This window comes from Chitinivibrionales bacterium, assembly GCA_014728215.1.
Classification (GTDB): domain Bacteria; phylum Fibrobacterota; class Chitinivibrionia; order Chitinivibrionales; family WJKA01; genus WJKA01.
This window is the reverse complement of sequence record WJLZ01000092.1, coordinates 1-43617: the sequence shown is the minus strand read 5'-3', so window position 1 is coordinate 43617 and position 43617 is coordinate 1. Positions and strand designations below refer to the sequence as shown.

Annotated in this window: 33 protein-coding genes and 1 tRNA gene; 6 read left to right on the top strand and 28 right to left on the bottom strand. The window is 45.5% G+C overall.

Annotation, left to right across the window (positions count from 1 at the left end):
• Positions 1-338: 338 nt before the first annotated feature.
• The 15 genes from GF401_07295 to GF401_07225 form a co-directional block, all read right to left on the bottom strand.
• A complete protein-coding gene (locus GF401_07295) occupies positions 339-1439 on the bottom strand; it encodes a hypothetical protein (GenBank protein MBD3344852.1) in 1101 nt (366 codons plus the stop codon).
• A 28-nt stretch (positions 1440-1467) separates the two neighbouring features.
• On the bottom strand, positions 1468-2400 hold the full coding sequence (locus tag GF401_07290; GenBank protein ID MBD3344851.1) for a glycosyltransferase: 933 nt from the start codon (positions 2398-2400) through the stop codon (positions 1468-1470).
• Between the two features lie 9 nt (positions 2401-2409).
• Complete coding sequence (locus GF401_07285) at positions 2410-3249, bottom strand: methyltransferase domain-containing protein (protein MBD3344850.1); 840 nt, start codon at positions 3247-3249, stop codon at positions 2410-2412.
• A gap of 8 nt (positions 3250-3257) precedes the next feature.
• Positions 3258-5435 (bottom strand): polysaccharide biosynthesis tyrosine autokinase, encoded by a 2178-nt coding sequence (locus tag GF401_07280; protein MBD3344849.1) that lies wholly within the window; start codon positions 5433-5435, stop codon positions 3258-3260.
• Complete coding sequence (locus GF401_07275) at positions 5432-6325, bottom strand: hypothetical protein (protein ID MBD3344848.1); 894 nt, start codon at positions 6323-6325, stop codon at positions 5432-5434. Before GF401_07275 ends, GF401_07280 begins: the two co-directional genes overlap by 4 nt.
• Positions 6326-6360: 35 nt before the next feature.
• On the bottom strand, positions 6361-7398 hold the full coding sequence (locus GF401_07270; protein MBD3344847.1) for a TonB family protein: 1038 nt from the start codon (positions 7396-7398) through the stop codon (positions 6361-6363).
• A gap of 3 nt (positions 7399-7401) precedes the next feature.
• Entirely contained in the window at positions 7402-7968 is a 567-nt protein-coding gene (locus GF401_07265) for a hypothetical protein (GenBank protein ID MBD3344846.1), read from the bottom strand.
• A complete protein-coding gene (locus tag GF401_07260) occupies positions 7917-8423 on the bottom strand; it encodes a hypothetical protein (GenBank protein MBD3344845.1) in 507 nt (168 codons plus the stop codon). The genes GF401_07265 and GF401_07260 overlap by 52 nt, the downstream gene beginning before the upstream one ends.
• A gap of 18 nt (positions 8424-8441) precedes the next feature.
• The gene (locus tag GF401_07255; protein ID MBD3344844.1) at positions 8442-9074 is read right to left on the bottom strand and encodes a MotA/TolQ/ExbB proton channel family protein; all 633 of its coding nucleotides are present in this window, start codon (positions 9072-9074) and stop codon (positions 8442-8444) included.
• Between the two features lie 142 nt (positions 9075-9216).
• Positions 9217-9504, bottom strand: a complete 288-nt coding sequence (locus tag GF401_07250) for a hypothetical protein (GenBank protein MBD3344843.1) — start codon at positions 9502-9504, stop codon at positions 9217-9219.
• Complete coding sequence (locus tag GF401_07245) at positions 9504-12557, bottom strand: tetratricopeptide repeat protein (protein MBD3344842.1); 3054 nt, start codon at positions 12555-12557, stop codon at positions 9504-9506. The genes GF401_07250 and GF401_07245 overlap by 1 nt, the downstream gene beginning before the upstream one ends.
• On the bottom strand, positions 12497-15991 hold the full coding sequence (locus GF401_07240; protein ID MBD3344841.1) for a tetratricopeptide repeat protein: 3495 nt from the start codon (positions 15989-15991) through the stop codon (positions 12497-12499). Before GF401_07240 ends, GF401_07245 begins: the two co-directional genes overlap by 61 nt.
• A 78-nt stretch (positions 15992-16069) precedes the next feature.
• Positions 16070-17350 (bottom strand): hypothetical protein, encoded by a 1281-nt coding sequence (locus GF401_07235; GenBank protein ID MBD3344840.1) that lies wholly within the window; start codon positions 17348-17350, stop codon positions 16070-16072.
• A complete protein-coding gene (locus GF401_07230; protein MBD3344839.1) occupies positions 17343-18476 on the bottom strand; it encodes a hypothetical protein in 1134 nt (377 codons plus the stop codon). Before GF401_07230 ends, GF401_07235 begins: the two co-directional genes overlap by 8 nt.
• Positions 18477-18498: 22 nt before the next feature.
• Positions 18499-18807, bottom strand: a complete 309-nt coding sequence (locus GF401_07225; protein ID MBD3344838.1) for a MerR family transcriptional regulator — start codon at positions 18805-18807, stop codon at positions 18499-18501.
• A gap of 432 nt (positions 18808-19239) precedes the next feature.
• On the opposite strand from GF401_07225, the gene GF401_07220 reads away from it, so the two are divergent.
• Together GF401_07220 and GF401_07215 are read left to right on the top strand one after the other, a co-directional pair.
• A tRNA-Arg gene (locus tag GF401_07220) sits at positions 19240-19313 on the top strand.
• A gap of 68 nt (positions 19314-19381) precedes the next feature.
• Positions 19382-19870: a YchJ family protein gene (locus tag GF401_07215; GenBank protein MBD3344837.1), complete on the top strand. Its 489-nt coding sequence runs from the start codon at positions 19382-19384 to the stop codon at positions 19868-19870.
• Positions 19871-19930: 60 nt separating this feature from the next.
• Here the strand turns inward: GF401_07215 and GF401_07210 are convergent, their stop codons facing one another.
• From GF401_07210 to uxaC, 11 genes are all read right to left on the bottom strand, one after another.
• A complete protein-coding gene (locus tag GF401_07210; GenBank protein MBD3344836.1) occupies positions 19931-20260 on the bottom strand; it encodes a hypothetical protein in 330 nt (109 codons plus the stop codon).
• A gap of 91 nt (positions 20261-20351) precedes the next feature.
• On the bottom strand, positions 20352-21368 hold the full coding sequence (locus GF401_07205) for a branched-chain amino acid aminotransferase (protein MBD3344835.1): 1017 nt from the start codon (positions 21366-21368) through the stop codon (positions 20352-20354).
• 23 nt (positions 21369-21391) lie between these two features.
• Positions 21392-22993 carry a citramalate synthase gene (locus GF401_07200; protein MBD3344834.1) on the bottom strand — a complete coding sequence of 534 codons (1602 nt, stop codon included), beginning with the start codon at positions 22991-22993 and terminating at the stop codon, positions 21392-21394.
• A gap of 17 nt (positions 22994-23010) precedes the next feature.
• Complete coding sequence (locus tag GF401_07195) at positions 23011-24075, bottom strand: 3-isopropylmalate dehydrogenase (protein ID MBD3344833.1); 1065 nt, start codon at positions 24073-24075, stop codon at positions 23011-23013.
• Positions 24076-24178: 103 nt separating this feature from the next.
• Entirely contained in the window at positions 24179-25201 is a 1023-nt protein-coding gene (locus GF401_07190) for an isochorismatase family protein (protein ID MBD3344832.1), read from the bottom strand.
• A 34-nt stretch (positions 25202-25235) separates the two neighbouring features.
• Positions 25236-26774 carry a 2-isopropylmalate synthase gene (locus GF401_07185; GenBank protein ID MBD3344831.1) on the bottom strand — a complete coding sequence of 513 codons (1539 nt, stop codon included), beginning with the start codon at positions 26772-26774 and terminating at the stop codon, positions 25236-25238.
• A 22-nt stretch (positions 26775-26796) separates the two neighbouring features.
• Positions 26797-27897, bottom strand: a complete 1101-nt coding sequence (gene ilvC / locus GF401_07180; protein MBD3344830.1) for a ketol-acid reductoisomerase — start codon at positions 27895-27897, stop codon at positions 26797-26799.
• Positions 27898-27954: 57 nt separating this feature from the next.
• Positions 27955-28434, bottom strand: a complete 480-nt coding sequence (gene ilvN / locus GF401_07175) for an acetolactate synthase small subunit (protein ID MBD3344829.1) — start codon at positions 28432-28434, stop codon at positions 27955-27957.
• A gap of 5 nt (positions 28435-28439) precedes the next feature.
• Positions 28440-30197 carry a biosynthetic-type acetolactate synthase large subunit gene (ilvB, locus tag GF401_07170; GenBank protein ID MBD3344828.1) on the bottom strand — a complete coding sequence of 586 codons (1758 nt, stop codon included), beginning with the start codon at positions 30195-30197 and terminating at the stop codon, positions 28440-28442.
• A 369-nt stretch (positions 30198-30566) separates the two neighbouring features.
• Positions 30567-33173 (bottom strand): PAS domain-containing protein, encoded by a 2607-nt coding sequence (locus GF401_07165; protein ID MBD3344827.1) that lies wholly within the window; start codon positions 33171-33173, stop codon positions 30567-30569.
• A 181-nt stretch (positions 33174-33354) separates the two neighbouring features.
• Complete coding sequence (gene uxaC, locus GF401_07160; protein ID MBD3344826.1) at positions 33355-34773, bottom strand: glucuronate isomerase; 1419 nt, start codon at positions 34771-34773, stop codon at positions 33355-33357.
• A 297-nt stretch (positions 34774-35070) separates the two neighbouring features.
• On the opposite strand from uxaC, the gene GF401_07155 reads away from it, so the two are divergent.
• Positions 35071-36300, top strand: coding sequence for a DUF1565 domain-containing protein (locus GF401_07155; GenBank protein MBD3344825.1), 1230 nt, complete (start codon positions 35071-35073; stop codon positions 36298-36300).
• Between the two features lie 4 nt (positions 36301-36304).
• On the opposite strand, the gene GF401_07150 is transcribed toward GF401_07155, so the two are convergent.
• A complete protein-coding gene (locus GF401_07150; GenBank protein MBD3344824.1) occupies positions 36305-38560 on the bottom strand; it encodes a PBP1A family penicillin-binding protein in 2256 nt (751 codons plus the stop codon).
• 219 nt (positions 38561-38779) lie between these two features.
• On the bottom strand, positions 38780-40312 hold the full coding sequence (locus tag GF401_07145) for a hypothetical protein (protein ID MBD3344823.1): 1533 nt from the start codon (positions 40310-40312) through the stop codon (positions 38780-38782).
• 138 nt (positions 40313-40450) lie between these two features.
• Between GF401_07145 and GF401_07140 the strand changes: the two genes are divergently transcribed.
• From GF401_07140 to GF401_07130, 3 genes are all read left to right on the top strand, one after another.
• Positions 40451-41071 (top strand): hypothetical protein, encoded by a 621-nt coding sequence (locus GF401_07140; GenBank protein ID MBD3344822.1) that lies wholly within the window; start codon positions 40451-40453, stop codon positions 41069-41071.
• 3 nt (positions 41072-41074) lie between these two features.
• Positions 41075-42742, top strand: coding sequence for a hypothetical protein (locus tag GF401_07135; protein MBD3344821.1), 1668 nt, complete (start codon positions 41075-41077; stop codon positions 42740-42742).
• A 101-nt stretch (positions 42743-42843) separates the two neighbouring features.
• A partial coding sequence (locus GF401_07130; protein ID MBD3344820.1) for an NAD-dependent epimerase/dehydratase family protein occupies positions 42844-43617 on the top strand: 774 nt, incomplete at its 3' end.

Here is a 43617-nt window from a genome sequence, read left to right as displayed (position 1 = left end):
ATCGTACACTGTTGCAAGGAAAGGAGCCTGATGCAATCCCCCCAAACCAATGTGGTACAGCGGCCCCAGTGCGATCCAGTAATGAAATAGGTCGACTTTATGGCCCCTCATAAGGAAAGGTATTGTGAAAAGATCTGATTTCCAGCCTCCCTTTCGACAGGGAATCCAGGTGCAGGGAATGGATCGTAATGGTTCCGGTACTTTATCGATATCTCCCCAGATATAAAGCGATATATCCGGTATCTCATCGAATATCGCCCGGGCAGACCGGAGTACATATTGTCCAACTCCCCGTTGGCCGTAACCATAGGAGAACAGACGGAAATCCCATAAAATCCTCATGATCCTATTATGCTTTCATAATGTGAAACAAGTGTTCTCGCCATCGATGGATAACTGAACGCTTTGTTGTATTCATTCAACGCTTCAAATTTTTCTTCACGAAAGTCTCTATCGACAACAACATGTTTAATCTCCTTAATAATCTCATTGCTGTCGTTATTCACCACTACGCAAAGGGGATATCGTTGGATGATCTCTTCAATAAACTCAAGCCTGACGGCAATAATCATTTTCTTCATGCCAATGGCCGTGGCCAGGCTTTCCGAGGAACTTCTGGTCTTGAAAAATGCACAGTAGATATGCGCCTCTTTCATGAGACGGTCCCGTTCTTCATCTGAAATCCAGCCGGTGACAGTAAATTGATCTTGCCAGTGACGGCACGCTATTTCCGAGTTCAAATGCTCAAGTAACCCCCGATCTTCTTCTCTCCGAACTCCCCCGATCCAGGTAAAAGTCCATTTCTCACCCAGGCCTTCGAGGACCTTGAACAGAAGCTCATAATTAAAATTCGGATTGATAAAACCGGTTGAGACCAGACGCAAAGGTCCGGATTTGTCGCAGGAAAATATTCCCCTCTGTATTTGCTGTTGAACCGGGTAGGGGATTACTCGTATCAGATGTGCGCCTGCACCTTTTTCGATAAGTATCTCCTTTTGAAAACGAGAATGTACCAGAAGAGAACGGGCATAAAAATTTGCAGCCCGGTGTTCCCGGAAGGCGGTTTGCAAAGGGTGCCGATAATCATACAACAACTGTTTCAACCACTTTATAATCCAATTCCCCTGCAACTCTTCACGGGGGAAAACTCCGGGGAAACGACGGTATATCTCATGCAGTGTAACAACGACCGGCACAGTAATCCTTGAGCAAACTTCGTCATATTTAACATCTTTACCCCGCACAAATAATGATGTCTCATACTGGATGTGCACAATGTCGCAACTATTAAGGAGCGAGAAACAATTTTGATCAGCCGGTATCTCACTGATATCAACAGCCACGACATCAACCAGACCTTCCAGCACATCAATATACTTATGGGAATAAAATGAAATTCCACATCGTTTATTTTTCGGAAATACCCATCCAACTTTCATATATCATGCGCTCCGCTGATATAACCCATCATTTCATCGTTATCGGCCCAACGTTTCGTCGAACCGTCCCTGCACTCAAGCCTGTGGCCAACCCGGTCAATCCGGCTGCTACAATCGATTTGCTGTGCGAATTCCGCTTTCGTGAAAAGTATTCCAGGTCATATTTCTGTTTATTCAGAAACCCGGCAACCGCTTTCAAAGAGACATTCTTTGCAAAACAGAGCGCCCGGTTGTAAAACTGATTGAAGTAAAATTCGGCACTGCTCTTTTCGGAACGGCACCCCCCTGTTTTTTCGAGAAAATGGTCGATATGCATGGATGACGTAAAGAATATTTTACCACCCTTTCTTTTCAATCGAAGCGCAAAATCGATCTCTTCAAAATGCGCGTTTCCCCTGAACCACGAATCGAACAGCACCGACCTGAATGCCGAGCGCTTAATGGATGCATGTCCTCCCGGAAACCCGGTAATTTCTTCATCCCGGCAGAGTGCATAATCGCAAATATAGGTAAGGGTTGCCGGATCAAATTCAACAACCCGCTCTCTGGTACCACGATTGTTTGCATCACGAACCTGGCCTGCAATCACCGAATACCGGGGAAAACATTCATGCAATTCCATATGCCTGCTTACACATCCGGCCGAAGGGACACAATCATCATCAAAAAACAGAACCACCTTTCCCTTTGACGCATGTATACCCCTGTTTCGGGCCCGGGGAAGACTTGGTTCTTTTTGAACGAGAAGCTTAACTCTTTTATCGCTCACATCCAATGTGTTTTCATCCTGCTGCACGATAATGAGCTCGCACTTTTCGGGAAAGTCACTCAGGAGCCGGTCGATAAGTTCGGTTACCTGCCTTTTTCGCCTATAGGTAGGAATAATTACCGACATCTCCGGAACTACACCGCTTTCCGAATAATTGTTTCCCTTTTGAAATCGATCCGCATGGTAATGCATTGTATTTTTTCATTCCGCCTTTTTCATCTGTGCGAAGCAGGAACCGCCACCCTTCAGTCCCAGAACAAGTTCGCACCGATTGGATACTGCATTAATAACTCGGAGTATCCCGCCAAGTAATGGAAGTCTTTTTATTGAAGCAAACAACAATGTTATTATCGCAGCGCAATGCCATCTGCTTTTTTTAAATACAGGATAATATTTTTCGGGATATCCCAGGAGCCATCCTGCAATTCCCGCGGGGCTGAAAAATGAATAGAGCAAAAATCGTTTTTTGTACTCTCTATACAGTTCATGGGAATGGCGGAGACAAAAGTGACCGTCCTGCAGTGCAAGGAGGTCTTTTCCGTGAAGTTTGATAAGGCTTTTATCAGGCCATCGATCACGGTAATCTGCACATTCACTGTGCATAAAGAGATGCCCTCCCGGTTTGACCACCCGCCCGGCTTCATCAAGCACCATCCCGGGATTGTCAACATGCCCGAGGGCATCGATAGAATACAGATGATCGAAAACATTTTGTTTAAAGGGAAGCGTGGTCATATCTGCACATACCCGGAACATGTTCCGGCAATCCCGCAATGCATCAAATGACCAGTCAAGTGTTACAATAATACATTTTTTTCTTCCAAGCAACCAGTATGCATAAGCGCCATTACCGGAACCAAGATCAAGAATGAGGCTGTTTTCCGATGCGACTTTCCCAACATTATCGACTCCACGCCGTTTAAAGGAAATAAGGTTCCACACCAGTCGAAGGAATACATTTTTCGTATTAGAAATTCGAGTATTCCATTCTCCATGCCGATGCTTTGCACTGGAGAAAGCTCGTTTGTCTGGTGATCCCATGATCTCGATCAATCGGTTTTGGATTTGTAGTAATGATAATAATATTTATAATAGCCGTATGAAGAATACCGATGAGCGAGGTCGATATCGTTGAGTACCGCACCAACAATTTTTGCGCCTACGTTTCTCAGATTCTGTACTGCTCTGGAGGCGATTTCTCTATCGGTATGATGTGATTTTACCACGAGTAGTGAAGCATCTACTTTGGTACTCAGTAAGGATGCGTCGGTGACGGCGACCACAGGCGGCGTATCGAAAAATATGATGTCGAAATGCTTCTTGAAATATTCGATATGCTGAATCATCCGCTGGGAGCCGATCAATTCCGCCGGATTCGGTGAAAAAAGCCCGGCGGTACATACAAAGAGATTTTCTTTATCGGTGGTGCGTACAACAGCATCATAGTCAAAATGCTCTGCGAAAAGTTCGGTAAATCCGGGTTCACGTCTCATGTTGAAAAGATGGTGCAGTATTGGGCGGCGCAGATCGGTATCGATAAGAAGTGTTTTTCTTCCAAGCTGTGCATTTGCCATGGCCAGATTTGTAATAGTCAATGATTTCCCTTCTGAAGGACCGGCTGAAGTGAGCAGAACGGTTTGAAGGGGCTTATCGGGACTTACAAAAGACAAATTTGTTCTGAGAGAGCGATATGCCTCGGTAATAATCGATTCATCACCGGAAAAATTGAGAAGCTGTTTGGGATACTGGGTAACCGACACCTTTGTTTGCTTTTTTGATGACCGGCGTTTGATTTCCTTCTCATTTCTTTTTGAATAGGTGATATGAGGGATCGTGCCTAATACCGAAATTCCCAGATACCGCTCGACATCGTCATTGGATTTGATAGTTGTATCGTTATATTCGACAAAAAATGCCAATCCCAAACCGAGTGAAAGCCCCAGGATAACCCCCAGGATATAATACCGCTTTTCATTTTTGGGTATGGGACGTTCGGGCATCCGGGGAGCATCGACAATTTTTATCCCTGCGGTTCCCGATGCGCTTTTAAGCCGTTCTTCTTCCGCTTTTTTTATAAGGAAATCGTAAATACGTCCGTAGTTTTGTTTTGTCAGCCTGAGCCTTTGAAGCTCCAGCGATTTGTTTAAAATATTCGGGTTTCCTTTTTTGTAATTATCGATAGCATTCTTATACGATTCCAGTTTACGCTTGAATAGATCGAGATCCGCTTCTTTATTCAGAACCGATTTCCGCAATTCTTGCCACGAACGGATCATTCGGGCATTGACCCTTGGTGCACCTTCAGGTTTTTTATATTGCAGAAGCTGCTTTACCACTTCGTTAATCTCCCGGTCGATAGTTGAGATCCCCGAGAGCCGAATACCAAGATTTTCCAGCCTCATTTTTTCTTTTTCAAGTTCACTCAGTTTCGAGCGTAGCTTCAGATATTCCGGCGAGCGCTTGGACTCCTTAGGAGCGATTTTTGCCTCCAGGCGTCTCAATTGCTTTTTCTCCGCATCCAAATCGGCTTCTTTCAGCCCCAGCTGGGCAAGTTTATCGGCATAGGCATTTTGCAAGGTCCGGAGTTCCGGTGTGGCACCTTCAAGAATCTCTCCGGTTTTTTCTTTAAATGCCCGGTATTCATGCTCGGACTTTTCAAGATTCTTTTTGACAATGTCAAGCTGTTTATCGATCTCCACCACTGTGCGCCGGGCTTCTTCGGTAGCAACCTCCAGACACTGCTGCCTGAAAATGTCTGTGCCGATACCGGCGATAAAATACGCCAGTTCCTTTGTTTTTGCCCGTGCCGTGAATGAGTAAAAGGAAGTATAGGATGTTTTACGCAAAGTAATATTGTTCTGAATATATTCGAGTGCCCGATCTTTGGATATTTGATTGAATACCGAATTAAAGACATCAAATCCTATGCTGTCGAGTACCATTTCAAGATATGTACGACTGTTGAGAATCCCCTGATAGAAACTCAAGGACCGTCCGCTCCCGAAATTCATTGCCTGGCTTATCAATGTATTATTTTCTTCAATAACCAGCGTCGAATTTGACTGAAAAATATCTTCAATTCTAGAAACGTACCAGGCAGCAGAAAGGGCGACAGAAAAAAAAGCCACAAGTATTATCCATTTTCTTCGGACCAGAAGTGCCAGATAATCCTTTAGATGGGCCCCTGATTTGAAGCTGGCTATATTTGTAGAAACGGGATTTTTCACTTATTGAAAACTCCACTGAATGTCTGAACCGTTACAATAAACAAAAGTGTATTATTGAGAATTGTCAATAGGGTGCGCCAGTCAAACCATTTTGCATAAACGATAATAACATCGCTCTCGGCAACCATCGGGATATCATCCATGGCTCCTTTATCTATATACCCCTTGAGATCGACCACTTCCTCCATGGTTTTTCCATCATGCTTGAACAGCCTCCGTACCCGTGAGAGGTCGGCTTTTTCCGAAGGACCGCCTGCAAGGTAGACGATTTCAAATAGATTGACATCTTCCTGCAGTTCAAAAAACCCCGGCTTTCTGACTGCGCCGATCACCTTTACTTTTGTCGAGCGCTCCTTTGTAAGAAGTAAAATCCTATCCTCATTGAGAATCCGTGGTAATTCGGATACATTACCCTTATCGAGGAATTCTTCCAGATTGAAGAATATTGCTTCGTTATCGGAACCGTCTTTTCTGACAATCTTGATCTTTTTAAGATCTGCATATTTGGTCGGTCCCCCTGCCTGGACAATAACTTCCTGAAGCGATACCCCTTGATAGGTAGCAAGCGGCCCCGGCGATCCGATCTGGCCAAGGACAGTTACCCTAATATCGGGATTTTCGACTATCTGTATTGAAACAAGCGGATTGTCAACATATTTTGCCAGACGAATAGTTAATTCATTCATCAATTCGAGTGTACTGATATTTATTATCGGCTGATCGACTAAAAGGGGGTAATCGATAGTCCCGTCATCCATAACGACATATTGACCGGAAAACTCTTCACTGCCAGGAACTGATATTTCTAAAACATCACCGACTTTAATAATCGAGCCGTACAAAAAACTGGTCGCAATCAGTAGAATAAGAGGAAACGTTTTTATTTTCATAACACCTCATCAGGATGCAGTGGCAGACTGCATGGTTATGCGGGACTGAAAACAAAGGGATAGGTCACCGTGACATCCCCATCGGAAATAGGATCGAATCTCCACATTTTCATTTTTCTTGAAATATCCCGCGCCAGATCCTTGCTGCCGGTCGTATTTTCGAGAATTTGTACTTCGATAATTCTTCCAGCAGCAGCAATAGTGAACCGGACAGTTATTTTTCCGGCGAGTCCCGGATTCCTCTTCAAGTACTTTTCATAACTCATGCGGATACTGGTCTTATGTGACCCCACGACTCTGTTTATCGCACCGTTGTCACGCTTGGCATTTGATGATGCCGCACCTTCAATACTTTCCGGACGCTGAATTATGAAATTACCTTTCTTTGTCAATTCTGTGGTTTTTGCCATTCCAATGCTTGCCACCAGATCTCCGATATCTTCCTTATGAGCAATGGCGACATCCTTACTTTTAACCAGTTTCTTATCGAGCACATCCACATTTGAAGCCCGTTTGAGGCCGGTCATGCTTTCGAGCGCTTTATCCAGATCCTGATTTCTTTCTTTCCTTGTTCCCTGTAAGGCATCGACTACGGCCGGTCCTTTTCCACCAACGCCGGTGAGCATACCCAGTACACCCACTGTTCGAATCTTTTTCTCCACCTGCGCAGCACGGCGAGCGACCTGTTTTTTTGCGGCAACCCGGGCTGCTTTTTTTTCTGCCGGTGTTGTGCTCTTTTCCGGAATATTCTCATCGGGTTGTGCCTCCTCGGCAGCTTTCGTTTCCTGAATAGCCGGCTTCGCCGTCGTCGCCTCCTTGGGTAACGGCTTCTCTATAATCAATTTCACAAAACGATCGGGTATCTTTTCGATTTCTACCCGGGCTTCAGCCTGAATTTCCTTCTGGTCAAGAACATACACCAGAATACCGTGAATAAGAAGTGATATAATCGCAACTATAAAAAAGCGGAAATCAATCTTACTCCACAGCGTTCCGCGAACCTGCTTTACCAACGATTGATCTATCGCCATCGAGCCTGCACTCATGACGACAACATTGGGCTGACGGTCCACGACTTACTCCTCTTTCCTTCTGACAGCCAACGAGAAATTGGTATATCCCTGCTGTCCGCAGGTGTACATTATCTTTTTTAACAGCCTGAAACGAATTCGCTTATCTCCCTGAATGGTTACGTCACCGGTAAACTTCGTTTTTGTCGAATACTGCTCGATCTTTTCAGTTGTCTGCCTTCGCCGACGCAGCCATTCCTCGAGCTGGGGTATAATAAGATCGTTTGTACTGAGCACCTGGTCCACGTCGGCAAGCTGAGCATCTTCGGCAAGAATGTACTTATTGTTTACCATAATTACGACATTCAGCTCAGGACGTTTATGGGCGGATGATTCCGGCAGTTCGAGATTTTTCGATAGAGTAATAATCTCTCCTTCAGCCGAAAAACTTTTCAAAAGATATACCAGAAGAATGGTCATGACATCGATAAGTGATGTCAACTGGGGCTTGATCCCTTTCATCTTCTTTTTTGTTCTGGCCAGCCCCGGATGTTTCTGGCCCGATTTGGATACAGGAAAACTCATCCGATCTCTCCAGACAGGCCGATGTCGGGAAATTGCGATTCCCGGCATACATCCATGAATTTTATAATGTCATCATAAAGAATGTCCGAATCCAATACCAAAACCACGCTTTTCTGTGAGGGGTATTCAAATTTAATCGCCTTCAACATTACCCTCAGCTGCTGAAACTGATACTGCCCCCTGACGCGGGGCACCAGGTCGAGTTTCTTACCGGTGCCTACAATCCTGAACCCTTTTTCCGTAACCACAATCGATATATCCAGCTCTTTAATTTCCTGATTACTCTGTTGGTCGCTTTCTTCCGATGTAGAGGGAGGGAGAGAAAAATCAATAATTGCTATCTGGGTAAATACCGCCATGGAAACGAGAAAGGGAATCAGAACCATGAAGAGATTCATGACCGGCGTAACATCCAGTTCGATCATTTCGGTATCGTTTCCGACCGCTTTCTCTACCCGCCGCGTGGCAGGGAATGCTTTTTTCTGCTGCATATCGTTATCCATCGATATATTCCCATTATATTAATGACGGCGTTGAGCAAAGAGAAAGTTCAGAATCCGGACTGAACTCTCGTCTATTTCTTCAATAATCCCGTTTGACTTTGAGCCTAAAATCGAGAACATAATCATACAGGGAATGGCAACCATAAGTCCCATCGCCGTAGTATTCATCGCCATTGCAATACCCTGTGCCAGAACAGTAGCCTTTTGTGAGGGATCCGCTGTTGCCAGGGCACCGAATGCCTGCTGCAAACCAAAGATTGTTCCCAGTAACCCCATGAGTGTCGAAATGTTTGCAAAAAGGGAGAGATAATGGGTCCGCCGGTTGATTCGGGGGAGTTCCCGGAGAGCGATTTCATCAACGGCGTTCTGTATCTCCTGATCCGGCTCCTGCTGCTGAAAATGCCACAATGCGCTTTCCAGTATAACTGCCAATGGATTTTTCATCTTTGCGCAAAGTTGACGGGCTTTTTCGAGCTCGCCGTTACGGACCATTCTCGTAACCTGGGTCAAAAGCATCTTTGCATTTACCCGGCAATGGATATAATAGTAGTAAAGCCGTTCGAATATAATTGCCAGTGCAAATGCAGATACCCCTGCCAGCAAGTACATCCACATCCCGCCTTCTTGAAAAAATCTGGCAATGACTTCCATGACGCCTCCTTGAATGGTGCCGCTCTTAGTGAAAAATACCTCTATTAATGGTATTCTATTGTACGCAATAATTCAACTATTATGTATATCAACGAATTAAACAGCACCATCGTTTCACACACAGTTTTGCTCTCGATAATTATCAGGGTACTTCCACCGGTTCAAAGGGAAGTGATTCCATGAGTTCTTTCTTAAAGGACCGCTCAAAATCAACCTCACGATAGTGAGGTTTTTCTTTCGGTAAAAATATGACCACTTGAGGTTTTTCCACTTTTCCTTTGATTTTTACCCCAACAGTAAAAGTAATCGTCCCGGGAGCATCAATCCGGTAACCTGTTTCCGAGCGGGAACGCTCTTCTTCCTGAGCAGATCCCGGATTAAAGATCCCAAACAGCAAAAATGCCAGTGCAAATAAATAAATTGGTCTCATTACTGATCCGTGGAATCCTTTTCTTTTTCGGGTGAAAAATTTTCAATAAAATCGAATATATACACACTTTCTTTAATTTTCTCCGGATCCAATGGTTCATTGGTTCCAGGTGGAAGAGGAATATATTCATGATCGGTTACATTTACTTCAAGATAGGGTATGAACCCATACATTGTATTCGACTGCTTTTCGGCATGAACGGCAAAAACATTTTTTCCCTCCCTGACCATCCCCGTAACCGTATACTTCCGTGCCTTTTCAAATGAAACAGTCTGTGAAGAATCGACCGGCAGTTTATTTTCATTAAAATAGATGTCAAAAGGGCCGATCCCCGCCGCATACAAAGTAGCCTCATGAACAGGCTCCCTGACATAAAATTTCCTGCGCAAATAAAGCTGGGATGCCGGCTTATAGGTACCCCTTTCATCAGGGTCTCCCTTTCCGATCCACATTGGAGGAGGCACATCTGCAGGGAAGCCGGACACAACGATCGAATCAGGTAGTGATGTTTTCTGGACTTTCAACCAGTCGTTGTCTTTTGTATCCAGGAGCCGCCATCCCTCGATTGAATCGACTAAACACTTCCACTGAGGCCCGGAGGTAATATGTTTTGTCGCGACTTTCTCTCTTTTCACCCCATAATCCTCAGGATAATTCTGGTATAATCTGACATAGGCATCGACAACATACTTTCCCGATGCAAAATTCTTTTCGGCATAATCAAGTACAGTTTTGTATATTTCCAGGGCCTGTTCCTGAAATCGAAGGCCCACTTCTTCAAATTGAACCTTGTATTCTTCCTTTTCAACCTCATCGGCATCAGCAGGATAGGGAGGATTATTAAAGGATTGCAGAAAAAGCAGATCATAACATCGCCCCCGGGTAAAAATGACTCTGGCAATGTCCTCCCTGCTTTTTTTAATGTAGTTATCTTCAAGTTCATAAGCATCGGCGATTTTAAGAACTTTGAGAAAATTGTTCAATGCCTGATCTTCGTAGGATTCGATCTGCTTGAGTAGCTTTGTCTTGTAAACAAACTTTTCATAGGCATCAAAGGATTGTGGGACGGGAGCTTCGCGGGCAATTTTTGTTACTTCAGCATAGGTTTCGCCAACGGTATAAGCTACCTTTGTTATCAGGGTGGCGGCTTCATGATAAAATTTATCGGCTTCATGATACTTGCTTCCCATTTCAAGACTTTTCAGAAAAAGATCGATTGCCCGTTCCTGGAAAGGAGCAATTTTCTGGAGGGTTTCGAGTTTCCGGGCAATAAGTGCGAAACCGGTAAGATTCTGTGATTTTTCTATTTTACCGAGTATCTCGGTAAGGTGGAGATAATTTTTTCCTGCAGATAGGGGAAGGAAAGTCAACTTTTTTCGTGAAGCAAGTATGTATTTATCTTCATTTTTTTCTTTTACTCCCAGCTTTACATTTTCCTCGTGATAGTGAAGGGCATTCTCCACAAAATTTTCATCGATTGCTCTGGCAATTCCCAGTTCAAGGGCAAACCGCTCATCCATCGACATATTCTCCGGCCGTTTTTGTTTCATCACTCCTATGGCAAAATCTTCGTATACCTGCCCTATCTGAAAAATTGAGCGTGTTGTCCATTCAAATATTTTATACTGAATTGTTTTTGAATATCCGGTAATAGCTTCATCGAGAAAACGGGATTTCGATCTTATCTGTTTGCGGTACAGACTTTCAGGAAAGGAAAGGGCGACCTTTTTCATATTCTCGTGATATATTTCCGCCAGAGTGAACTGGGCTTTAGCGGCATAGTATTTATTAACCGTGCTTGGATTCCTCAAACGGTCAAATGTGGTTACCGCCTTTTTGAGCTGCTCCACCGCTTCCCTTTCTTTTTCCTGCATATAGAGAGCGACACCCACCATACATTGGGCCTGTACAATCCGATCGACATCATTACCGAATCGCTTCGAAAATTCCTGGTTGACACGAGTGACACTTTCCCAGTCCTTCAGTTTGCCGTAAATTTCACCCGCACGAAAGAGAACATCGGCAGCATCTTCGGACTTCGGGAACAATTGGGCCATTTTTTCGAATGTAGCGGCAGCTTCCGGAAGCTTGTTTGCATTTTCAAAGCTGAATCCGGCATTATACAACGCAGCCGGCGCCATTTCCGATGTCGGATGGCCCGCCACTACCCGAAGGTACATCTCCCCGGCGTTTTCCCACTGCATAAGTTTTTCATAACACTTTGCAGACCTAAACTTGGCCTTTGGTAATAGTCGTGACGATCCATATTTTTGTGAAAGACGCTGGTACATCAATGCGGCGTGCGACCATTCTGTCTCTTTCTCGTATGATAGCCCTGCATTGAAAAGTGCTATATCCGCAATTTTTGAATCCGGATATTCCATTGCCACACGTTCGTACTGTTCTGCAGCTTTCTTGTAATTCTGTTGCTTTTCGTAGGACTCGGCCATGCGGAAAATCGATTCTGCTATTCTGGCAACCGCCTCCTCCTTGTCGCCTCCTTCACCGGCAATGTCCTTCAACTTGCGATACCATACCTGTGCTTTATCAAATTGCTTCTCTTCATAATAGGCCTGGGCAATCATTCTCACCGCATTAACCACTTCATGACTCTCGGGATATTTATCAAGCAGTTCTTTGTAATATTTTCTGCTTTCCGAAAACAATTTATTGTTGTAGAGAACCGAGGCTTTTAGACCGAGCACCTCCGGAATTTTCTGATTATCGTGATTAACAGCAAGGTAATTATCACAGGCCTTGATCATCAACTGTGATGCGTTCGTAAGTCCCGGTTGTCCCAGAGAATCCTTCTCATCACCGGCTTTGTATCCGCTCTGTTTTGAGCTGTCCGAAATGTCTTGAGCAACGCTGTCTGTATGTGCAGCCATCCTCCTGTCAACTTCCTGGCCGGAATCTTTTCCCTTCATCGACGAAGCACACCCCCCTATCATACTGAAAGTGTACAAACAAAGGATTATACCGACACACCGGATCACTTCAACCGCTCCTGCTCTAACCGCAACAGATTTTGTGATGCAACAATCGCATTCCATGCCGCAGTTTCTTTATATTTACTGTTCGGATATCTCCGTGATACGGCCATATATTCTTCCGCCGCGTTCAGATAATCACCCAGGGAAAACATGATCTCAGCATAATTGTAATGGCATTCATTGGCTCGAGGAGACTGGGGATAATTCCGGATAAAGGCATCATAGGATTCCATAGCATCATGGTAGGTTGCCGCATCATTGTTTTGCAACGCCATCTGATGCCGGCTTATGGCAGCATCATAGAGAACTTCACGGGCAAGACTATCCCCTCTGGCAATTGCTTCCTGATCGTTCTGTATTGCCGCCCAGGTTCCATTCCTATTGTATTGCTTGAAATAATCCACTTTCATCCGGTTGATTTGCGATGTGCTCTTTTTATTTTCAAGCACCGCAAGAAGTTCCTTTTCGACGACCGGACTGGAAGGATGGTTCGGAAACATGGTCATTACTGTCCGGTATGCCTTCTCAGCCATGTCATGGCGGCCCTGGTCTTTATAGACACTTGCCAATCGATGAAGAATATCTCTGCCTTGGGCATTGTTGCCGAACCGTTCAATAAATTTTGCGGCGCGCTCGAGTCCTTTTTCTCCGGTAATATCCGCTTCACTGAAACTGATGGCGATGTAATCCATGGATTCTTTCTCAAGAATCGATTTTCCGCTTTCGGTTCTCTTTCCCAGATCAACCAGGGCCAGAAAGGAACTAATCGCCTTTTCGGGATTTGATTGGCGATATTGCGACCAAGCATATTTATACAACGCCTCATCAAACCATCTACTCTCAGGATAATTCATAACCTGCTTGTATGCTTCAGTAGCCTTTTTCAATTGGGCGTTATCAAACGCATGCTCACCGATATACATCCATGCCTGAGGAGCATACCTGCTTTGGGCATATTCCATGGCAACAGACTCCATCTGGTCAAGAGCTTTATCATAGATGCCCATATCGTTATAGCACCAGGCAAGACTGTATTTTACGGCGGGAATTAACGGGTCATCAGGATAATTATCAATTACCATTTTAAATTGCTCTATACTTGCGCTATGATAATGGGCATCGGGCGGTAAGGGTTCTACCGGCTTTTCCAGAATCTCTCCCTTGCGGAACAAAGCAAGAAGGCTGTCATAGGCAAGTGCCTGCCTTTCATATTCCCGGTATAATTCTGAAAATTGACGATTTTCATAACTATAATACTGCTCACCCAGATGATATCTGATATAGGCTTCATCGCTGCTGTTGAGCGGAAGAGTCAGCACCGATAAACAGATATCTCTTATTTCTTTATACCGTTTTTCATTCAGATATTCTTCATGACTCACCAGGGAATCCATCATTGTGCCGTAACGAATCTTTTTCCGCTTATATTCCGCTACTGCGATACGGTCTTTTTTATCGGGCCGTTTTTCCAACTGCTTTTCTGCATATTTTACCTTTTCCTTTTTCCACTCGAGACTTTCTAATTCCCATCGATAGCGGTCGATTTGCGTTTCCGCAGATAAATAGGAACTCTCTGTAACCAGCGATTTTATTTTTTCCACATCCCGCTTTGCATACATATATGCTTTCTTTTTTTCGATTGCATTGGTGCTTTTTTCTTTTACCGCCAGCATCAGAGAAACGAGCTGGTGAAGTAATTTTTCACGACGAACCGAAAAAGTAGCCTCCTGGAAAGTTCCGGTTGTATAGTAATGCTCTACCATTGAACATATTGCCAGGGCATTTTTATAGTGTGACGCTATCTCTTCAATACTTTCTTTTGGCGCACTTCGTATCTCGTTGAGCATATGTCGAGTTTCTTTTACAGCATCGGCTAACCGCTCTTTCTTTGCCCCACCGCCATTTGCTCTAACCATTTTTCTTTGCAGATCTTCATGCAGCCGGCCCAGATTTCTCTCCTGCTTATCAAGGTACTGCAATTTTTTCCACTCATACTCTGCCTTATTGACATAACGTTCGGCAAGAATAAGGATCGCCTCCACAGCATTGGGATTATCAGGGCTCTGGTTTATCAATTTTCGTAAGCTTGTTTCCGCTTTGCCATATTTTTCGAGTTCTATGTAGCACCAGGTCATACCGAAAAGACATTTTTCATAATTTTCTTCCTTTTCAAGAAGATCGAAATACAATGACAACGCCTTGTCATAGTTACCTGTTTCATAATTGACCTGAGCAATAGAAATAAGCATCCGGTCATAAGCCTTTTCATCCGATTCATTGAGGGGTTTGAATCGTATACCTCGTTCAAGTACCGATAAGGCCGTCTTGTAGTCGCCGGCTTTAATAAATGAACGTGCCAGGGTATGCATAACATGAAACATTCCAGGAGCATCCTGAGCCGCCAGTGCAGCAAGCCGGGCAGCATCGAAAGGGCCGTCGGATTTCAATCCGCTTTCCATTGTTAGCCAGAGAACAGTATTCCTGTTCCTTCCCGTTAAGGTCAAAAAATCGAATGAGGATGCCCATTCCATTATTTCATTATATCGCTGTAATGCATACTTGCTCTGTACTGTATACAGAACCCGAGCGGCCTTGTACATGGTATTTGACGGGAGCGTTTGGGTCGTACTGATCGCTTTAATATACTGACCAGTTGCAAAATAGGAACGGGAAAGGAGAAGTGTCAGTTCATCGACAGCTTCTTTACTTTTATATCGGTTCAATAAAACCGGCAATTTGTTTACCGCAATATATGCCTTATTATTTTCGAGGTATCTCTTTATTTGATGGATCTCTATAAGGAACATTTCATCAACCTGCTGCTTTGTGCCGCGGTTAAACAATGTGTCTTTAATTATATTCAGCTCCGAATAGTATTCCTGTGACTGCAATCCGAGATTTGCTCTTATTATCTCCATGAATTCACCTTTGATACCCCGGGACTTGTGCATTTTTACAACCGGGATATCCATTTGCTCCATGGCATAATCTAAAAGCTCCCCGGTTTTGAACCAGATTCCATCGATACGATGCTTTATTTCCAGCATTTTATTTATTCGTTCAAAATCCCCCTCCTTGAGAGCCTCAAACATTTCCGGCACAGGTTGTCCAACAACCATCTCACGCAGTATCGCAATAGCATCGGCAAGTGGCGCCCGTAGTGCCTCAACCTCTTTGTGGATACTTTCATATTCCTCTTCGACTTGCTCTATTTTCTCGTCAAATACGATCAACGTTTCCTCATTTAATCCTGTCACCTGTAAAGGGAATAATTGCAAACTGCGAATATCACCGAGCACATCCCTTACATTCGACAATTCTCTGTTAAGAATACCGATTTTATACCATTCGGCTTCAAGACGGGATGCGAGGTTTTGTCGTACACGCCATTCGTCGGTCTGAGCTTCCCCGGCTGCAACATCAGGCAATAGCATGCTTACTATCGCAATGAATGCAATAGAGCGAAACAGATATGCCAAAGTACGGTGCTTCACGATTCCGTTATATTCCCTGCATTCGGTTGTACAGACAAAAATTCCCAATACATGAATGTCGTCTTGTTCTCCACAACGTTATTCTGCTTCCTTCTCTTTTAAAATTTCATTTTTTCGCCGTTGAATTTCTTCCAACCGTTTTTTCTTCTTCCTCTCTTCATCTTCAGTCTCTTCTTCTTTTTTCCGATCGGATTTCTTGCTGTTTTCAAGCATTTTCAAACGTTCATCAATATCAATTTTTCTACCACCCTTTCTATTCTTGAGCAGCAAAAACCTTCTTCTCATCTCAGCGCCCGTTTGACGGTACATAATCGGGAAAGAGAGCTGAGCCACAATTTTCCATTTTGCATACCAGGGGTCGAAAGGATCCTTGATACCTCGTACCTTTTCGTCGGGAAAATCATTGTGTAATCGCTGCCAATCTCCTTTATAGGTGATATCCGAACCCTGATTAGAACTTAAAAGCAGCGGCACCGCTGCATAGAGAACCATACCATTGTCATATCTGATTCTTCCTCCCAATGTTAAATACATGGGATTCTCCGAAAAAGCGACTTCAGATACCCGATATCCAGATGCCCAATTAATATCAAACTTCTTGGGTTTAAAAGAATTATTAACAAATCCCTCGTATGAAAATTCACAGAAAACGTCGGCATTTAACCCCGCATATATAATACCTATATCAAACAGGTACTGGGAATAGGGTAAAAACTGATCATCGAACGGCATTCGCAAACCAAGATTTACCATAATTTTAAATGGAAGCATACTGTAACGGGCCAGATAATCTCTGTCGTAAAGCAATTTCATTTCAAGATTGTGTTCACCATGCATAAAACCTTCGGCACAAAACCCCGTTCCGTTATCCATTCGATAGCCTGCAATCGATGCAAAACGGTTAATGAAATTGTAAAAGTATTTAACCTGAATGCCCAGGCCATGGTATCGCATATCCTTGTTATTTGGCATTGTGAACTTGGCACTCGCCCCCATATTCCCCATTTGAAGCCTTTCCACCAGCGGTTTCTTTACAGGTTCGGGATAAGAGACCGGCCTCATTTCAAAACCGATCGATGCAAAATTAATAAGGCCAAATTCTGATTGAATCTCGGGGAAGGGATAAAAGTTAGGGCTCCCGTTTTCATCCGGATTATCCCAGAGAAATCCTATGGCTCGGCCGGTTATCCACCAGTTCAGACGACCTGTCGTATTTGCGCTTACACACTGGTACATTCCCTCAGCCCTCGAACGTTTCTGCTGTCCTTGCATAGCCGGAAGCGACATACAAAAAGCCAGCAGCATTATAATGGTACCTGCAGGTGCGGGGAATAAAATGTCGCGGCTTCTCTTATTCATCTTTGTTTTCCCCGCTCTTATTGTCCTCGAGTTCGATTTCATGCAGAATTGCTTCTATTTCGGCCATTTTTTTCTGGATTGCTTTGCGCTGTTTTATAAGCTCATTCTGTTCCTTCTTATACTCGAACGATTCCTTGCCTTCAAACATAGTGCCTGTTTCAAAACTGAATCCCTTGAGATAATCTTTTTCTTCCTTTATGTTCTTTGCCAAAGCATCCTGCGACTCTTCTTTTTGTTCTTCCATAAAAACAAGAGTCCGTATAGCTTCGGTATTAGTTTCCCTGAAATAAACCGGGGCCTCAAGCTTGATCGATAACCCCAAAAGACCGGGCTTTAATCCGTCATGCTTTTTTACTTTCTGGAAAAAGGTAAACCTGAATCCGCCTACAATGCTGAATCGATGTAAAAAACGATACCGCCCGCCGGGTTCAAGCCAGGAATATATTTGCTCGTATCGATCATCTCCTTTATTATTGTTCAATCGATGTCCTTTCTCCTTATAAAGACCTAATCCGCCATTTACAAAAAGACTATGCTTATACATTTTCCACTCCACTCCCCACAGCATACCTATTTGATGGTATTTATGCAACAGCTGGGGATCATCGGAAAAACTGAATGCCAGATATGATTTAAGCGGCAGTGTTTTCCATCGTGAAAGCCAGTCGATATCAACCAGCAGGGATGGAAAAAGGTGGGGATGATAATCGGGTTTGCTGGAGTCTGCAGTCAGGCTGATCGTATCGATTGAGGTGGCTAGAAAAAGATCAGCCAGAAGTGCTACGTTAACAAAGCGCAATTTATCATTACCGGGAACCGTTGCCTGCAGATGAGCTTCTATGGGACCGAGTCCTTTATCGCCGACAGGGACCATCAGTCCGGAAAACTGCAATATCCCGCCGATCCCGATCTGACCGCCAATTTCCGGCTCAAATCGAAAACCGTCCGATCCATACAGAATACTGCTCTGAATAAATGCGGTAATATTGCCGTTGCCCGTAACATTAGCAGCGGGAATCGAAAGCGTGCCTTCATTACGCCCCCGCTTGACCGCCATGGTTGCCTGCCCCGCAACCGATAGGGCAATGATCAGAATTGGATAAATGACTTTTCTGAGAATGCTCATATGCAATCTATTATCATCCAGTCTATCTTTCCGAATTGTTCGCGGAACCATCATCACTGTTCTCGGCAGCAGGAACAAGCAATGCGGTATTAAATTTCTTACCGTTTCGCTTAAGTTCCTTTTTATGCTTCTGGAGCATCTGCAAATCGCCCGGGGAAAACAGACGCCATCCTGTATGATTTCGTCGATCTGAAATCGGTAATCCGGGATTATTGAGCCAGCGCTTAAGCGTAGAAACAGATATGCGCAGCTGTTTCGCTATCTGGCCCGTCGTGTAAAAGGTCGTCATTCTGCCACCTCCTGCAAAATTGTAAGCAGTATCTTTGATCATTCTAATCGCACTTGCAGCAAATTATATTGATATCATTAATATTTATTTACTCACAACAACACCATATAGAGTACCCTTTTGTGCCCATGGGCCTCCATATGGTATTTTTGTTGCAACTTATTGATTATTCGTATTTTAAGTTATCCACTAACCTGCCTAAAAAACTGATCAACAACCTAGTCAAATCATACGGTAGAGCGGTAAATATGTCAATGATCACGGTCACAAAGGATTAATTTTTTCCTTGACAATAATTGCCGTAAATAAGGGTAATGCGAAAAGAAAATCCCCGTTATAAAGTGCTGACCACACCTTTCAGGACGGTTGTGGGGGAAAATCACTTTCGGTTTTTCCTTTTTTTAAGAGCCTGGATAAGGCTCAATACGTTGACTACGAGATGCTATAGATTTATTTTAGTACCTCAATAATTCTGCGGCCATAGCTCAATTGGATAGAGCACCTGACTACGGATCAGGAGGTTTGGGGTTCGACTCCCTATGGCCGTATATAAAATTGCCCTGAAATCGGTAAATCGGATTTTGGGGCACTTTTATTCATTGTTCAAAGGATTTCTATGGAAAACTGCCCCTGTGGTTCAAACAAAACATACGACGAATGCTGCAAACAGATCATACATGGCGAGCAGAACGGGGATACCGCCGAGCAGGTTATGCGGGCCCGTTATAGTGCATATGTACAAGGCAAAATCCAGTTTATTGTCGATTCGATTCATCCAAAAGAAAAGCAAAACTTTGATGAGCAGGCTATCCGGCGATGGTCTGAGAAGTCACAATGGCTGGGACTGGAAATCAAATCGACAGAGAAAGGCGGGCCAAAGGATACTCAAGGTATTGTCGAGTTTGTAGCCCGTTTCAGTGAAAATAATGAGCGGAAATATATTCATGAACGTGCAGAATTTGTAAAGGATAACGAAAAATGGCTTTACAAGGACGGCACGATTGTTCCTTCAGAACAGTATGTCAGAGAAAGCCCTAAAGTAGGACGGAACGATCCCTGTAGTTGTGGAAGCGGAAAAAAACATAAGAAATGCTGCGGCAAATAGCACGAAAACAGATTTCAGCCCTTTATCAAGACCCCTTTCCCGACCTTCCTGCAATACTCTTCAATCTTCTTTCCGAAGCTCCTCTTCAGAATTATAAACAGAAATCAAATGTGTCAGCCCCACAGTTTGTAAGGCCGAAAGAATTATTGCATTCGGTTTAATCAGAGCAAGCTCTCCTCCCCGCTCTGCAAGGAGTCGGTAGCAATGAGTTAAAATGAAAATCGATTCGGTATATAGACAGGAATTCTGAGTAAACCACAATGCAACGTTCTTCAGTGAAGGGTACTCTTCGATAATTTGTTGAATTTCAGATAAATCCGTTTCAGTGGTAAGGTCTTCGGGTATGCGGAGAACCTGATAATCGTATTTTGAGTATGATTGAATCTGCATGGGAATCACGTTTGTTCGTATAAGAGCAAAGGCAGAGTGGTGCAACCCCGCCTTTTATTACCCTTGACTTCAAGAATATCCGGACTTTATTTTATGCCGCCAACATCCAATTATGGCGGTCTTCTTTTTCACCGTATTGAATGCCCTGGATTTCTTTATACAGTCTGGTCAATGTCGGTCCTGCTTCATTTTCCTTACCATAGGTATAGATCGTTTCGTTGTAAGTAACGGAATGAATAGGTGTTATAACTGCGGCAGTACCACACGCCCCGACCTCTGTGAACATGCTGAGTTCCTCCATGGGTATTTTCCGTCGTTCAACGGCCATACCGAAATCCCGGGAAAGCTGCTGGAGACTGTCGTTTGTAATACTCGGCAGGATCGATTTGGAATCCGGAGTAACGTACTTGTTATCGGCAGTGATACCGAAAAAGTTCGACGTACCGAATTCATCGATAAATCGATGCTGGGCCGAATCGGAATACAAGGCAATCGGATATCCCTTTTTTTTAGTCAGAAGATCGCTGTAAAGTCCGGCAGCATAATTACCTGCGGCTTTTACATTGCCAACCCCTTTTGGCGCCGCCCGGTCATACTCTTCCTGAACATATGCTTTAACCGGGAAAAAGCCGTTTTTGTAATAGGGCCCTACCGGGGTGACCAGAACAATCAGTGCATATTCCTCGGCGGGACGGAGTCCAACCCGTGGGGATGTCCCGATGAGAAGCGGCCTGATATACAAACTGGCGCCGGTGCCGTAGGGAGGGACAAATTCGATATTCTGATTGATAGCTTTCTTGCACGCCTCAATAAATAACTCGACTGGTGGTGGCGCCATAACAAGGCGCTGTGCGGAACTGGCAAGCCGGTGGGCATTTGCATCCGGTCTGAACATCGCAATGGCACCATCCTTCTGTCTGAACGCTTTAAGCCCTTCGAAACATGCTTGACCATAATGAAGACAGGTTGCTCCTATATGAAGCTGCAGTGATGTTCCGGTGCATACCTCAATATCCGACCAGGAACCGTTTTTAAATTCAGATTTAACATGTGCGTTGGTAGGCAAGTACTGAAAGCCCAAACTTTGCCAGTCTATTGAAGGCGCCATTTTATACCTCATTTCTTTTTATCTTACTGCCGTATATTCAAAATCCCTTTGGAATCTTTCATAAGTTTGTATTCGAGACTGTCTATGAGAGCTAACCACGCGGCTTCGATTATATTCGTCGACACACCGATTGTTCCCCACCGGTTTTTTCCATCAGAGGATTCGATGAGCACCCTGACTCTGGCAGCAGTCCCTTCCTTTTCATCCAGTACGCGAACCTTGAAATCCTCAAGTTTGACATCCTTTAAACTCGGATAGAATTTCATCAAAGCCTTACGGAGTGCATTGTCCAGCGCATTAACCGGACCGTCTCCTTCAGCGGCAGTATGTTCGAAATCATCACCCTTTTGCAGTTTGATCGTCGCTTCGGAAAAAACGTCACCATTTTCCCGTTTCTCTTCAATGACCCTGAATCCTTTGAGCTTGAATGCATCTCTGAACTCTCCGAGCATCTCCTGAACTATCAACTCAAAGGAACCATCAGCGGCTTCAAACTGATATCCGGAAGCTTCCATATCAAGGATACGCTTCAGCAAGTTCTTTACCAGGGGATCCTTTTTATCAAGATCCGGTAATATATCCTTGAGCTTTTCCAAAACGGTTCCCGTGCCTGCCTGATCGGAAACGACGAAGTGACGGTAATTGCCGATCGATTCGGGCGATAGGTGTTCAAAGGAACGATTAACTTTCCGTACTCCATCGGCATGTGTTCCCGCTTTATGAGAAAACGCGGACTCGCCAACATAGGGTTGTCGCATGTTGTGCGACACATTGGCAATTTCGCTTACATACACCGATGTTTCGGTGAGGAGCCTCATCTGCCCTTCGGAAACAAGGTTATGGCCGTACTTCAGCTGGAGCCCGGGAAGGATGGTACAGAGATTGGCATTGCCGCACCGTTCACCCAACCCGTTGATCGTTCCCTGAATCTGGACAGCACCTTCCCGTACGGCAAGAAATGTATTAGCATCGGCACATCCCGAATCATTATGGGTATGGATCCCAAGGGACGCCGTCACCTGCTCCCTGACTTCCCGATAAATATCAAGAAATTCTCCGGGGAGCATTCCACCGTTGGTGTCGCAGAGCACCAGGCAATCCGCACCGGCTTCTTGAGCAGCAATCAGGCTTTTAAGGGCATACTGCGGATTGTGCCGGTAGCCGTCGAAGAAATGTTCAGCATCAAAGAAAACCTCATCCATATACCGCTTTAAATAGGAGACCGTTTCCGAAATCATGGCAAGGTTCTCCGACAGCGATGTCCTGATAATTTCTTTGACATGGAGGTCCCAGGATTTTCCGAAAATAGTCGCAGTTTTGACGCCGCTTTTTACCAACAATTTACAAAGTGGATCCTTTGCGCAGGTGACGCCTTTCCGGCGTGTACTGCCGAATACTGCAACCCGTGAAGAGAGCGGTGTCGATGCAACCTTTTGAAAAAACTCATAATCGGGCGATGACGACGATGTCGGCCAGCCGCCCTCGATATAATGGACACCCAGATCGCTGAGACGATGAGCTATCTTTATCTTGTCTGCAATAGACAATGAGATACCGACAGATTGATTCCCGTCTCTTAACGTGGTATCGTAAACTTTGACTGATGATTTTTTGTTGTTCTTCATTACTGATCGTTTCTTTTTTAAACCAGTGATGCTACAAAATCACCGACTTCAGTGGTACTCATCCCCATTTTGCCAGCCGAAAGATCTTTTATTTTCCCCGAAGCCATTGCTGCAGAAACGGCATTATCGATAGCTTTCCCGGCATCTTCCTCACCGATTGCATCGCACAGCATACCACCGGCGCAAATACAGGCAAGGGGATTAATAATGTTTTTCCCGGTATATTTAGGTGCGCTTCCGCCAATCGGCTCGAACATCGATACCCCCTCGGGATTAATATTTCCTCCGGCGGCAATTCCCATGCCTCCCTGAATCATTGCACCGAGATCGGTAATGATATCACCAAACAAATTGGCCGTCACAATTACATCGTAATACTCCGGGCTCTTCACCATCCACATCGTACATGCATCGACATGGTTATAATCCTGTTTGATATCGGGATAATCGGCCCTTCCAACTTCCTCATGCGTCCTCACCCATAAATCGCCAACATTGGTCAAGACATTGCACTTGTGAACCAGTGTCAACATTTTCTTTTTGTTCCGTTTGCGGGTAAGATCGTAGGCATAACGGACACACCGCTCGGCAACCGGGCGGGAATAGCACATCAGCTGAGTCGCAATCTCCTGATCGGTTCCTTTCATGACAACCCCGCCCATACCGGTATAAATACCGCCGGTATTTTCTCTGACTACCACAAAATCGATTTCATCGGGGCCCTTATCTTTCAGAGGCGTCGCCACATTGGGATAGAGTTTTACAGGACGCAAATTGATATATTGATCGAATGCAAACCTGAGTTTCAAGAGTATTCCCAATTCCAGAATACCCGGTTTAACATCGGGATGACCGATGGCGCCCAGAAAAATCGAATCGAATTTCCGAAGATCTTCAATCGCCGAATCGGGCAATGTCTCTCCGGTTTTCTTATAGCGTTCGCCGCCAAAATCAAAATCCTCATAAGCAACCTTAAAACCGAACTTATCCGCTGCAGCATTTAAAACCTTTACTCCTTCACGCAACACTTCCGGTCCGGTACCATCGCCGCCAATTAATGCGATAGAATATGATTTAGCCAAAGCTGCTCCTTTCTTATAGATACTATTAATATGCTTATCTTTTTATTACCGTCAAACTGTATGGTTTTGACCTGGAAAGTCATGCCACACACGCATAATTACCCTATTTAATTTCGTCTTCGCTCCCGAGAAGATCGTTAATATCGCTGTCGCTGATCTCAGGCTCCTCGGGTCCGTTCTCATCTGCTCCGGCTGACTCGGCATTTTCGGAAGTTTTGGCTTCAGAAACCTCACGCACCTCTTCTTCCGGCACACTGTCAAGGACCTCTTCCGATGCCTCTTCCGAACCACCGGTTTGGGAATCCTGAGGTTTTTCATCACTTTCGAATTCTCCCAATGAACTATCGACTGAAGCAGGTTCCGGTGTTTCTTTCTCATCTTCAGCCCCATCGACACGTCCATCCTCCTGCACTTCGACTGTACCACGTTCTTCTGCAACTTTTTCAGTGGAAGGAGCTGCCGTTTCGGGCTCTTCTGAAGCCGCGAGTAACGATTCGGCTTCTTGTGCCAATGCCGTGATATCCTCTGGTTCGGCTTTTTTGGACTCTGAGGGCAGGCTTTTTTTCAGCTTTGATTTCACCATTTTCTGGATATATTTAAAGCTCTGCGTTCCGCCTTTCTGCGCAAGCTCGAACAGGCAGATCTCCGTTGTCGTTGGGATTGCCCCTGCATGAACCATTTTCTGAAAACCGATTTGATGATCGAATTCATTGCGTGCGCCAACCGCATCGGCAACACAATGCACCGTATATTCATTCTGTAAAAGACCCAGTACTGTCTGATTAATGCATACATGAGTCTCGACCCCGCACACAACAATCGTATCAAGTTCCAGCGGATTCAGCTGTGCCCAGAAATGGGTATTGTCGGTACAGGCCATCTCAAGCTTTTCAACAACCTCAAGAAAGGTAAACTGCCCCCTGATCTTTTCGAGGGTATTTCCTAATCCTTTGGGATATTGCTCGGTGACCATCACCGGCATTTTAAACATCTGAAATGTCAGAATCAGCTTAACAATATTATGCACCATTTCATCAAAATCGGGAATGACAGGTGCAAACTTCTCCTGCACATCAACAACAAGCAATCCTGTCTTTTCTTTCGATAAGGTGTATGGATGTTTCATCCTGACTCCTTTTCACATGCCGGTTCGTATGTTGTTATCGGCCGATAGCTTTCTTGCCGAATTTTTTCATACGGGTGATTTTATTGACAATATCCATATACGCGAAGGCCGACGCCTCAACGATATCGGTGCTCGTTCCGGTGCCGGTAAAGATTCCCTCTTTTGCCTTTCCGATAATACGAACCCGTCCAAGCGCCTCTCGTCCCTGGGTAACTGCATCGAGATGGAACTCTTCAACATTGATTTTATATCCCACGACCCGATCGATTGCATTGGTGGCGGCATCAACGGCCCCATCGCCGCATCCTGCTTCCTGAAATACTTTATCCTGGGCGATAATCCTGACCGTTGCCGTAGGAATTACCCCTCTCCCGCTGGAAACATTCAGGTATTCAAGGCGATACTCGTCTTCCAGATCGCTGCTATCCCTTGATTCCATCAAAGCAATAAGATCATCGTCATAAACAGTGCCTTTTTTATCGGCAAGGGCAACAAACTGTTTATAAAACTGTTCCATATCGATTTCGGAATCATTGTATCCCAGCTTGAGAAGCCGCGCCTTAACCATATGGCTTCCCGAGCGACTGGTCAGATTCATACGGTTTTCCTGTAATCCGATCGATCGAGGCGTCATGATTTCATAGGTTTTTTTCGATTTCAGGACACCATCCTGGTGAATACCTGACGAATGGGAAAATGCATTGCTGCCGACAACCGCCTTGTTTGGCTGGACAGGCATATTGCATATTTCCCGCACCAGTTTACTTGTCCGCATGATTTCTCTGGTATCGATATCCGTGTGGACCTTAAAAAGATCTTTTCGTACTTTTAAAGCCATCACAACCTCTTCGAGCGCAGTGTTTCCCGCTCGTTCGCCGATACCGTTGATCGAACACTCGATCTGCCGGGCGCCGTGAGCAACCGCAGTCAATGAATTCGCCGTCGACATACCAAGATCATTATGACAATGGACCGAGAGTATCGCTTTGTCGACATTGGGCACCCGATTAACGAGCATCTCGATAATACCGGCAAATTCTTCAGGCGGTGTATACCCGACCGTATCGGGTATATTTATGGTTTCTGCACCGCATGCAATAGCCAGTTCAACGACTCGACAAAGGAAATCACGATCGGTCCGCCCGGCATCCATAGGAGAAAACTCGACATCATCACACAACCGGCGAGCCAGTTTAACGCTGCGTTTGACCATGTCGATTATTTCTTCTTCGGATTTTCGGAGTTGCCCTTTGGCATGGATTGCCGATGTACCGACAAAAGTATGAATACGGCGGCGCTGCGCCGGCTTTATTGCCCTGGCGCACGCCTCGATGTCTTTCTGCACGGCTCTGGCGAGACCGCAAATAACAGGCCCCTTCACCGTTTTCGCAATCGTATGGACCGATTCATAATCTCCCGGCGAAGATATGGGGAAACCTGCCTCGATTATATCCACCTTCAATCGCGCCAGTTGACGGGCTATTCTGATTTTCTGTTCGACCGACAGGCTTGACGGAAGCGCCTGCTCGCCGTCACGCAAGGTCGTATCGAATATATATACTTTGTTTTTCATGCTTTCAACCCGCTTATTGCTGTTAATTGCTTTTTCTACCGGCAACACCCTTGGTTGCTTTGGTAACCGTCTTGGCTTTCTCTTTCGGACGAAGCGCACGGACTGCGGCACCGGCCTGCCACATCTCGGAATTACCGATCTTTGCAAGCTCCTTTCCCAGAAGCTCCTGATAGTTCTTCTTTCCGCATGCGGTAATGACCCGGCGAGTTTCCTTACCCGACGTAACTGATTTATAAAGGTCTTTGAACACCGGCAAAACCGCTTTTTTGAATTTCGGTTTCCAGTCCAACGCACCGCGTTGGGCAGTGGCGGAACAGTTCGAATACATCCAGTCCATTCCGTTTTCATCAACAAGTCGAATCAGGCTCTGTGTCAATTCTTCAACCGTCTCATTGAATGCCTCCGATGGACTATGGCCGTTTTTCCGGAGAACATCATACTGGGCTTCCATAACACCGGCCAGGGCTCCCATGAGCACTCCACGCTCACCGGTCAGGTCGCTGTACACCTCACTCTCGAAGGTGGTTGGAAATAGATATCCTGACCCGATACCGATACCGACCGCAAGACACCGTTCTTCGGCGCGACCCGTTGCATCCTGGAAGACCGCATAGCTCGAATTAATTCCGGCACCGCTAAGAAAGTTTCTTCTCACCGATGTGCCGCTTCCCTTGGGAGCAACCATGATAACATCCACATCTTCGGGCGGAATTACTTTAGTCTGATCCCGGTATACAATCGAGAAACCGTGCGAAAAATAAAGCGCATCTCCCGGTTTCAGTTTCTTTTTAATCTGAGGCCATATCTTTCGTTGAGCAGCATCGGAAACAAGAAATTGAATAATTGTTCCCCGTTCGACGGCTTCTTCGATATCAAAAAGTGTTTTCCCCGGCACCCATCCGTCTTTACGTGCGCGGTCCCAATCGTTTTTAAATGATTTGGCCTGGCCGATTATCACGTTAATGCCGTTGTCTTTTAAATTCAGCGCCTGCGCCGGTCCCTGCACGCCATAGCCGATAATCGCTATGGTCTCCTTTTTCAAGACTTTTCTTGCCTTTGCAAGGGAAAACTCTTTGCGCATGACAACATCCTCTTTTACACCCCCGAAACTGATTCGTGCCATTAGATCCGCTCCTTCGAAAAATTGGTTAAAAATTCACATGCAATTATTTTTCACTTATTATTTGATGCGCGCCATGGCTATTTTCCCGGTACGCGCCAGTTCTTTTATGCCGTAAGGCTTTATCAGATCGATAAAATCATCGATCATCCTGCTCTCATTAGTTAGCTCAATGGTCAGCGACCGGGCGGACACGCCGGCTATTTTTGCTCCAAAAATATCGGCAAGCTCGATGACTTCATGCCGGGTCGATTTACTCGTATCCACCCGAACAAGCAACAGTTCCCGATCGATTGTCCTGTCGCCGGCAAAATCGACAACCTTGACAATATCGATAAGGCGATTCAACTGTTTGATTACCTGCTCAAGTATACTTTCATCACCACTTACAACGATCGTCATCCTGGAAACAGACCGGTCTTCCGTCTCGGCAACATTCAGGCTTGTAATATTATATCCCCTGCTTGAGAAAAGACCGGCAATACGTGAAAGCGCACCGTGACGGTTCTCGACAAGGACTGATATCGTATGCGTACTCATAGCTTTCATCCTTCCAGAATATGGTCGATTGGCTTCCCAGCGGGAACCATGGGAAAAACATTTTCTTCTTCCGAAACAACAAATTCCATCAATGCCGGCCCCTTGATTTTCATTCCCTTGCGTAAAACAGGAATCATCTCCTCGGGTTTTTCAGCCCGGAATGCCGGGACATCATAGCTCTCGGCCAGGGCAATAAAATCGGGAATATACGCCAGCTTGCATTTCTGCGGCCCAACACATTTTTTACACCGGCCGCTGCCTTTGCGCAGACAGGTTGAACTGTACCTCTTGTCAAAAAAGAGTTCCTGCCATTGACGGACCATACCCAGATAGCCATTATTAAGAATCACGATCTTTACCGGAATATCATTCAATGATATGGTCGCCAGCTCCTGGATATTCATTTGAATCGATCCATCACCTGCAATATCGATTACCGGTACGCCCGGGTTGGCCATTGCCGCTCCCATTGCAGCAGGCATCCCGAATCCCATTGTTCCCAGTCCCCCAGAAGTAACCAGGGTTCGCGGTTTGTTGAACTTGTAAAACTGGGCGGCCCACATCTGATTCTGACCTACCTCGGTAGTTATTATGGCGTTCCCCTTTGTTTCCTTATAGACGGCTTCAATAACGGCCTGTGGTTTAATTTCGGCCTTTGAACTTGTATAAGAAAACATACGTTTGCCTTTCCACTTCTCTATCTGCTTGTTCCATTCATCGGGTTTTCGAGCCGCAACGAGTTTATTTAATGCAGCTAAAATATTTTTAGCATCACCAACGACGGGAATATCAACCTTGATAATCTTCGATATTGCCGCAGGATCGATATCCATATGAATAATCCGGGCATTTGGAGCGAATTTATCAACCATTCCCGTAACACGATCGTCAAAACGAGCTCCAACAGAAATTATCAGGTCGGTTTGCTGCAAGGCATAGTTCGCCGCCTTTGAACCGTGCATTCCCGGCATACCGATGAAGAGCGGATGATCGCCCGGGAAACCGCCAAGCCCCATCAGCGTGGTGGTTACCGGAATGGAGGTTTTTTCCGCAAGCTCCAGAAGCTCCTTATGTGCATCGGAGAGTATAACGCCGCCACCGGCATAGATCAAGGGCTCCTTTGCACTTTTGATCGCCTCGGCCGCCTTGCGTATCTGACGAACATGGCCGACAACATTGGGCTTATAACTTCTAATCGCAACGTCTTTGGGATACTCGTAATTACTGAGAACCCCCAGAGAAACATCCTTGGGTATATCAATTAAAACCGGTCCGGGTCTTCCCGTACGGGCGATATGAAATGCCTGCTTGAGCATTGAAGGAAGCTCCTGGACATCTTTTACAAGAAAATTATGTTTGGTAATCGGCCGGGTAATGCCAACGATATCAGCCTCCTGGAAAGCATCGGTTCCCAGAATCGGTGTGGCAACCTGACCGGTAATGGCAACAATCGGTATCGAATCCAGATAGGCAGTCGCTATACCGGTGACCAGATTGGTAGCACCGGGCCCTGAGGTCGCAAGACAAACACCGACTTTGCCGGTAACCCGCGCGTACCCATCGGCCGCATGAGCCGCAGCCTGTTCATGACGAGTAAGGACCACTTCAAGCCCTTTGGTATCGTAGAGCACATCGAAAATAGGAATAACAACACCGCCGGGATATCCGAAAATGACGTCAACCTTCTCCTGAAGCAAAGCATCAACAACAATTTCAGCACCTTTTTTCTTCAAAATAACCTCCACGTTTCTTTCTTCCAGCATTCCGTTGCATAATTATATAATAGTTTTGCTGAAACGAAAGGTGATAAAATACCAGATTCTTTCCTGTTGAATCAAGAAAGAAGGGAAATAATAAAAAAAGCCCGCTCCTTTTTGAGGAGCGGGCTTTGAAATTTCTTATGTTCGTCAATAATTACAGCACCGCTCCTCCTTTGGAATTCACAATAACCACCACAAGGCCCACTAGACTTATGTTGAGAATGGTATTGAGGAGCTGCGTGTTGTTTGTAAACATTATGTACCTTTCCTTGGCTTATAAGATACGATATTGCTCAATACTTTGCAACTTTTTTTTTATTTTTTAAAAATCCTCAATCGTTGTAATATTCGCTTCCCGAATCAGCTACCTATTTAAGAACCGTTTTGATTCAGTTCCGCCTTCTCCCTGCGTCCATCGACCTTCATGGCAAGGATCGTGAGATCATCGTGATACGGACTGTCCTGAGTAAAATTGCTGACGTCTTCCATGATTTTTTCGATCAGCTTATCAGGTCCCAGATCTCCATCTTCTGCAAGAAGACTATGAAGACGTTGCGATCCATAGCTGTTCTTCACCGGATCGGTAGCTTCAGTAAGCCCATCGGTATAAATCAGAAATCTGCTGCCCTCATTCAGAGGCATGGTGATCTCATCGATCATCGATGCAAACGTTTCCGGATCGGAGAGCAAGCCAAGAGCCAGGCCATTACTTTTAATTACATCAGGCTCCTCACCCTTGCCGCGCAATTTCAGGAGCATCGGATGTCCTGCCCGGGCATAACTCATACTGGAACCGTCTTTACTGATTATAAAGCAAAGAGCGGTAACAAAAGATTTATCGTCCAGATTAGCCATCATTGCTTCATTCACCAGGCACAAAAGTGTTTTGGCGGAACTGACATTTTTTGCCACAGCCCGGAAAGCACTCCGGAGCATTGTCATAAAAAGTGCGGCCGGAATACCCTTTCCGCAGACATCGGCAATAACAACTACCCAGTCGCCGTTTTCGTTTGGAAAATAATCGAGGTAATCGCCGCCTACTTCATAGGCAGGGTAATAAACACCTTTGATATCGACGTGAGGTATTGAAGGCTTCTCGTGGGGGGTAAACCGCTGTTGTATCGACCGGGCGGCATCGAGTTCACCCTGAAGCCGGGCACGCTCTCCCAACTCCTTGTAATGAATTGCGTTGCTCAGGCAGACGGCTGCCTGGGCAGCAAGAGTAGTCAAAACAGGCTTTTCACGTTCGAAAATACTCAGGAATTTTTTTTCCGTAAAGATCTGAATAATTCCCAGCGCTCTGTTGTCGGTCAGAAGCGGAATGGCCAGATAACATGGAAATCGTTTTAATTCCTCGGGCCAGGCAAGCTGAGAAATATGCTCTTCCTGAGACCATTCTTCAACACAAAAGGGACTGTGCAATTCGGTTTTTTGAAAGGGAATAAGTGCTTTTTCTGAAGCTTTTCGCTGCCCCGGACTTTTAAAAACATTCGCCCCGTTGAGATACTTAAATACTTTGTTTTGCCGTATACACAGGCTTGCTTCAGCGTCCGGAAAACGGGACATAAATGCATTTATCACTGCCAGGCCAAGCTCACTAAGCTGGATGAACTGGGCAAGCTCATAGGATGAGGTATTGAGAAACCTGAGCTGTGCAAGACGTAATTCAAGACGTTCATTGGCATCTTTAAGATCGGCAGTCCGCTCTTCAACCGCCTTCTGAAGCGCTTCTTCAAATTGCTTTCGTTCGGTAATATCCCTGCTTATGCCAACCAGTCCCACAATCTGTTTTTTTGTATCATAGAGTGGCACTTTTGTGGTGGACAGCCAGGTAAGCGTTTGTTCTCCAAGCCGGGCAGGCTCCTCTCTATCAATAATCGACCTTCCGGTCTGAATCACCACCTGTTCATCGGAAAAATACCGGGTTGCAAGTTCTTTAGGAAAAATATCAAAATCGGTTTTACCCAGAACTTCATCCTGACCCGAAGCTCCGAGCACCTTGAGATGAGCTTTATTGTTGACAATAAAACGGCTTTCTTTATCTTTAATAAAGATAAAGTCGGGCATATTGTCGATCAGTGTTCGCAGAAGGGTCCGTTCTTTTTCCAGAGCCTGTTCGATTCTCCGATGTTCAGTAATATCGCGGCTGATCCCCACCAGTCCAATAATATTGCCGTCATTGTCCTTGACCGCCACTTTATTAGTCGATAACCATCCTTCCGAACCTTCATGAGTGCGTTTGGGTTCCTGCCGGTTCACAATGGGCCGTCCGGTCTGCAAGACAACCTGCTCATCGGCAAAATACCGAGCTGCAAGTTCCCCGGGGAAAAACTCAAAATCGGTCTTTCCGACACATTCGGACTGCTTGCTTACCCCGAGCAATTCCATATGCGCCTTATTGTTAATTATAAACTGGCTCTCTCTGTCTTTGAAAAAAATCGTATCAGGAAGATTATCGATGAGAGTGTAAAGAAGGTTCCGTTCCTTTTCAATAGCATCTTCGGCTTTTTTGAGTTCCGTAATATCTCTTGAGATACCAAATGTACCGATAACATTGTTGTTTTCATCCCGAAGTGGCAACTTGGTTGTGGATACCCATTCCGGGTTTTCCTCATCACCCAGATTCTCGATCAAACCGACAAAAAGCTTGCCTCTTTTTACAATGTCTTCATCGTCATCATGAATCCGGCGTGCGTTTTCCTCGGGAAAATAATCAAAAACGGTTGCGCCTATAGCCTGCTCCGGCGTGAGTCCTTCCCGTTTCGAAGCCCATGCATTGTTGACCCGAATAAACCGTCCATCCCGGTCCTTAAAAAAGACCGCATCAGGAATGTTATTCATTACCGCATGAAATAAACGACTTTCTTTAACGAAAGTTTCGTTTTCCGCCTGAAGCTTTTCGACTTTCTTTTCGAGTTCAGCTATTCTCCCGCGCAACTGATCACTATCATCATGCACCTGATCAGGGCTTTGTGCCATATATGCTTCTCTCTTTTTTAATATTTGACAAAGTAGAGCACCTTGCTCAAGCGCTTAAGCAACCTACTCCACCTTAATCCATCATAGTGGTAAATATACCCCTCTTCTCTATATTATGCAATAGGTAACAGGGGAAAAAACAAATATCTTTAACTCCCGGTCTTAGTGTGCAATATTTCAGTTATGCAATTGGAAAACCGAAATAAGAACGCGCATTCCGATAACAAACATCCTTGACTAAATTTCCAATCAGATACATATCCCGGGGCAGTAATCCGTTTTCAATATCGGTACCCAGAATATTACATACGATTCGCCTGAAATATTCATGTCGAGGAAATGAAAGAAAACTCCGTGAATCGGTCAGCATGCCTACAAACCGACTCAATAAGCTCAGATTTGAAAGGGTATCAATGTGAGCCTCAATTCCCGACTTCTGATCGAGAAACCACCAACCGCTCCCAAATTGCATCTTTCCCGGAACTGAGCCGTCCTGAAAGTTTCCGATCATCGTTGCAATCAATTCATTATCTCGAGGATTGAGATTATACAAAATCGTTTTTGGAAGTTTGTTTTCTTTATCCAGCCGGTCGAGAAAGCGTGAAAGGGGACGGGCAATTTCAAAGTCACCAATCGAATCGAAACCGGTATCCGGCCCAAGTGCTTTGAAGAGCCGTGTATTGTTATTCCGAAGTGCACCGAGATGTAATTGCTGTGTCCAGCCTTTCTCAAAATCCATAATCCCGAACTCATACAACATGGCAGACTTGAACTTTGCTATTTCATCTGATTCCAATGTCTTACCGCCTCGAATTTTGGAGAAAATCTTTTCTACCTCAGAATCGGTGTAATCTTCTGCATAAGCAGTCTCCAAGCCATGATCGGACAATCTGCATCCCAGCGAATGGAAAAAATCGTGCCGTTTTCTTATTAAATCTACCAAATCGGAATAGGTGGATATTTCCATATCAGCGCTTTGTGCCAGTCGATCAACCCATGCATTAAAATTTTGCGGATTCTCGACAGCCATGGCTTTGTCGGGACGAAATGTAGGAAACACTTTGATATTAAAGGACTTATCTTCTTTTATTTTTTTGTGATGTTCCAGCGAATCGCTAGGATCGTCAGTCGTGCAGAGCACTTCAACATTCATTTGTTTCAATATTCCACGCGCGGAAAATTCATCGGAAGCAAGCTTTTCGTTACATTCTTCCCAGATATCCTTTGCCGTCTCGGCATTCAGGAGCCTGTCTGCAATACCGAAAGGGTGTTTCAGCTCGAGATGGGTCCAATGATAAAGGGGATTTTTTATGGTTGCGGGCACTGTTTTTGCCCAGGCTTCAAACTTCTCCCAATCAGAAGCATCACCGGTACAAAATCGTTCATCGATACCATTCGTTCTCATCTGACGCCATTTATAATGGTCGCCATAGAGCCAAATTTCTGTAAGATTTGAAAACTTTTTATCTTCTGCTATCTGATCCGGCGGCAGGTGACTGTGATAATCGATAATTGGCAGGTCCGATGCATGAGTATGGTACAGCTCAATTGCTGTTTTGTTCTGCAACAAAAAATTGCTGTCTCTAAAACTGTCGCTCATTATAAAATCCGCCTTTTCTTCTCAAAAAGATTAAACCATTTATCCCTGTTTTTCGACTGTTGAATATGGTACTATGATTATGGGAACGGGATTCTTTTGCACCAATGATAAAATAGGTCATTCGGCTAAGGGAAGCAATGCGGACCCGGTAGCGAAAAAATCTTTTTGTGAAAAATCATCTCTATAAGTTAATTTACCTGATAGAGCCATATTATTAGAAAGATTGTTATTATCCTGTTATACGGCGTTTCACCGGAATGCAGTGAACAAACGTTTAAGTGAAATGAGAGGTCATCAATGAAAAAAGGACATTTTTCTGGTCTGATTTTAATCTGCATCCTGTGGGCGGTTTCTGCTAATACCGGAAGAAAGATAATCGTGCCAAAGGATGCCCCCACAATCCAAAGAGCAATTGATAAAGCCGAAGACGGCGATACCGTTTATGTCCTCAACGGAATCTATAAAGAAAACATAGTGTTGAAAGAATACGTAACACTCGTGGGTCAGGACAGGGAAAAAACCATCATCAGAGCAAAATGGTCCCGTCCGGTGGTAAAAGGGGTCAACTACTCTTCAATCCGCCATTTTACAATAGAAAAAGGTCGTACCGGCATTCTGTGCGAAAACACCAACACGGTTGTCGAGCATAATATTATCAGAAACAATCACACCGGAATCCATTGCCTGATATCGCTTCCCGAAATCCGCAACAATATTATTTCCCGCAATAAATGGACCGGCATTTATTGTGAACTCGTGGCCCATGGAACCAATATCGCCATCGAGCATAACATCATTGCCGAAAATGGATACTCAGGTCTTGTCCTTGCCCGGAAAAGCGCGGTATTGGTACAAAACAACATTCTGTTCGGCAACAAGCTTTATGGAATATATGTGGATATGGACTCAAAGCGGTCGAGAATTATTTATAATAATTTTTTTGGCAACCGTCAGCAGCACAGTCACTATGCAGTTATTGACAAATCAAATAAATATCGCGACCCTCAATTCCTTGCATCGAATATGGATACCTATAATTATCTCCAGAGTGTCACTACCCCTATGAAAGGTGTCGGCAAAGACGGCGCCGATATCGGCCTCATGAGCGATGCCGACCGGAAAGAGATATATATCGATTCGGACGGGGACAAAATTGCCGATAATGAAGATAAATGTCCTGATCTGAGAGAAGATATCGATGAATTTGAAGATTGGGATGGTTGTCCCGATTACGATAATGATCTTGACGGCATTTATGACGCCGATGATGAGTGCAGTCATAAACCCGAGGATAATGATGGGTTTCAAGACCGGGATGGCTGTCCTGACCCGGACAATGACAATGATGGCGTATGCGACTCATGGGTATCGGAACAGAACAGGGGATCCAGGTTCTCTCAAATATGCACAGGCTCGGATAAATGCCCGGGGAAACCTGAAACAAAAAATGGCTACATGGATAATGATGGCTGTCCTGATGAAGCTCCTCCGGAGAAGGTCCTGGAAAAAGAGGAAGAGGCCGAGTAAATTTCTAAAACATCAGTGGCCGCTTCTTCTTTTCGGTACTGCGCCGGCGAGGAGTGCCGAACATGTCCTGTCCGGGACGTCGCTGGCCGGGCTTCCTTAGAACATGGATATCACATTGTTCCGGAAGATTCCCTGCGATAAAATATTCGGTGGAAATATCCGAGCAATACCGACCGGCACGTTTGTGCGACTTATTACATATTTTTGCGGTTACTACTCCTGGCGGTCGTGAAAATCCTTTTGCCGGTAATGATTCATGAAGCCCCATCATGGTGGGAACCCAGATCGGTATTGCGCCTTTGGCGCCGGTGACATATCCCATTGTCCGCCGTTCATCAACACCAACCCATACGCCACAGGCGATCTGAGGAGTAAATCCCACAAACCAGGCATCGGAGTAATCGTTGGTGGTCCCGGTCTTTCCCCCGGCTGTACGATTAAATCCACGACGAGGTATTGAAGCACCTGTTCCCCGCTGCACAACTTCACGTAAAAGATCGCTCATCACAAAGGCGAGCTGGGGAGAAATTATCTGATGGGCTTCGGCAACATGTTCCTGGAGGACTTTGCCGTTTTTGTCGACTATTTTTTCGATACAAAAGGGTTTTACCCATTTCCCCAGATGAGGGTAGACCGCATAGGCTGCGGTTATTTCAATGGGAGTCACTTCACAGGACCCAATAGCAAGTGAGGGAACCGGCTGCATATTATGTTTAAGTCCCATGCGCCGTGCGCACTCGATCACTGTTTGGGGGCCTATATCGTTAAAAACCTGAATGGCCACTAAATTAACCGACTTGCGGAGCGCCTCTCTGACCGTTATCGGCCCCAGAAATTCCTTATCATAATTCTCGGGCCGCCAGTCTCCTTCGGAAGTTTCGAGCGTGATAGGTTGGTCGAGTACAACAGAGGCTGCAGTATAGCCGTTACTCAAAGCTGCAGTATAAACAAAGGGCTTGAATGCGGACCCCGGCTGTCGAAGCGACTGAGTAACCCGGTTAAACTTGGTTTCATTAAAGCTCCGTCCGCCTTTCAACGCCAAAATCGCCCCGGTTTCAACATCAAGTGCAATAACCGCTGTCTGGGCGAGCCGAAGTTTTGCCGAATCCGGCAAGTCTTTGAATTCTTCTTTATGTGCTGCGTAGAGCGAATCGAAATTATCCAGAAAATCACGGTAGGAAATTCCCAGTTTCTTGTATGCCCTCGAACTGTCAAGAAACATCCGATTGAGCCGCTTCTGCAGTGTTGCCAGATGACGTTTTGCTGATACTTCCAGGGAGTCCTGCCCCATAGGATCGAGGGTAGTATGAATAGTTAGCCCACCGTTGTACAGAAGATCTTCGCCATATTCACGAATCACTCTTTTCCTGACCATTTCAACAAAATAGGGAGCTACTTTCGATGAGCGCTTCTGGGGATCACTGGGAATGGTATCCTCGATTGTTGCCACAGCAGCATCTTTTTCGATAAAACCCATTTTTCTCATTGCCCGTAAAACGGAATTTCTCCGTATCGTAATTCGCTTCAGATTTTTTTCCTTGTCGGGACGGTAGTACTCGGGAAGCTGAATTGTTCCCGCCAACACCGCGCATTCATTAAGCGTCAAATCCGACACTGTCTTACTGAAATACTGTTGCGCAGCAGCTTCGACTCCATACACGCCGGCGCCAAGATAGACCTGATTAAGATAAAGTTCCAGGATTTCGGGCTTGGTATAATAATTTTCGATTTGAACGGCGGTAATTGCCTCACGGACCTTCCGAATAAGCGAACGCCGGGAGGTAAGATAAAGGTTACGGGCCAGCTGCTGGGTTATCGTGGATGCTCCCTGGGCAAATTTCCGGCGAAGGACATCAACCATAACAGCACTGACTATTCGTTTGATATCGATGCCCCAATGTGAATAGAACCGACGGTCTTCGATAGCCACAACCGCATCCTGAAGATTCTGCGGTATCTTCTCAAGCGGCATCCAGAATCGCCGCTCGATACTGAATTCGTGAATAACCGAACTGTCCCGGGCAAGGACTTTGGAAACCAGCGAAGGTTCGATATTTTCCATCTGCTCAAGCGTTGGTAGGGTCTGGTACATCCGGTAAAGGAACCACATACCGCCAGTGCCAAGAGACACGACACTCACCAGAAAAGCTATTACAATGATAAAAAAGAGCTTTCCCCTCACTTTATTATCCGACTCGGGAGGTGGTGAGGCTGGCTCCCTGGGACCGAAAAACTTTCGAGGATTCTGAAATTTTTGCATGATATGCCGGAACAGCTTTCAATTAAATAGTTTTCTGAAACGATTAAACCATTGTGTATTTTTAAAATTAATATTGTTGGATTTTAACGCCCCTCTAAGCGTTAATACACTGGGCACAAAAAGGCTTTGCGCGGATGGTCGATATACTCGTAGTGCTTTTGCTTACAAGTGCTTATAATAAAATATAACTCTTTATGATCCTTTGCATCTAAATTTCGGTTATTTATCGGGTAACGAAAGAAAAAAATTGGAATAATGAGCGGTAATGGTAACATGTACTTCCGGCTCATATTCAAAATCACCCTTTATCCCCTTTTCGGTTTTCTGAATTAATTTATTGGCAAATCCGAGTCGTATGTCGGCAAAATCACGAAAATAACCCCGGGCATCGAGAGAAAGGGTAAGAATACGGTCCAGATTGTCGCGTGTGGAAAGGGGCGGTTCGGGACGGTAATTCAGCACATTGCTCGTGGAGTCGTATCCCTCATACTCCGACCACCGGGATTTGGGCGTGTTGAGCCCCCGGCGTTCATATCGAATGCCCAGGGTTGCCGCCCAGTAGTTTTCGGGAACCAGCGTGAATGACAGGCCGAGCAGATCGCCGTCGATCGTCGGTCGCCCGAGGCTCTTTCCCATATAGATATACCGCTCTCCCTGATTGGCATTGGCATCGGCCACCGTATACAGCCACCGGGAGCCGTAGGAGTACTCGAGGGACAACGCCTGGGCCGCCCGGACCGGCAAAGGATTGTGCCAGTGCCCGGCGACATCGATCCCCCAGTGGGTCGGCTCCTGATCGCCGGCGCCCTCGTTATCCACCTGAATGTCGTCGAAAGCCACCTGCCCGAGAAGGGACACCTTTTTGGTAAAGGGATGGACTTTCCACTGAAGTCCCACGATCAGATTACCGCTCCCTTCCATATTGGTATTGGTAACGGTGTAAATAGAAAAGGGATTGAGATATTGCAAATCGGGAAACTGGTTCCTCCGTGAAAAGATGATCGTTTCGGTGATTCCCAACGTCGCCCACTCGCCGATCATGAAATTGAGTGAATGGGCGCTGAAATATCGATTGTATTCCGGTGTTGCCGCGGGATTGTAGTTATCAAAATCGACCGAATAAAAATGGTTCCACGGGTAGACAAAGGAAGCGAACATGTGTCTGAACTCAAAAATGCTCGAGAAAATCTGCCACTCGAAGGCGTCAAAGGAATGGGCATTGTTGGAAAGGAGCAGACTCCGATCCACAAAGGGCCCCCAGTTTCTTTTGAGCCTTCCAAACCTGAACATTCCATATTTGCCGGTGTACTGCAAATAGGCCTCCTCGATCCGCCCTGCGGCAATCCGGTCATCTTTCCAATAATAGGTCGGATCATTACTGTACCGGGAATCGACATCAAGTGTTTGCCGTGCAGTAAACCTCTTGTATTTGATATCGTTGAGAATATCAAAGGTCCAGAAATAATTGTTCCCGTCGACATACTCCACATTGTTTGCCGAAAGCGACGCGGACGGCTCCAGGGTCCAGTGGTCTTTTTTGTAAGCCTGCGTATCGGGCCACAAACCGGGAGCAAAAGAAGGCGATACCCAGGTCAGGTCGTCCCAGAACATACCGCTGGGCGATTGCTGAAGCTCTCCCAGTTCCTGAGCAATTTTATACCAGGGAAGACGCCAGTTTTCGAGCTGCACACTTTCTCCGCTGAATGGTAGTATGACTAAAAAAAGACAAATAATTATTACCGCATTTTTCATGGTCTTCTCCAACTTTGCTTGTTCTCAATAAGAATATCATTCGTGCCGATAAATGTCACAATATATATTGATTATATCTAAAATAGTTTTTATGCCCATAAGGTGCTTTTATTCCTTAACATACGGCGGTATCGTGTTGTGAACGACCACCTATCGGTTAAACTCTCTCCCTGGTGTTATCTTTTTTATTTCTGTATTGTTTCAGGATATGTGTGCTCCCTTTTTGGTGAACCGGACACCACCGCTGATGCTCTTACAGAAGACGCCCGACCCTTTATTATTGCCTTAAAACCGGCGGTAACCTATCGATACCCCGTGGGTGAACTTGCCCATGAGTGGGCTCCTTATATCACCGGCGGACTCCTGGTGGACCTGCCGACCTATACAAACAATTTCATTTTCAGAATCGCCCTGGAAGCCGGAAAAATCAAATCGAAAAATATCGAATCCTTCGACTATACAATTTTTCACCCCTCGCTTTCGCTCTGCTACACCATAAAAATCGCCAATAATGTCTTGCTCCGACCACGCATCGGGGTTACCTCCACCACCATTCATATTTCCGATGAATCGATTGTGCGCAACCTCGATCTTATGGCAACGTGGGAAAGCGAATTCGGTGCTCTGGTTGGCATTGAACCCTCGTTCCGTTTCAACAAATTGGAGTTCTCCCTGCCGGCGGGCTATACCCGGATCTTTTCTTCTCCTCATCCTTTTAGCTACACGAGTATTTCATTTACCGTGGGAGTACACATCTGATCTATGAATACTGCATTGCGAACTATCTTCGCCTTCATTTATCCGGCAATTGTTTTCATCACGGTTCCGTCCGCCGATAATACTCCTGTATATGTTATACCGCTGGACGGTGTTAATGAAGTGCATTATAACCATGAATTCCCGCTCAACACCCCCGACGCCTATTCGGTCCTTTATGCCGATGTTTTTGACCGACGCTCCATCAGGTCCCTCTTTGATTCATCATCGAGCGAAAGCACTCTTTTCTCCCGCTACGACACCTCGGCGCATGTCTCACTCTGGATGCGGGTCGGCGCTGAAGTCGGCGATAACCTTCTCAATCTCACCGGACCTCAACGGGACCATTTCGATAACATCGGAATTAGCTGGAATATTCCAAAGGCGCCGGTTTCACTGCTTGCCCGATATCGCTATTTCGACCAGTATTCCGACCGGTTCAACTCCCTGTGGGGGGCCTATCCGGATTCCGACGGGCAGCCGATGAAATATTACGATGAAGGTCTTGTCAAAGATATTACCGGCGCCTATCGGTATGCCGGCCAAGCCCTGTATGCCGAGGGGAGCCTGAAAAAGTACGGCTACTGGGGCGCTACCCCCTACTATTTCACTCCCCTCCATCGATCGGGATACGCAACCGAACATTTCCTTTCCTTTGATTTTGATTTCGCCCGTACCGACATTGCAATCGCCGCCGATTTTCAAAACTGGTATTACGACCACCAGACTCCCGAAGAAATTATTTATCCCCGCATATCTGCTGCATGGAAACAGCCCTTTGCCGATGAGTATGTGGGTTCATTAACTTTCAATTCGACACCCCGCCTTACTCCGGCAACGAATCTCAAAGCAGCTTTTGCCGATACCGCGGCGGACCCCTTTTTCTGGAATGCCAAAGCAGGGATATATGAAAATGGACAGCCTGAGGCTGAGGTGAAAAGCGGCGCGCAACTATCACCTCGATTCACAGTCGAAACAGCTTTTCTGTGGGATTATTTCCCCAGAGACGAAAACTATGAGTTTACCGCATTCTCCGATACAATCTGTTATCACTATACAGGCTTTCACGGCCTCGCTTTCCACGGTTCGCTTTTCTATGCCGATACCCTGCTCTTCCCCTTTGAATGCAAAGCCTGGTATGACTACAATCAGAACCAGCTATGGGAGATACTCGACACTTCAGGCAGTCCGGTGATCATCCGTCAGGAGCCTTCCGAAGACAAAATTTCATCGGTCGGCGGCGCCATTTCTTATGATATTTCATTTCCCATGATCTCGCTGGACCTGTGGGCCAATGGTCATTATTTTGTTTCGGGTGATAAAGAACGGCTTAATGTCCCCTGGAATCTCGGTATGGACCTCACCCTTGGTAAACAAGACAACCAATCAATTGTTGCAGCCCTGTCACTTCAGGCGGTCGGTCCGGTGACCCTCGGGTACAAACATCTTCCCGACCATTCCCTTGAGACATTTAACGCCCCCGCCCATACAGACCTTTATTTCATGTTTAAAATCCCCTTTATATCTCCAATCTGGACCGACCATATACAAAGCACCGTTATGGTTGAAGCCGGTCCCGTCCATCTCGATGTACCCAAAAGAATACAAAAACATCCCCTGGGTAACCGGATAGGCCCGGTCGTATCGGTCAGATTGAATGCCTCATTTCTCTAAGCAATCCCCTGTGAATGTATATTTTTTTGATATAACCATTTCATAAATGTACAATACGTAAGTATTGACTTTATTTATCACGAGTATCGGAAAGACTAACAATGGAAAAAAATGCCGTTATTTATGTTGCCGGTCACCGTGGACTGGTTGGATCGGCTATCGTACGCCGGCTGAGAACTCGGGGATATACCGGCCTTGTTCTTAAGACTCACAAGGAGCTTGAACTTACCAACCAGGCTGCAGTAGACCACATGTTCCATACCGAGCGGCCCGACTATGTTTTCCTGGCCGCTGCAAAGGTGGGTGGTATCGTTGCAAACAATACCTTTCCTGCCGAATTTGCCTACAGCAACCTTCAGATACAGAACAATATCGTCAATTGTTCCTGGAAATACAACGCAAAGAAGCTCTGTTTTCTGGGGTCATCGTGTATTTACCCTAAATTTGCACCGCAACCCATGCCCGAAAGCGCGCTTCTCACCGGCGTACTGGAACCGACCAATGCTCCTTATGCCCTTGCAAAAATCGCCGGCATTGTGATGTGTCAAAGCTATAATCGTCAATACGGAACGAATTTTATCAGTGTAATGCCCACAAATCTTTATGGCCCCGGGGACAATTATCACCCCGATAATTCCCATGTCCTTCCCGGCCTGCTTCGTCGTTTTCACGAAGCTAAAGTCAACAAGACACCGTCGGTAACGATCTGGGGAACGGGTTCACCCCGCCGGGAATTTCTCTATTCGGATGATTGTGCCGACGCCTGCATTTTTCTTATGCAAAACTATAACCACAGCGAAATTGTCAATATCGGTTCGGGACAGGAAGTCACCATTAAGAAGCTTGCCGAAAAAATTCAGAACGTTGTCGGCTAT

What these genes read in the sequence shown, in the direction of transcription:
- GF401_07295 (MBD3344852.1), bottom strand. Translation starts at nt 1,439, where the DNA reads ATGAAAGTTGGATGGGTATTTCCGAAAAATAAACGATGTGGAATTTCA.
- GF401_07290 (MBD3344851.1), bottom strand. Translation starts at nt 2,400, where the DNA reads ATGCATTACCATGCGGATCGATTTCAAAAGGGAAACAATTATTCGGAA.
- GF401_07285 (MBD3344850.1), bottom strand. Translation starts at nt 3,249, where the DNA reads ATGGGATCACCAGACAAACGAGCTTTCTCCAGTGCAAAGCATCGGCAT.
- GF401_07275 (MBD3344848.1), bottom strand. Translation starts at nt 6,325, where the DNA reads ATGAAAATAAAAACGTTTCCTCTTATTCTACTGATTGCGACCAGTTTT.
- GF401_07265 (MBD3344846.1), bottom strand. Translation starts at nt 7,968, where the DNA reads ATGCCGGGAATCGCAATTTCCCGACATCGGCCTGTCTGGAGAGATCGG.
- GF401_07260 (MBD3344845.1), bottom strand. Translation starts at nt 8,423, where the DNA reads ATGGATAACGATATGCAGCAGAAAAAAGCATTCCCTGCCACGCGGCGG.
- GF401_07255 (MBD3344844.1), bottom strand. Translation starts at nt 9,074, where the DNA reads ATGGAAGTCATTGCCAGATTTTTTCAAGAAGGCGGGATGTGGATGTAC.
- GF401_07250 (MBD3344843.1), bottom strand. Translation starts at nt 9,504, where the DNA reads ATGAGACCAATTTATTTATTTGCACTGGCATTTTTGCTGTTTGGGATC.
- GF401_07245 (MBD3344842.1), bottom strand. Translation starts at nt 12,557, where the DNA reads ATGGAATGCGATTGTTGCATCACAAAATCTGTTGCGGTTAGAGCAGGA.
- GF401_07235 (MBD3344840.1), bottom strand. Translation starts at nt 17,350, where the DNA reads ATGAATAAGAGAAGCCGCGACATTTTATTCCCCGCACCTGCAGGTACC.
- GF401_07230 (MBD3344839.1), bottom strand. Translation starts at nt 18,476, where the DNA reads ATGAGCATTCTCAGAAAAGTCATTTATCCAATTCTGATCATTGCCCTA.
- GF401_07225 (MBD3344838.1), bottom strand. Translation starts at nt 18,807, where the DNA reads ATGATCAAAGATACTGCTTACAATTTTGCAGGAGGTGGCAGAATGACG.
- GF401_07215 (MBD3344837.1), top strand. Translation starts at nt 19,382, where the DNA reads ATGGAAAACTGCCCCTGTGGTTCAAACAAAACATACGACGAATGCTGC.
- GF401_07210 (MBD3344836.1), bottom strand. Translation starts at nt 20,260, where the DNA reads ATGCAGATTCAATCATACTCAAAATACGATTATCAGGTTCTCCGCATA.
- GF401_07205 (MBD3344835.1), bottom strand. Translation starts at nt 21,368, where the DNA reads ATGGCGCCTTCAATAGACTGGCAAAGTTTGGGCTTTCAGTACTTGCCT.
- GF401_07200 (MBD3344834.1), bottom strand. Translation starts at nt 22,993, where the DNA reads ATGAAGAACAACAAAAAATCATCAGTCAAAGTTTACGATACCACGTTA.
- GF401_07190 (MBD3344832.1), bottom strand. Translation starts at nt 25,201, where the DNA reads ATGAAACATCCATACACCTTATCGAAAGAAAAGACAGGATTGCTTGTT.
- GF401_07185 (MBD3344831.1), bottom strand. Translation starts at nt 26,774, where the DNA reads ATGAAAAACAAAGTATATATATTCGATACGACCTTGCGTGACGGCGAG.
- ilvC (MBD3344830.1), bottom strand. Translation starts at nt 27,897, where the DNA reads ATGGCACGAATCAGTTTCGGGGGTGTAAAAGAGGATGTTGTCATGCGC.
- ilvN (MBD3344829.1), bottom strand. Translation starts at nt 28,434, where the DNA reads ATGAGTACGCATACGATATCAGTCCTTGTCGAGAACCGTCACGGTGCG.
- ilvB (MBD3344828.1), bottom strand. Translation starts at nt 30,197, where the DNA reads ATGCTGGAAGAAAGAAACGTGGAGGTTATTTTGAAGAAAAAAGGTGCT.
- GF401_07165 (MBD3344827.1), bottom strand. Translation starts at nt 33,173, where the DNA reads ATGGCACAAAGCCCTGATCAGGTGCATGATGATAGTGATCAGTTGCGC.
- uxaC (MBD3344826.1), bottom strand. Translation starts at nt 34,773, where the DNA reads ATGAGCGACAGTTTTAGAGACAGCAATTTTTTGTTGCAGAACAAAACA.
- GF401_07155 (MBD3344825.1), top strand. Translation starts at nt 35,071, where the DNA reads ATGAAAAAAGGACATTTTTCTGGTCTGATTTTAATCTGCATCCTGTGG.
- GF401_07150 (MBD3344824.1), bottom strand. Translation starts at nt 38,560, where the DNA reads ATGCAAAAATTTCAGAATCCTCGAAAGTTTTTCGGTCCCAGGGAGCCA.
- GF401_07145 (MBD3344823.1), bottom strand. Translation starts at nt 40,312, where the DNA reads ATGAAAAATGCGGTAATAATTATTTGTCTTTTTTTAGTCATACTACCA.
- GF401_07135 (MBD3344821.1), top strand. Translation starts at nt 41,075, where the DNA reads ATGAATACTGCATTGCGAACTATCTTCGCCTTCATTTATCCGGCAATT.